Annotated in this window: 41 protein-coding genes and 1 tRNA gene; 28 read left to right on the forward strand and 14 right to left on the reverse strand. The window is 55.1% G+C overall.

All coding sequences use genetic code 11. The features are described from left to right. The 5 genes from Poly59_RS29945 to Poly59_RS13095 form a co-directional block, all read left to right on the forward strand. The coding region (locus tag Poly59_RS29945; protein WP_222436099.1) for a hypothetical protein at positions 1-205 on the forward strand (205 nt) is incomplete at its 5' end. A 914-nt stretch (positions 206-1,119) separates the two neighbouring features. Continuing rightward, the gene (locus Poly59_RS13080) at positions 1,120-2,391 is read left to right on the forward strand and encodes a metallophosphoesterase family protein (protein ID WP_261343501.1); all 1,272 of its coding nucleotides are present in this window, start codon (positions 1,120-1,122) and stop codon (positions 2,389-2,391) included. Then, a complete protein-coding gene (locus Poly59_RS13085) occupies positions 2,388-6,017 on the forward strand; it encodes a YhaN family protein (protein ID WP_186776227.1) in 3,630 nt (1,209 codons plus the stop codon). Before Poly59_RS13080 ends, Poly59_RS13085 begins: the two co-directional genes overlap by 4 nt. Before the next feature lie 86 nt (positions 6,018-6,103). Next, entirely contained in the window at positions 6,104-7,000 is an 897-nt protein-coding gene (locus Poly59_RS13090; RefSeq protein ID WP_146534582.1) for a hypothetical protein, read from the forward strand. 84 nt (positions 7,001-7,084) lie between these two features. Next, positions 7,085-7,158: transfer RNA gene (locus Poly59_RS13095), tRNA-Met, on the forward strand. A 323-nt stretch (positions 7,159-7,481) separates the two neighbouring features. Here Poly59_RS13095 and Poly59_RS13100 read toward each other — a convergent pair. The 5 genes from Poly59_RS13100 to ligA form a co-directional block, all read right to left on the reverse strand. Continuing rightward, positions 7,482-8,642, reverse strand: a complete 1,161-nt coding sequence (locus Poly59_RS13100; RefSeq protein WP_146534583.1) for an NAD(P)/FAD-dependent oxidoreductase — start codon at positions 8,640-8,642, stop codon at positions 7,482-7,484. Then, positions 8,639-9,346: a methyltransferase domain-containing protein gene (locus Poly59_RS13105; protein ID WP_146534584.1), complete on the reverse strand. Its 708-nt coding sequence runs from the start codon at positions 9,344-9,346 to the stop codon at positions 8,639-8,641. Before Poly59_RS13105 ends, Poly59_RS13100 begins: the two co-directional genes overlap by 4 nt. A 263-nt stretch (positions 9,347-9,609) precedes the next feature. Further along, on the reverse strand, positions 9,610-12,873 hold the full coding sequence (locus tag Poly59_RS13110; protein WP_146534585.1) for a PVC-type heme-binding CxxCH protein: 3,264 nt from the start codon (positions 12,871-12,873) through the stop codon (positions 9,610-9,612). 65 nt (positions 12,874-12,938) lie between these two features. After that, on the reverse strand, positions 12,939-13,820 hold the full coding sequence (locus Poly59_RS13115) for a hypothetical protein (protein ID WP_146534586.1): 882 nt from the start codon (positions 13,818-13,820) through the stop codon (positions 12,939-12,941). A gap of 170 nt (positions 13,821-13,990) precedes the next feature. After that, complete coding sequence (gene ligA / locus Poly59_RS13120) at positions 13,991-16,069, reverse strand: NAD-dependent DNA ligase LigA (protein WP_146534587.1); 2,079 nt, start codon at positions 16,067-16,069, stop codon at positions 13,991-13,993. Positions 16,070-16,315: 246 nt separating this feature from the next. Between ligA and Poly59_RS13125 the strand changes: the two genes are divergently transcribed. The 16 genes from Poly59_RS13125 to Poly59_RS13200 all read left to right on the forward strand — a co-directional run bounded on the left by Poly59_RS13125 (position 16,316) and on the right by Poly59_RS13200 (position 39,123). Continuing rightward, the gene (locus Poly59_RS13125) at positions 16,316-18,103 is read left to right on the forward strand and encodes an arylsulfatase (RefSeq protein ID WP_146534588.1); all 1,788 of its coding nucleotides are present in this window, start codon (positions 16,316-16,318) and stop codon (positions 18,101-18,103) included. A 148-nt stretch (positions 18,104-18,251) separates the two neighbouring features. Continuing rightward, on the forward strand, positions 18,252-18,557 hold the full coding sequence (locus tag Poly59_RS13130; RefSeq protein ID WP_146534589.1) for a hypothetical protein: 306 nt from the start codon (positions 18,252-18,254) through the stop codon (positions 18,555-18,557). Positions 18,558-18,748: 191 nt separating this feature from the next. Beyond that, complete coding sequence (locus tag Poly59_RS13135) at positions 18,749-19,693, forward strand: DUF1559 domain-containing protein (RefSeq protein WP_186776228.1); 945 nt, start codon at positions 18,749-18,751, stop codon at positions 19,691-19,693. A gap of 205 nt (positions 19,694-19,898) precedes the next feature. After that, positions 19,899-20,900 (forward strand): AAA family ATPase, encoded by a 1,002-nt coding sequence (locus tag Poly59_RS13140; protein ID WP_146535275.1) that lies wholly within the window; start codon positions 19,899-19,901, stop codon positions 20,898-20,900. Beyond that, positions 20,897-21,853 carry a DUF58 domain-containing protein gene (locus Poly59_RS13145; protein WP_390621471.1) on the forward strand — a complete coding sequence of 319 codons (957 nt, stop codon included), beginning with the start codon at positions 20,897-20,899 and terminating at the stop codon, positions 21,851-21,853. The genes Poly59_RS13140 and Poly59_RS13145 overlap by 4 nt, the downstream gene beginning before the upstream one ends. Continuing rightward, the gene (locus Poly59_RS13150; protein ID WP_146534591.1) at positions 21,850-24,009 is read left to right on the forward strand and encodes a BatA domain-containing protein; all 2,160 of its coding nucleotides are present in this window, start codon (positions 21,850-21,852) and stop codon (positions 24,007-24,009) included. Before Poly59_RS13145 ends, Poly59_RS13150 begins: the two co-directional genes overlap by 4 nt. Before the next feature lie 19 nt (positions 24,010-24,028). Next, positions 24,029-27,613: a hypothetical protein gene (locus tag Poly59_RS13155; protein ID WP_146534592.1), complete on the forward strand. Its 3,585-nt coding sequence runs from the start codon at positions 24,029-24,031 to the stop codon at positions 27,611-27,613. Further along, entirely contained in the window at positions 27,610-30,054 is a 2,445-nt protein-coding gene (locus Poly59_RS13160; RefSeq protein ID WP_146534593.1) for a hypothetical protein, read from the forward strand. The genes Poly59_RS13155 and Poly59_RS13160 overlap by 4 nt, the downstream gene beginning before the upstream one ends. Next, positions 30,036-31,097 carry a hypothetical protein gene (locus tag Poly59_RS13165; protein ID WP_246151619.1) on the forward strand — a complete coding sequence of 354 codons (1,062 nt, stop codon included), beginning with the start codon at positions 30,036-30,038 and terminating at the stop codon, positions 31,095-31,097. Before Poly59_RS13160 ends, Poly59_RS13165 begins: the two co-directional genes overlap by 19 nt. A gap of 512 nt (positions 31,098-31,609) precedes the next feature. Then, entirely contained in the window at positions 31,610-31,924 is a 315-nt protein-coding gene (locus tag Poly59_RS13170) for a hypothetical protein (protein ID WP_146534594.1), read from the forward strand. A 275-nt stretch (positions 31,925-32,199) separates the two neighbouring features. Next, positions 32,200-33,135, forward strand: coding sequence for a DUF6655 family protein (locus Poly59_RS13175; RefSeq protein ID WP_222436100.1), 936 nt, complete (start codon positions 32,200-32,202; stop codon positions 33,133-33,135). 25 nt (positions 33,136-33,160) lie between these two features. Beyond that, positions 33,161-34,045: a class I SAM-dependent methyltransferase gene (locus Poly59_RS13180; protein WP_246151620.1), complete on the forward strand. Its 885-nt coding sequence runs from the start codon at positions 33,161-33,163 to the stop codon at positions 34,043-34,045. A 19-nt stretch (positions 34,046-34,064) separates the two neighbouring features. Continuing rightward, positions 34,065-34,946 carry an ATP-dependent sacrificial sulfur transferase LarE gene (gene larE, locus Poly59_RS13185; RefSeq protein ID WP_146534595.1) on the forward strand — a complete coding sequence of 294 codons (882 nt, stop codon included), beginning with the start codon at positions 34,065-34,067 and terminating at the stop codon, positions 34,944-34,946. Beyond that, positions 34,943-36,463, forward strand: a complete 1,521-nt coding sequence (locus tag Poly59_RS13190; RefSeq protein ID WP_246151621.1) for a serine/threonine-protein kinase — start codon at positions 34,943-34,945, stop codon at positions 36,461-36,463. Before larE ends, Poly59_RS13190 begins: the two co-directional genes overlap by 4 nt. A 136-nt stretch (positions 36,464-36,599) precedes the next feature. Beyond that, positions 36,600-36,872: a hypothetical protein gene (locus Poly59_RS13195; RefSeq protein ID WP_146534596.1), complete on the forward strand. Its 273-nt coding sequence runs from the start codon at positions 36,600-36,602 to the stop codon at positions 36,870-36,872. Between the two features lie 169 nt (positions 36,873-37,041). Next, positions 37,042-39,123 (forward strand): hypothetical protein, encoded by a 2,082-nt coding sequence (locus Poly59_RS13200; protein ID WP_186776230.1) that lies wholly within the window; start codon positions 37,042-37,044, stop codon positions 39,121-39,123. A 79-nt stretch (positions 39,124-39,202) separates the two neighbouring features. Here Poly59_RS13200 and Poly59_RS13205 read toward each other — a convergent pair whose 3' ends face one another. Beyond that, positions 39,203-40,804: a BBP7 family outer membrane beta-barrel protein gene (locus Poly59_RS13205; protein WP_146534598.1), complete on the reverse strand. Its 1,602-nt coding sequence runs from the start codon at positions 40,802-40,804 to the stop codon at positions 39,203-39,205. A 271-nt stretch (positions 40,805-41,075) separates the two neighbouring features. On the opposite strand from Poly59_RS13205, the gene Poly59_RS30400 reads away from it, so the two are divergent. Further along, a complete protein-coding gene (locus Poly59_RS30400; protein WP_261343493.1) occupies positions 41,076-41,198 on the forward strand; it encodes a hypothetical protein in 123 nt (40 codons plus the stop codon). A gap of 40 nt (positions 41,199-41,238) precedes the next feature. Here the strand turns inward: Poly59_RS30400 and Poly59_RS13210 are convergent, their stop codons facing one another. Further along, positions 41,239-42,972: an ABC1 kinase family protein gene (locus Poly59_RS13210; RefSeq protein WP_146534599.1), complete on the reverse strand. Its 1,734-nt coding sequence runs from the start codon at positions 42,970-42,972 to the stop codon at positions 41,239-41,241. A gap of 191 nt (positions 42,973-43,163) precedes the next feature. On the opposite strand from Poly59_RS13210, the gene Poly59_RS13215 reads away from it, so the two are divergent. Further along, entirely contained in the window at positions 43,164-44,678 is a 1,515-nt protein-coding gene (locus Poly59_RS13215) for an ABC transporter permease (RefSeq protein ID WP_222436101.1), read from the forward strand. A gap of 102 nt (positions 44,679-44,780) precedes the next feature. Then, positions 44,781-45,824 carry a DUF1570 domain-containing protein gene (locus Poly59_RS13220; RefSeq protein WP_246151622.1) on the forward strand — a complete coding sequence of 348 codons (1,044 nt, stop codon included), beginning with the start codon at positions 44,781-44,783 and terminating at the stop codon, positions 45,822-45,824. A gap of 156 nt (positions 45,825-45,980) precedes the next feature. Here the strand turns inward: Poly59_RS13220 and Poly59_RS13225 are convergent, their stop codons facing one another. The 6 genes from Poly59_RS13225 to aroH all read right to left on the reverse strand — a co-directional run bounded on the left by Poly59_RS13225 (position 45,981) and on the right by aroH (position 52,740). Continuing rightward, on the reverse strand, positions 45,981-47,228 hold the full coding sequence (locus tag Poly59_RS13225) for a carboxypeptidase-like regulatory domain-containing protein (protein WP_146534601.1): 1,248 nt from the start codon (positions 47,226-47,228) through the stop codon (positions 45,981-45,983). A 233-nt stretch (positions 47,229-47,461) separates the two neighbouring features. Next, a complete protein-coding gene (gene deoC / locus Poly59_RS13230; RefSeq protein ID WP_146534602.1) occupies positions 47,462-48,190 on the reverse strand; it encodes a deoxyribose-phosphate aldolase in 729 nt (242 codons plus the stop codon). A 103-nt stretch (positions 48,191-48,293) separates the two neighbouring features. Continuing rightward, positions 48,294-49,355 (reverse strand): phosphoribosylformylglycinamidine cyclo-ligase, encoded by a 1,062-nt coding sequence (gene purM / locus Poly59_RS13235; RefSeq protein WP_146534603.1) that lies wholly within the window; start codon positions 49,353-49,355, stop codon positions 48,294-48,296. Positions 49,356-49,406: 51 nt separating this feature from the next. After that, the gene (gene aspS / locus Poly59_RS13240) at positions 49,407-51,185 is read right to left on the reverse strand and encodes an aspartate--tRNA ligase (protein WP_146534604.1); all 1,779 of its coding nucleotides are present in this window, start codon (positions 51,183-51,185) and stop codon (positions 49,407-49,409) included. 195 nt (positions 51,186-51,380) lie between these two features. Further along, positions 51,381-52,313, reverse strand: coding sequence for a hypothetical protein (locus tag Poly59_RS13245; protein ID WP_146534605.1), 933 nt, complete (start codon positions 52,311-52,313; stop codon positions 51,381-51,383). Between the two features lie 4 nt (positions 52,314-52,317). Next, positions 52,318-52,740, reverse strand: a complete 423-nt coding sequence (gene aroH / locus Poly59_RS13250; protein ID WP_146534606.1) for a chorismate mutase — start codon at positions 52,738-52,740, stop codon at positions 52,318-52,320. 222 nt (positions 52,741-52,962) lie between these two features. Between aroH and Poly59_RS13255 the strand changes: the two genes are divergently transcribed. The 4 genes from Poly59_RS13255 to Poly59_RS13270 all read left to right on the forward strand — a co-directional run bounded on the left by Poly59_RS13255 (position 52,963) and on the right by Poly59_RS13270 (position 55,578). Next, a complete protein-coding gene (locus tag Poly59_RS13255; RefSeq protein ID WP_146534607.1) occupies positions 52,963-53,217 on the forward strand; it encodes a hypothetical protein in 255 nt (84 codons plus the stop codon). Positions 53,218-53,320: 103 nt separating this feature from the next. Further along, entirely contained in the window at positions 53,321-54,322 is a 1,002-nt protein-coding gene (floA, locus tag Poly59_RS13260) for a flotillin-like protein FloA (protein ID WP_222436118.1), read from the forward strand. A gap of 8 nt (positions 54,323-54,330) precedes the next feature. Beyond that, positions 54,331-55,137, forward strand: a complete 807-nt coding sequence (locus Poly59_RS13265; protein WP_146534609.1) for an alpha/beta hydrolase family protein — start codon at positions 54,331-54,333, stop codon at positions 55,135-55,137. Between the two features lie 132 nt (positions 55,138-55,269). After that, a complete protein-coding gene (locus tag Poly59_RS13270) occupies positions 55,270-55,578 on the forward strand; it encodes a Dabb family protein (RefSeq protein WP_146534610.1) in 309 nt (102 codons plus the stop codon). A 23-nt stretch (positions 55,579-55,601) separates the two neighbouring features. Here the strand turns inward: Poly59_RS13270 and Poly59_RS13275 are convergent, their stop codons facing one another. After that, on the reverse strand, positions 55,602-57,659 hold the full coding sequence (locus Poly59_RS13275) for a multiheme c-type cytochrome (RefSeq protein WP_186776231.1): 2,058 nt from the start codon (positions 57,657-57,659) through the stop codon (positions 55,602-55,604). Between the last annotated feature and the right edge of the window lie 12 nt (positions 57,660-57,671).

The following is a 57,671-nucleotide window of genomic DNA, read 5'->3' on the forward strand; positions in this document are numbered from 1 at the left end:
GGCTGCTGGTCCGTTCATCGCTTGGCACCTCCGTGCGGGAAACACGCCACTCAACAACGAGCGGCTTGACTTCAGCGATGACAACGCAATCCTTGGACCGAAACGAAATCAACGTGCGATTGCCCTGGGGGGGGGGGCAAGCGAATTATCTGTGTTTCCGGAAACTTTTTTCGTGATGACGACGAAGTCGCTGGTTGATTATTAACAGAGGTGAGCTAAAAGTTTTCAAATACGAATGGTTCCTTTTTCGGTCCTGTCCCCCTTTGTTAACGCGGGCTTCGTCTACTGGATACGGAATTATGAATCGGCAAAATCAACTTTTTTGCAACCTCCGGATGAGTTGCCGAGTGAGCCTTGGTTTCACCAAGACTGCAATCCAGATCAAGCACTTGCACCGGAGCCGGTAAAACCGCATCCAGCAAGGCGTGTCTTTTAGCATCGGATGCAATGAAAAACCGTTTCCGCCGGATCACCTGCGAGCTAAGCATTGCCATCAAGTCGCTTTGTATCGCCAGAGATAGTTTCTTACCAAGTTTCGACAGTGATAGGCAAAACTGAATTGGCGAGTCAAACGGCTTGCATCACTGTATCAGCGAGCAGTACGGAGTCGCCAGTGACGAGTAAAAACGGAAAACAAGAGGGTGGCAAGGGTTTGACATTTCTGGTCCGCCGGTGCCCGTGGCCAAGGTTCATTAGCGGTGTTGGTACTAGCCGGCGCTGTGGTCGTCTCGCTCGCCTACTCGGTTTTGGTTCGGCGAACGGGATGGTGGTACGTCGCCGGAATCCAAGCGGCGTGTCTTGCTGGACTGATCGGAACTGCAGCGTATCGCAGCGGTTCCTATCGCGGTGCAAACTTGCCGATCCAGTCCGATTTGGCGTGTTTTGCTGTTGGAGTCACGATTACCTCTCTAAAGACGGGGATTCACCATCGACTGGGACGGCCAGGAAGCAGGGCCACCGCTGTTCCTTGGTGGCTTCTGAAAATAGAATGGAGCGCAGGCGATTTCAGTGATCGCCGCAATGAATCGCTGCAACAAGTTGCTGGCTGTGATTCGGTGAACGGCGATTCAATTGACTGCGGCGCCCCAACGAACCTAGGACGGAACCATCTTCAAGTTCATTCACACCGCGGACATCCACCTGGACAGTCCGCTTCGGGGCCTCGCAAGCGACGGGCCCGTCGACCAAATTCGCGGCGCCGTGCGCGAGGCACTGGCAAGTTTGGCAGGCCTGGCCGAGCGTGAACAAGTCAACTTTGTTCTGATCGCCGGCGACATCTACGACGGAACGTGGGATACCGCCGACACGGGAATGTACTTTTTGAAGTGGCTGGATCGGCTACAAAAATCCGGCATCGAAGTCTATGCGATCAGCGGCAACCACGACGCGCAAAGCAAGATGACCAACGTCTTCAAATTGCCAGCCAACCCCAGCGGCCGACCGGTCATGTTGTCGTCAAGCCAACCTGAAACCGTCGTGCTAGACGATATCGACGTCGCGATCCACGGCCGCGGATTTTCCCAACAAGCAGAAGCCGAAAACTTAGTCCGCCAGTACCCGGCTGCGATCGCAGGCAAGTTCAACATCGGGATGCTGCACACATCGCTCGACGGCGTCGGCGGAGCCCACCACCGCTATGCACCTTGCAGCAACAGCGACCTGATCAGCCTAGGATACGACTACTGGGCACTTGGTCACATCCACACTCGAAAGCACCACCACAAACCTGGCGAAGCGCCGATCGTGTTCCCGGGAAACATCCAAGGACGACACGTTCGCGAATCTGGTCCCAAGGGCTGCGAAGTCGTCTCGGTCGACCATTCAGGCAACGTGTCCATGCAGTTCGTACGCCTTGACGTTTTTCGGTGGGAGATTTGCGACGTCAACGTCGATGGTGTGGAATCGCCCGACGAGTTGCTGTCGCGTTTTGCGATCCAGATGCAAAACGTCGTGGCTGGTGGCGATGGTCTGCCGATGGCCGTCCGCGTGATCGTGTCGGGAATTTCAACAGCACACGATGCTTGGCTTTCCGAACCCGAGAAATGGTCGGGGCAAATTCGCGCCGATGCGATCAGTGTCGGTGGCGCTGATGTGTGGATCGAAAAGGTCAAATTTAACACCCGGCCGCTGAAACAGTTGACTGCCGAAGATGTGGCCAGCGGACCGATCGAAGAAGTCCTTCGCCTGTTCGACGAACTTGCCATTGATGACGAGATGGCGACCGAATTGGACGCGGCACTGGATGACATGCGTGGAAAGCTGCCGGCGGAATTGAACCGCGGTACCGACGCCATCGCACCGAAAAACGATGTGGCGGCTTTACGGTCGTTGCTGTCTGAGATTCAACCGATGTTGGTGCATCGGTTGACGACCGAGGCGGTGGGATCGTGAGAATTCATCGTCTCGACCTGATTCGAATCGGACCGTTCACCGGCCGCAGCCTTTCGTTTACCGAAGGCGATTTTGGATTTCACGTCATCTATGGCCCTAATGAGGGCGGCAAGAGTTCGTCGCTAAGAGCGATGAAGCAGTGGCTGTTTGGAATCAAGGGTGAAAAATCCTGTCGCGACCATTTCGTGCACACGCATAATGAACTGCGTGTCGGTGGCGTCATCGAAGGCGACGACGGCAAGCGACTGGCATGCATCCGGCGCAAAGGCGGACAAAAGTCGCTTCGCGGTGAAGACGACAAATCCATCGTTTCACTCGATGACTTCAACGACTGTTTGCACCGACTGTCCGAAGAACAATTCGAAACTCAGTTCGGCATTGATCTAGAACAACTCGTGGCCGGTGGTCGCGAAATCGTTGCCAATGGCGGCGACGTTGGCGGGTCGTTGTTTGCCGCTGGTTCCGGGACCGCTCGGGTCGGCGCGGTCGGCAAATGGCTCGACAGCGAGTGCGATCGTTTGTTCAAACTCACCGGTTCGCGCCCGGCGATCAACGCGGCAATCGCTCAGTATTCGGCCGCATGCAAAGTGGTTAGCGAAAAGAGCGTACCTAGCAAACAGTGGCAATCTCAAAAAGACGCCCTCGAACAAAGCCTTAGCAAACGCCGCGACCTCGACAAACAGATCCTGGATTTGGAAACGTCGCTGCAAGGACTCGACCGCATTCGCCAAGCCTTGCCCACGATCAGCAGCCTGAAAGACGAACGTGCGTCACTAGCCGAAGTTGCCGATGCCCCGCGTTTGCGATCTGATTTTTCGGAAATCCGCGCGGCGGCAGTATTTGCGTTGTCGGCGGCCACCACGTCGCTAAAGTCGACGGAAACGGACTTGGCATCGATCACTGCCAGAATTGATGCACTGGATGTGCCTCAGTCGGTACTGGATCATGCATCGGCGATCAAGAATTTGTACAAGAATCTGGAACGCTACCTCGACTGGGTTCGCAATTGCCCCGAACTGAAATCAAAACGCAAGACGCTGGAAACAAGAGCCGAACGAACTCTCCTTGAACTGGGTAAAGATCCATCGGCGGACCATGCCGAACAAGTTCGAATCGGAACCACCAACCGTCTGCGCATCAATGAATTGGCGGAACAACGTTCGGCGCTGATGCAATCGGCTGAAGCGGCGGCGGCTGAGTTAGCTGACAAGCAGCGTGTTCTAAAGGACGCAGAAACCGCAATGTCGGCGTTGCCGAAACCGGTCGATACAAGTTCGCTGCGGACAGCGATTGATAACGCCAGAAAACTTGGTGACTGCGAACAACAACTGGCTGCGCAAGAAGCAAAGCTGGCTGAATCGCGGTCGCGCGGGCAACGAGAAATCGCCAAGCTACCGCTGTGGACCGGCACAATCGAAGAACTGGAAAGTCTTCCCATTCCATCGTCGGAATCAATCGCTCGCTACGAAACCGAACTTGCCGCTGCGGACCAGAACGTCCGTTCTTTACAGGCCGAGATCGCCGACTTGGAAGACAAGATCGCTGATGCCGACACAAGGCTCAGCGCGCTGCAACTGACTCAGGACGTTCCCACCGAAGATGACTTGGACGGCGTCCGCTTGCGCCGTGACGAACTCTGGAATCCCATTGCGGCAACCTTCAGCGACCGATCGTCAGTCCAATCGCCTCCCAGTTCCGAGTCGATCGACGAATACGAAGCGCTCGTTCGCCAGGCCGACGAAATGAGCGACCGGCTAAGACGCGAAGCCGAACGGGTCGCCGAGAAGACGCGGTGGATCGCCGATCGGAACGGATGGGGCACGTCACTAGAAAATCGCCGCACACGTTTGGAAGCTGCCAAGTCGGATCGAGCCAACACCCATGCCGATTGGCGAGAATTGTGGTTGCTGGCGAACATCGATCCGCTGGCTCCGGTTGAAATGAAAGTGTGGATGGAAAACCATCGAAAAATTTCAGAACTCGCCAGCCTGATCCGCGAACAGGATCAAGCGTGTGAATCAAATCGCAGCAACATTGACTCTCATCGCCAATCACTGCTGGCCCGATTAGGTGAAGTCGATACGGAGACCGATTTCGAACCAACAGCTTCGCTAGCGTCATTGATTGACATTGCCGATCAACGATCCAAGTCATTCGAGACCATCGAAAACAACCGGTTGCAACTGCAGACACAACTGACGCAGTACCGTGAAGAATGTGGTAACGCGAAAACAAAGCTGACCGATGCCAACGAGAAGAAAGAACGCTGGCAAACTGAGTGGATGGACGCCGTCAAAGTGCTGGACGGCAACGCCAACCTGTCGGCATCCGGCGCAATGGCAATGCTGCAGACGATCGACCAATTGGTACACGACATCGACGAGGCAGAGAAGCTAGCTCGCGACTGGAACGATCATCACACCCAAATCGAAGCCTACGACGATTCCGTTTTGAAACTGACCGAGACCATTGGCCTTGATGTTGGCGAGGCATCGGTTTCGCAAACGGTTGCCGATTTGCAAGACCAACTCGGACGGGCAACCGAACAGAAAGCGACTCGCGATAGCTTGATTGCAGAACGTGATCGCATCGAAAAGAAAATGACGACAGCGAAGCAGTCCATCATCAACGAGACCGCACGTTTGGACGAACTGCGTCGCGAAGCCGGGTGCGAAACGACCGACGATCTGCCGAACGTCGAGCGTCAGTCGGTGCAACGGATTTCAATCGAGCAAGAAATCGATACGCAGGAGAAACTGCTGCGGCAATGGACACAGGGCGCTGAACTGGACACCTTCATTGCGGCAGCAAGTGCCGAGGATCCCGACCGCCTGGGACCTCAAATTGATCAACTTGCCGAACAGATCGAACAAGCGAAGAAGCTGCGAGAAGAATTGTCGGAATCGATCGGTGCGCAGCAAAAAGATCTTGACCGGATCGATGGCAGTTCGGATGCTGCGAAAGCGAACGAAGATGCCGAGGTCGCTTTGTCGCAAGTCCGCGAACATGCCGAAACGTATTCGCGGATGAAGTTAGCATCAGTCGTATTGAAACGTGCCGTGCATCGGTATCGCGAGCAGAACCAAGGACCGGTCCTGCAACGGGCCAGCGTGTTGTTTGCCGAATTGACACTGGGCGCGTTCGAAGGTTTGCGGTCGGATTTTGGCGATGACGGTGAACCGATATTGGTCGGTGTGCGGGCTTCATCGAGCCAATCGGAATCGTTGGTGACGGTTGACGGGATGAGCGAGGGAACTTGCGATCAACTGTTCTTAGCACTGCGAATCGCATCGCTCGAGTTGCATTTCCAATCCAACCCGCCAGTTCCGTTTGTGATCGACGACATATTGGTCAAGTTTGATGACAAACGGTCAGCCGCTGCAATGCGTATCCTTGCCGAACTGTCCAAGCAAACTCAGGTGATCATGTTCACTCACCATGACCACTTGATCGAGGTCGCTCGCGCGGCAGTGCCTGCGGAGATGTTGTTTGTCCAGTCGCTTGAAGACGGCGGTACCCACGACGAGGCAGACCAAGGAACGCCAGCGGTTGTGATCCCCAAAACGCCGAAGCCGAAACGTAAGCGAGCGACCAAAGAAACCCCGCCGATTGGTGAACTTTTTTGACGAACTGAGAGCCCCCATTCGTCCATTTCATTGAATGCAGCGTGCTCCGCAGTCATGATTGAGCGGGCGGCAAGCGGTCGCAAACTTTGATTTTCGATTCTCAGATGGGCGTTGGCATGGCGGATGAACTGATTTTGGCGGTGTGCGACTGTGGCAAGACTTTGAAAGTCAAACCATCGTACGCCGGCAAAAAAGTTCGTTGCCCATCGTGTAACGCCGGAGTCTTGATCGACTCGCTGCCATCGGCAGCAGAAAAATCGCCGGACACCAACCGATCAGGCGCAATGAAACCGGCCAGCGAGAAGCGTGATACCAATCAACCGGTTACGGGCAAACCGGCCAAAGACGCTTTTAGTTTCCTGCAAGGTGGCCAGCCGAGCCCTGCGCCTGCGAAACCGGTGATCGACATCAAGCTTGACGTACCAGCAAAAGCGGCCGCGAAGAAGGAGAAGACACCCAAGGCACCGATAGTCGTCGATGCACTTGGTGAATCCGATGCGGCTAAACTAAAGTCCGCAAGTAAGCAGCTTGACACTGCGCCGGCTATCGCCGAGAAAGTCGACGGGACGATCAAGTCGCCGATTCTGCCACCGGCAATGGCGTCAGCAACTTCGACAACCGGCGAGATTCCCGACTTCGGGTCGACCACGCCGCCGCCCGGCAAAACCGGATCTGATCCGGGTACAGGTACCGGATCGTCTGGCGACAGGCAGCCCCGCCAATATCCGACACTCGACCTGATCCGCATGCTGTACCGCGTTTTCGCTTACATCGTGATGGCTGGGTCGTTACTGATGGCCCTCGTTTCAATCGGGCTCGCAGTCTACCAGGGCGGTTCCAACGTGGTGATTGGAATCATTTCAGCTGTCCCGATATTGGTCGGCGGGGCGATTGGCGGCGCCACCATGCTGGCTGTCTCGGAAGGGATCAAATTGCTGCTCGATATCCAGGACAACACACATCGTTCAGCAGACCAAAAGTAAGCAAAGCACTCAAAAACCCTGAAAAACACAGCCTCGAATGGGGCTTGGCGAAGCTTGCAAATTTTGGCATACTCTCGCCCTCACGGCGACGTAGCTCAGTTGGTTAGAGCACGGTCTTCATAAGGCTGGGGTCGGTGGTTCAAGTCCACTCGTCGCTACTGAAACGAAAGCCGCGATCCGGTCCCACGACCGATCGCGGCTTTTTTCGTGCGACGTTGCCCCTGGCCGGTAGAAAGGAGTTGCCGGAAATTTCGCTTGATACCGAGAGCCTGGAACCATCCTCGACAAGCGTCAACTCACCAGCCGGTGGCCATGCTAACATGCCCACGCTTTGTCTAACGTTTCACAAACGGCCAGCTCCCGCAGTATGCTGAAGATCATGATGCCAAGGTACCGAAGATTTTTACCCTCAGATGCATCCATTAGATACTGAAACGGGCAAACGTAAATTTCTCATCGCCGGCCAGCAAGAAATTAGCACCTAACCACGTTTTCGAACCTCTGCTTTTGACTGAGCAGTGCTCAGCAGTGGGCGGGCGAGGCTGGGGAAGACACTGAGCGTGGTGGCGGCGACACGGCAAGCTACGGGCGATCGCAGCATGGCGGTCATGACTCGGCAAATCGTTTTCCTTCGCTTGACGGACACGTCAATGTAGTTGCACCACTCTTCACCGATGTGCTTTAGATCGTAATGATTGCGAGCAACAAGGTCTGCTGCGGCGATGCCGCCTTGCATCGCCCAAGTCATGCCTTCGCCCGTGAAGGGTTCTACGTAGCCGGCAGCGTCACCAATCGCGATCACGCGGCCGAGCCCAGCAACGCGAGTCCGTCTTAATGGCGGTGTTGCCATAAGCGGCGTCAGGTCACCCAATCGCAATGATGCAAAGACGCTGTTTGCCAAGATTTGTCCAACGCGATGCAGAGGATCGCCTGATGACGCACCCGTTGATCCAGAGACTAATGCAGCGGCTACGTCGACTTGCCCGCCTTCAAGTTGTACCAACCCAACGTAACCGTCGGCGTCGCAAGCCATGTAAATTGTCCCTGGTTCGACGTCCGATGATGAAGCCATGAAGGATACGCCAAATGGGCCGTGAGGCTGTTCGATCCAAGGCAGCATGCCCTTCAGGTTGCCTGCGCGAAGACCTGATGCGACAACAACACAATCATAAGTTTCAATCGTACGCTCGCCGTTTTGTTCTAAACGAACGTGGACGGTGGCGTCATCTGCACTTTCAACAACAGCCGAGCACTGCATCCTGACTCGAGCACCGGTTTTCTGCGCGGCCTCGACCATCATCGGGTCGAGGATCTCACGAGACACCGCAATTCCCGCGGGAATTTTCAAATCGAGGTGCCGACCACCGAGTGAGGCCCGCCAACGATTCGTCGTAACCGATCGCGACATCACGCTGTCGAGCAAATCAAGTTCCTGCAGTTGCTCGATACCAGTTGGCCCTAGGCAACATCCACAGACCTTTGCTCGCGGAAAAGCTTCCTTCTCGACAAGGTCAACGTCGATGCCGCGCTGACGAAGTCGAATCGCGAACGAGCAACCCGCGACACCAGCACCAATCACAAGAATTTTGGAAGCCGCCGGCGTTTTAGAATCTGATGGCCGAAGCTGATCGCGGCCCATCATGCGACGTGATAAGCGATGAAGCGGCACGGCAAAGCGCGGTGCATTTGGATCGGCGTTCCCATCGCGTATTGACCTAGATCAGCGAACTCGTTTCGAGTGAACGATCCGCGAACACTTTGAGGACCATCATGATGCACCACCTTTGAACGCGACAACACTCTTGACGCAAACGCCACCAACCCAACATTCAGCCGAGACCGCTCCAAATCGCACACTAGGATCGCATTGTCAGTCGCCGCGCGCATTTGACGCAGCAAATTGATGGCGTCAGCGACTTCCAAGTGATGCATGAACAACGAGTTGGTGACCAAGTCGAACCCGGTTGGCAGCGGCTCGGTCAGACAGTTCATTTGGATCGAAGTCACGTTCACGCCGCGTGCGCGAGCAAGCCTTTGTTGTTGCTCGATCGCCACCGGACTGATGTCAAGCATTGTGATTTGCAGATCGACTCCATCGCGTTTGGCCTGGCGAGCCCACGCGATCGGAACGTCACCACCGCCGCTGGCAACGTCAAGAACTTTAAGCGGCCGCGGAGTCGTAGCCGACAACAAGCGGTTCTTGGTCAACCGGCGGACATATCGATACATCAAGCTTGCCACACCGGTGTATCGGTTCAGCCTCGCAAGTCCTGCCAGCGCCTGAGCATGTTCCAACGGATCAATCGCAGGATCGTCCATCCACTCGGGACGCAGATCGCGAAGCAAAGTAAATTTCCGCCTAATCGGGAAAATAAGTTCTTCCGCGTCGGTGTTTATCTGCTGCCGACTGGTGAAATCACAATCGACTGCGTCTGTATGATTGAGAATGATTAACCTTCCTCTTCCAACGGGCGATGCTTCCACAAACTTATGCGATTATGCTGCGTCCCTACACTGGCGCCGACATATCGCATCTCGGATTCTGGTTTATCAACGACGAAACATCGGAATGGTAGTCCGACGGCTAGTGGTTAGCTGCAACTCGATTGTTAGTCTTTCGAACGCAGAAAAGTAATTAGATCGCCGAACTCGTCTGGCGACAAACTCTCAGCAAAATTGCTTGGCATCAGCGACCGACCGGCTTCGCGGCGCTGCTCAATATTTGCTACGTCGACATTCACTTTCGTCCCATCGGTCAGGAGCACGTTAATCTGCCGGTCATTTTCCGAAGCGACCAACCCAACGATGACACGACCGTTGTCCAAAAGGAAACTGGTGGTACGGAATGCTTGATCCACGTTCTGATCGGGTGTCACGATATCTTCCAACAAACGCTCAATGCTGCGAGTCGTCGCGCCATCAAGTTGTGGTCCAACGACGGCGCCTTCGCCTCGCAATTGATGGCACACCGCACAGTGTTTCGTGTACAGCCGTTTGCCATTGGTGCGATCGCCCGAATCTGACACGACCGTGGCTTTCAAATCTTCAAGTGCCTTCAGCGCCGAATCGTCGGCACCGATGCCCTTCGTCATTTCGTCGAGACGATGCCGTTGCTGTGCTGTCAGCCTGGGGTGGACGGCCTGCGCCACGGTGGCGTCGACCAACACCTCGCGGCTGATCCAACCCCATTGGGCCATGTCGAGCAACGTTTCCACCTCGGCACCGCTGGTCGCCCACGCCATAGCAAGATCCCGTTGACCGCCCGAGGACAGTTCCTTGCACAATTGCCGCGTTGCCTCGTGAAAAGCCTCGCGATCACGCACTAACATCGACTTGATCGTCCGTTCAACTAAGTCATTCGGGGCTTTGGAGTCTTGCAGAATCTGCAACACGATTGCCGCATCCAGATCGTCACGCAGGCGGGCGATCGTACTAGCCACCTCGACTCGCCACCGTCGCGACAGACGATTCGAATCAAGCATGGCGCAAAGCGAGTCCATGCTTTCGTTAAGTCCGAGACGATTGATCCAAGCCAGCGAAGTCGCCAGCGGCGAAGAATCGTCGGCGTAGCTGAGCCAAACGGGTTCGAATCGTCCGACGGCCAACCATGCATAGGAGGCCCCCGAATCACCATCGATGCACTCGATGTGGACACCGCGTCCCGCCACCGAGGCGGTGTCCCAGCGAAACGGCCGCGCCATATCGTTTCGTGGTGGCGTCGCCTCGTGCAAAACTTCGCCCGTCTCGTCCAAGATCAAACGAACCGTGTTCTTCCCATGGTCCTGTTCGGACGGCAACCCGTTGTGCCCAGCCATCCAAAATTCAATGCTCTCGGGCGCTGCGAATGTGTCGCTGATCAGCGCGCCGATGTAAGTTTCGCCGCGGCCAAAACTACTGACTAGCATCGCATCTTCACCACTTTCGAGTTTGCGTTTTTCGCTTTGCCATGACACACCATCATCGGTGAACCAGCTCAGCCGCTTGCCAGTTTTGTCGACATTTGCCAGTTCGGCTTGCACCAATTGACTGGCCCACTGGCGAAGAGACGCCGCCACGTCACGGGGCCTGGCGTTTTGCGCATCACAAAGCACCTCGAGCACATCGAATTGTTTCTCGCGATCACTACCGGTGATCTCCCGTGCGACTCGCACGCAATCATCCAATTGCTCGGGGCCAGCATTCCTGGCGGCGTGGGACAAGTATTCATCGCGGTCAGCCGTCGCAGGATTATCCGACAAAAATCTCAGCAAGCTCGCAGTCACCTCCCACCGTTGCACACCCAACAGAATCGATGCCAAGTTGACGCCGGGGGTTTGGGACCAAACATCATCGCTCGCTGGTGCGTTGTTCATCAGATTGGCAACGGCGATGCGGATCGTTTGCCGCAGCACTGGATCGCGATCTGGAACTGACGACAACCGCTTCAGCAGCAAAGCCACGTCAGTTGTCCGGCCATGGCATCCCAGCAATTCTGCCGATGTGCGAACGACGTGAGCATTGCCAGCGGCGAGTCCCGTTCGCACCTCGTCCAGATGCCGACCGTCGCTTGATTCGTGTTCCAGCAAACGGCCAGCCTGTCGCAGCGATATCACCTGATCCAGAGCGGGCGTCAACGGAGGACCGGCCTGCTGATCACCCGTGTATCGAATTTGCCAAATCCGGCCGCTCGTACGATCACGTTCGGGATGTTCCAGCGGCACTTCGTAATGGCCGATGATCTTGTTGTAAAAGTCGGCAACGTAGATATTGCCGTCCGGTCCAAACTGCACATCGACGGGGCGAAACCAAGGGTCATCGCTGGTCAAAAAGTCCGCGCGTTCTTCGCCGATCGCCGTCGCGCCCCGAAAGATTCGCTGGTTGCGATTCAGTCGCGATGTCATCACGTTGCCGCTAATAAACTGCTCACGCAGCGGAACAATCGAGCTATCGGGCGGAACGAACAGCAGTCCAGAAATGGCAGTGCTGCCGTGCAGATGGTCCAGCATCGGCGGCAGGAAACCGAGGCCGTCATGCGGCCTGCCGAAACTGGGATAGCACGCGCCGCGAATCAACTGCGAAATCGGTTTGCTGTGACAGTCGGCCGAATAGAAGTAGCCCCACTCGTCGGTCGTCATTCCAAACGGGTTGACCTGGCCGTGTGTGTAATGCTCGACGCGGCTGCCGTCGGGGCGAAAGCGAAACGCATTGCCCGAGTGCATCGTCACGACGTGTCCATCGGTGCCCGCGACTTGGCTTTGGTTGTTGAATCCGTGGCAGGCATGAATCCATCCGTCGCCCGCGTCACGCAACGAATTCACCATCCCGTGCGTGTCGCGCGACGTATCGAATGGACCGAGCACGACGTCGCGCCGATCGCACTTGCCATCGCCGTCGGTGTCTCGCAGATACCACAGATTGGGAATACTGAAACAGAGACAGCCTTCGCCATACGGCAGCACGCCGATTGGAATGTTCAATCCATCAGCAAACGTTTCAAAGCGATCAGCCGCACCGTCGCCGTCGGTATCTTGAAGGATCGATACCGCATCGCGAGCTTTGTCGGGATCTGTCGCCGGATAGGGATACTCGACGCTGTGCGTTACCCACAATCGTCCGCCTGCGTCAAACGCCATGTTCAGCGGCTTAGAGATTTGCGGTTCGGACGCGAAAAGTCGAATCTCGAATCCGGGCGGCAGATGAAACCCTCGTCGTTGTTGTTCGGGGGACTGCCAGTCCGTCGAACGAACACCTTCGCCGTAAATCGCTGCATCCGTAATGGGCTCGGCCGCAGGCGGCAACCCAATAGGATCGGCACTCCAACTCTTGCCAACGAGGCAAACGACCAGAAGAGCACATTGCATGATCGTTGGGCCAGGCTTCAAGGTTTTATCCATTTGATTGCCACGCGTTTTGTTGCCAGAGCAAATTTGGGGTGTCGAGACGAAAGAGCAGCGAAACGTCAAGTCGATTCTAGCTTTAGACCTAGTCTTTCAAGATCTACAATCCGTTTAGACCAGTCGATTCGGCAAGGGGCTCCGATCGGTTGGTCATCGCGATAGACGCCCAGCGACAAAGATCGAATTCGATCGTGGCGGACTTGCTTGTCGACCAACGGCATGGCAGCCGATCGGTCCTGCAGAGCTTCCAGCAACTGCTGTTTTTCTTCGTCCAACCAAGCGATCGCGATGCGGTGCAGCGCGACAATACGGAACCAGTGCCAAGGCTTTTCGACAGACACACATTGCCGGCACCATTTCCAATCGGCAAACCTGCGCAAGTCATCCGGTCGAATTAGAAAACAACGCACGCACTTCTTACGCACAACCGTTCGGTCTTCACACGTCATCGCGAACAGCCACGGTTCTCGCGGAATCGACGTCACTGCAAACAGACCCGCAATGTGCCCCATCGCGTCGTTGACGAGTTCAAAACCAAGTGTTCCTTCGGTGTTTAAGATCGGATCGGCGAGCGTACAATCGTTGGCCGCTTTCTCAACGGCTTCGCGAACGGCGATGTTGTCGTAAAGATCATTTAGAGTTGTTTTCGGAGCCATATTGCGGAACAACAAAACCCATCGCTGCGGCATTTGCTCGGCCACTTGCGACGCTGACGTCTCGACCTCGCCGGCCGATGGGCCATCGACGGCGGCACTGTCGTTCGTATCGTCAGGCGACAGATAATGCACTTGAAAAACGAAGTCATCTGAGTCACCGGATTGCAATCGCTGGATCGCGTTGAGACGGCGCCGGAACAGCAAAAACCAACTAACCAAAATCCCGGCCAGAAAACCGCCAGCCTTGCCAAGGAATTCAGGCAACAATCGCTCCCATTGCAGCGTCATGAGCCAGTCGATGAAAGGTTGCAAGTTTTTGTCCATCTGTTGGTGAGGCAATCGTTGACGCGCGTAGAGTGAGTTTCGCAACACAGTTTACGAAAGATTATGTCGCCTAAACGATCCGCAGGTAGCCCCCGGCATTGCCCCCAACCACGACATTGTTTGCGTCAACAATATTAGCGATCGGCGTCCCGTAACGCTTCGACTTGGTCAAGCATGGCTTGGAACTCGTCTTCGGTCAGTACCGTCACGCCGAGCGTTCTAGCCTTTTCCAATTTGCTGCCGGCCTTTTCGCCAGCCAACAGGAAGTCCGTTTTTTTACTTACGCTTGTCGATGCACGACCACCAAGTCTTTCAATCAACCCCTTTATTTCGTTTCGTTTGAATTTCTGCAGCGTTCCCGTCACGACTACGGTCTTACCCGCAATCGGTGTATCGCCTTCGACTTCGATTGGCTCGGGATCTGATAGCTCGACTCCCACGCGAGCGAACTCCTCGAACATTTGCTTTCCAACGTCGCTGGCACAGAACTCACAAACGCTCTCCGCGATGCGGTCACCGATTTCATGAATCGCCGCCAAATCTTCTTGCGACGCCGCCATCAACGACGCAATCGTAAAGTGGTCATGCGTGATCAGCTTGGCAACTCGTGGGCCAACGTGACGGATCGAAATCGACGCCAACACTCGCGCCAAGCCTCGCGAACGACTGGCGTCGATTCCTTTGATCAGTGCTTCGGCGTTCGCCTGGCCAAATTGGACATTGATCATCGCTCCGTCCTTACCCTTACGCTGCTTGGGCCAAGTCAGTGCTGCGACTTGATCGACCGTCAACTGGTACAGATCCGGGTAACTGGCGACCAACTTATGCCCCATCAACAAATCGACCACCTCTTCGCCCAACCCCTCGATGTCCATTCCGGTGCGGCTGCCGAAATAGACCAAGCGTTGACGAAGCTGAGCCGGACAAGACGGATTCGGACAACGGATGTAGACGCCGCCTTCGTCACGAACCAGTGCGGTCTGACATTCGGGACACTCGGCCGGGAAAGTCCAATGAGGCAGATCATCCTTTCGCAAGTGCTTTTCAACACGCACGACCTTGGGAATGATCTTGCCTGCTTTTTCAACGACAACCGTGTCACCTTCTCGTACGTCCAACCTGTCAATCTCGTCCGAATTGTGCAGCGAGGCGCGAGACACCGTCGTGCCAGCAATCTCGACGGGCGTCAAGTTAGCAACGGGTGTGACCGTTCCCGTCTTTCCCACTTGGACCGTGATCGTGTTCAGCGTCGTCGTTGCTTCGTAACGTTCAAACTTGTACGCGATCAACCAACGCGGACTCTTGCTGCGCATGCCAAGTTTTTCGCGTTGGGCGAAATCATTTACCTTGAACACAATGCCGTCGACTTCGAAGGGCAGGTCGGGCATTTGTTCTTCGAGTGCCGCCACAGCTTCGATCGCCGCAGCCGAACTGCCCAGCAACTGAACATCCGGTGTTGGCGGAATGCCCAGCTTGCCGACTTCCTTCAGGAATTCGATATGTGTGGTTGCGGTTAGCCCTTCGGTTGCGCCGACGCCGTGGCAAAAGAATCGTAGTTTGCGTTGGGCGGCGATGGCCGGATCCAACAAGCGGATCGTTCCGGCCGTTACGTTCCGCGTGTTCTTGTACGGTTCATCCCCAGCATCGACTTGGCGCAAATTTAAATCAGCCAAGTCACTATTGGTCATGTAGACTTCGCCACGCACTTCTAAGATTGGCGGCGGCGCTTGTCCGCTCAACAGCAAAGGCAAGTCGCGCACAGTACGAATGTTGTGAGTGATATCGTCGCCGACGTCGCCGTTGCCACGGGTCAGGGCAAGCGTCATCCTGCCCTCCTCGTAGCGGATCGATCCCGCGACTCCGTCGATTTTGTATTCCATCACCCACTGGATCGGTTCACCGCCGATTAACTTTTCAGTGCGATCAAAGTACGCCTGCAATTCTTCGCGGCTGTACGTATTGTCGATCGACAGCATCGGGACCGAGTGAGCGACCTGCACCAAATGATCGACCGGCGCGTCACCGACTCGCTGAGTCGGCGAATCCGACGAACGTAGTTCGGGGTGCTGGTCTTCAAGTTGCTTCAATTGCTCGAGCAAACGGTCGTACTGCAGATCCGAGACCGCCGGCTTGGCCTCGACGTAATACAAATGGTCAAGCCGACGAATCTCGGTTCGCAGCTCTTCGACTTGTTTTGCAACTGAAGACGCCATGACTGCCCGCTTCTGCTGAGTTCGGTTCGGATCAGAGGAAAAGAAGGCCGCCTGAGCACGCCGGGCTCAAGTTTCATTGAACAGCGCAGGATCAACCATCGACGGCAAATTTCCCACATTTGCACCGTCGGCGAAAGCAGACTTGAAGTTCCGAGCCAACCACGCACGGGCATCAAGATTTGATTTACAATTAGGTCCGCCCAACTCTCCCACCCAAGCACCCTCTTCTCGATCTGAAATTACTTGATGAAAAACATTTTGACCGTCGTCGCCATTTTGACACTGTGGTGCCTGCCTCAGATTGCCTCTGCCGCGGACAAGCCTAATGTTGTGATTGTGATCACCGACGACCAAGGCTACGGTGACCTGGGATGCTTGGGCAACCCGGTGTTGAAAACGCCCGAAATCGACAAACTGTATGCTGATTCAGTTCGCTTGACCGACTATCACGTCGCGCCAACCTGTTCGCCAACGCGATGCGCGTTCCTGACCGGACACTGGACCAATCGCACGGGCGTTTGGCACACGATCATGGGCCGATCAATGCTACGTGAAAACGAAGTCACGATGGGCGACGTTTTTCAAGCGGCCGGATACGAAACCGGAATGTTCGGTAAATGGCATTTGGGCGACAACTATCCGTTTCGCGCCGAAGACCGTGGGTTTGGCGAAGTGCTGCGGCACGGCGGCGGCGGAGTAGGCCAGACGCCTGATTTCTGGGACAATGCTTATTTTGACGGCCAGTACTTCCACAACTCCGTCGAAACACCGGTCAATGGATTTTGCACGGATGTTTTCTTTGACTATGCCAAGCGTTTCATCAAAACGCAAAATGACGCAGGCAAACCGTTCTTGGCGTACATCGCCACCAACGCGCCGCATGGACCAATGCATTCACCGGAGCAATACAGCAAACCGTATTCAGATCAACCGGTTGGGCTGGCAAACTTTTATGGCATGATTGCGAACATTGATGACAACGTTGGGCAGATGAAACGATTCCTGGATGAATCAGGACTCAGCGAAAACACGATCTTTATCTTCACAACGGACAATGGGACGTCGGCAGGTGAGAAGGTTTTCAACGCGGGGATGCGAGGAAAGAAGGGAAGCCCCTACGACGGTGGTCACCGCGTACCATTTTTCATTCATTGGCCAAATGGGAAATTAACCGGAGGACGCGATGTCGACCCGATTACCGCTTACGTCGACGTACTGCCGACGCTGATCGAATTGTGCAACATCGCGCCACCCGAAGGCGTAAAGTTTGACGGAACCTCGATCAAGCCATTACTCGAAAACACTTCAAAAGATGAGACGTCGTCGGATTGGGACGACCGAATCTTGGTGACCGATTCACAACGTGTGAAGGACCCGATCAAGTGGCGGCAAAGTGCGGTCATGACCAGCCGATATCGATTGATCGACGGCAAAGAACTTTATGACATGACTTCGGACCCCGGCCAAAGCCACAACGTTGCCGCAGACAATCAAGAAGTGGTCGCACGATTGACCGATTTTTATGAGAATTGGTGGGCCGAATTGGAACCCACATTCGCCGACGAGACTTCGATCTACTTGGGACATCCGGCCAGCAACCCAACCCGTTTGACTTGCCACGACTGGATTACCACTCAAATGGTCCCATGGAACCAATCCCAAGTCCGCGGCGCAATGAATGGCGACGCAAACACCGGGTTCTGGAACGTCAAAGTGGTTGAAGACGGTGACTACGAGATTCGATTGCGACGCTGGCCCACAGAGTCTGGCGCTGCGATCGACCAAGCTCTACCGCCCGGCGCAGATGTGCCTGGTGACAAAGCGTATCGAGCCCGCCCCGGAAAAGCGTTTCAGCCCGTCCGTGCCACCGTCGAAATCGCAGGCCAAAAGGCAGAGTCTTCCGTCCAGCCGGGCGACGAAGAAGTCGCTTTCAATATGAACCTTAAAAGCGGACGCACAAAGTTGACTGCGTTGTTTGAGACGAAGTCGGGCGAAATTTATGGAGCCTATTATGCGTACGTGCGCAAGAAGTAGACACCGCGTTTTGACCGTGATTGGCTTGCTGGTAGTTTCGGTGACGTCACTCGGCTGCCAACCCGAGGCCCCAGCACGCCAAGCGATCAGCGGAACTGTTTCGATCCCCGACTCGGAATCGAATTCCGGTCTCCCCAACGGGACCTTGATGCTTTTACCAACCGAAGGTCACTCGGGCCCCGCCGCTTCGACAACTGTCGTCGATGGTGCGTTCGAGTTTGCAACATCCAATGGACCGCTGCCAGGAACCTATTCGGCGGTTTTCACCGTGAAATTGGAAAACGACGAAGCCTCTGAAACGGTATTCCCCATGTCAAAAGCAGAGCTACTGGCGGGTCGTACGGACGACGAAACCAGCGAAAAACTAAATTCGCAAACGCCCACGAAATTTCGGACGCGGGTGGAAATTTCCGAAGACCAGTCCGATGCAGTACAACTAGAATTCGAAAAATAGACCATGAATTTCCCGAGCGGAACTGCACGCAATCACCCACGCGGGTGGCAGAATCGAGAGTGCGAAGCCCGCTTGTTCGCAGAATTTCAAAAGTGCTAGTGTCGAAATTTTGACTCTTCACGCCCGCCCGCTTTATGATTGGGTTCCACGAAAGCTTCACTTCCAAATTACCGCAACGTCGGTTGCTCCCTTTGAACCTGTTTTCTGCAAACGACCGTGCCTATGCCCGATCTGCCTTCACGCTAGTTGAATTGCTGGTCGTGATTGCAATCATCGGGATCCTGGTAGGCTTGCTGCTACCGGCCGTTCAGGCGGCACGGGAAGCATCGCGTCGGATGCAGTGTTCAAATAACTCGAAGCAGTATGCGTTGGCGATTCACAATTACCACGCCGCATTCAAACAGTTTCCGACCGGTTCGCGTCTTTCTTCACCCTACGGGTATTTCTGGGGCATGACGGCCGAGACGCTGCCGTTCATGGAAGAGTCGAGTCGCTTTCAAACGATCAACTTTGGCGCCGGTGCCTGTGGGCCACATTTAATCGATCTGCAAACCCGTGGCGCAGCGGATCCCGGGTCGACGCCGATTAAAACGCTGCTCTGTCCAAGCGACATTCGCAGCGGCGAACAATTGCTTAGCGGTCCCAACGGACCACTACCACAGTCGGGCGACGTCGGGCTGCTGTATCCGACCAACTATCTCGGCATGGCCGGCTCGCTGGACGGAGACATCGAAAACACATTTCAAGCGTGTGGTGGAATTCGCAATGGCGATGGACTGTTCTACACCAACAAGTCACATCGGTTTCGCGATGTGCTGGACGGGACCGCGCAAACGATCATGTTTGGCGAACGTTCGATCCCCGAAGACCTTGGTTGGGGGTGGCCGCTGTGCGGCGGCGACGAATGCGAGCACTACATCACCGCTCGAGCCGGATTGTACATGGGAAACCACAAACCGGCTGAATACTACCAGCATTTGCAGCATTACTGGAGTTGGCATTTTGGAGGCTGCCATTTGACGATGGCCGATGGCAGCGTTCACTTCATGTCGTACAGCCTGGATTACGAAACGTACAACGATTTGGCGACTCGCGCCGGTCATGAAGTAATCGCGGCCGAGGACTGGCCACTTTAGAATTTGGCTGCCTTCGAAAGCGACTCTGATGGGTTTGCGGTTTCAAGTCCCCAACTTTCCCGACCGAAACTTTTTGGCTGCCGCAGTGTTTTGCAATCATCTGGTTGCCGAAGCGGTATATTGGTGCCGAGCGCCGATTACTTCCCACCTCAGCACGCCCACCCTTTGACGCAAAAGGTCAACCGCGCCCATGTCCGACTCCACGATGACCGTTGAAGAAGAAGCTCTGGCCGTGAGTCAAATTCGCGAGAGTCGGGATCGGATCAATTCCGAACTCTCAAAAGTCATCGTCGGCCAAGAAGACGTTATCGAACAACTGCTGATCTGCTTATTCGCTGGCGGTCACTGCTTGATCACCGGAGCACCGGGGTTGGCCAAGACGCTGTTGGTTCGCAGCGTCGCCCAGATCTTTCACTTGAATTTCCAACGTATCCAGTTCACACCTGACCTGATGCCGACGGACATCACCGGCACCGAAATCTTGGAACAAGATGAGAATGGTCGTCGCAGTTTGGAGTTTGTGCCGGGACCGATATTCGCCAACGTCGTTCTTGCCGACGAAATCAATCGCACGCCACCGAAGACGCAGGCGGCGCTGCTGGAAGCGATGCAGGAACACCAAGTCACCGCCGCCGGTCGCCGCTATCCGCTGGAAGAACCTTTCTTTGTGTTGGCGACGCAAAACCCGATTGAAATGGAAGGCACGTATCCGTTGCCAGAAGCTCAGCTCGACCGCTTTCTGTTCAACGTCTTGATCGACTATTTGCCACCGGCAGATGAGCTTTCGGTTGTCTTGCAGACCACATCGACCAAGCCCGAACCAATCGAACCCTTGTTCACCGGCGCTGATGTGATGCGGTTTCACCAGTTGGTTCGCCGGGTTCCGATTGCTGACGAAGTCGCCGCTTTCGCCGTTCGTCTGGTTGGCGCGACACGCCCCAAACGCGACGGCACGCCGGACTTCATCAACCAATGGGTGTCCTGGGGTGCGGGCCTGCGAGCGGCCCAAACATTGGTGTTAGGCGGTAAAGCTCGCGCACTATTGGCCGGGCGGGCACATGTGAACATGGATGACATCGCCACGCTAGCGCATCCGGCGCTTCGGCACCGTGTGCTGCTAAGCTACCGGGCGGAAGCCGAGGGAGTAACGATCGAGGACGTGATTGACCGACTTCTTGAAACGGTTCCCAAAACGGTGAAGCCGTGAGCACGGCTGTGCTTCCATCGGCAGATCCGTCGGCGCTGATGCGGATCAAAAGTCTGCAACTGCGCGCCAAAGCAGTCGTGGAAGGTTTCTACAATGGATTGCACCGGAGTCCGTACCACGGATATTCGGTTGAATTCAACGAGTATCGGCCATACACGGTCGGCGATGACCTCAGAGCACTGGATTGGAAACTTTTCGCTCGCAGCGATCGCTACTACATTAAGAAGTTCGAAGATGAAACGACCAGGCGGTGTTATCTGGTTGTAGACCAGAGTCGGTCGATGGCATTCGGGTCGCTTGATTACACCAAACTGGAATACGCGCAAACTCTGGCGGCGACACTCGCCTACTACCTGTCGAACCAGCGAGATAGCGTCGGGCTGATGACGTTTGACGAGACGATTGGCGAGTTTCTGAGTGCTCGAAACCGACCTGGCCACCTGCGCAGCATGCTGGTCGCTCTATCACGTCCTGTCGCAGGGAAGGGCACCGACATTGACACGCCGCTTCGTCAAATCGCAGCCTTGGTCAGTCGTCGTGGGTTGATCGTGCTGATTTCCGACATGCTATCGCCGATCGAGACGTTGCAAACCAACTTGGCCTATCTGCGATCGCGGGGCCACGAGGTGATGATCTTGCGGGTTCTCGACCCCGGCGAATTGGAACTGGGGTTGAAGTCACCGGGTATGATCGTGGACATGGAATCCGGCAAAGAAATCTACTTGGATCCCGATGTCGCACGTACGAGCTATCGCGAAAAATTTGCCAAGCACCAAAGTCAATTGAAGACGATTTGTTCTTCGTTGGGTGTCGAAATTTTCGACATGATGACTGACGCGCCGATCGAACAAGCGTTGTTCCACGTCATCAGTGTCCAGAAGCGACGATCGGCTGGGGCAAATCGCGCAGGAATGATTGCGGGCGGGTCGAGTGCTAGGATGGCATCGTCATGAGTCTATTGGCACCATTCTTTTTCGCTGGCGCGTTGGCGGTCGGGTTGCCGATCCTGTTTCATTTGATACGTCGGCGGCCAAAAAGCGAGGTGCAATTCAGCTCGCTGATGTTTCTGGATCCGACGCCACCACGTTTGACGCGTCGAAGCCGATTAGATCACTTACCGCTTCTGATCATTCGGGCGCTGGCGTTGATCATGCTGGCCGCGGCTTTTGCGAGGCCGTTCTTACGCTCGGCATCGGAAACGGAGCCCCAGCGTCCGCCAAAACGAACGGTGGTTGTGATCGACACTAGCGCTAGCATGCAGCGATCGGGGCTGTGGCAACAAGCCATCGCTAGCGCGAGTGAAGTCATCGACGAACTGCAGTCCGAAGACCGAATTGCGATCGTCGCCTTCGACCGAAAACCCACAATACTGTTGGGACTTGATCAATCGGGCCGCTTACCGATCGAAGGCCGTAAACAAACCGCTGGTTCCATCGTTTCCGAAATCACACCTTCTTGGTTCGGTACCGACACCGCCAATGCGCTTGCCTACGCCGCCGAGATCGCGGTCGCCGATAGTGAATCGCAACTTACGATCGATCCATTGAACCCAGATTCGGCTCAAGCACCATCAATCGGCGAAACTCGCATCGTCCTAATCAGCGACATGCAGTCCGGTAGCGCAGTTGAGAGTCTGCAATCGCTGGTGTGGCCGGAACGAGTGCGTGTTGAAGTGCGCCGAGTCAAACCGGTAGACACGACCAACGCGGCCGCTTTTGTGATCACGGGGACTCCGACCGGTGAGGAAGGTCCGTCACAATCGGATTCTACTGAGCGTAACAAGGTGCGCGTGCGGGTGACCAATGCGAGCAACAGTACGGGCGAATCTTTTTCGCTTGACTGGTCGTCCGCGGCCCCGTCCGCTGCCCAAACGGAAACCGAACTAAGCGTCCCGGTGCAGGTTCCACCGGGGCAAACACGAATCATCACGATGGAGTCACCGGGGCCGGGCATCACGAATTTGCGGATCGCTGGTGACGTGGATGATTTTGACAACGTGCGTTACATCAGTCTTGATCCACCCAATGAACAAACGATCGTGTTCGTTGGCAACCAAGTCAACTCGAATCGTGAGCCGCGTGAACAACTGCTTTATTATCTGCAACGAGTGCCGTTGAGCGATGCGTCCAGGAACGTTTCGGTCAGAGAGTTTACGCCACAGGAATTGGCGTCTGAACCGTTTGCAACTGAACTAGTACCTGACAAGTATCCGCTGATCATCGTCGCCCGCCCGCTTGAAATTGATTCTGTGTCCCGGTTGAAGTCGTACCTTGATCGTGGCGGCCGCGTGCTGTTTGTGCTCGATGATGCAAACTCAGGATCTGATTTGGGAACGACGCTTGGCTCGTTGACCGGCGAGTCCATTTCGGTCACCGAGGCTGCCGAGCGAGATTACCACATGTGGTCTCGGATTGACTTCGCCGACCCGATTTTTCGACCGATGTCGGATCCACAATTCAACGACTTTACAAAAGTGCGTTTTTGGGCGCACCGAAACGTAGAGGGATTTGACGAGCAGTGGAAAACGGTGACGCAGTTTGACGACGGACAAGTCGCCATTGCCCGGCGAACGATTGGTGACGGAGAATTGATGTTGGCTACTTTCGGGTGGCAACCGTCGGCAAGCCAACTGGCACTGTCAACCAAGTTCATTCCTTTAGTTGCCGGATGGCTGGGCAACCGCGGTGACCAACTGGATCCCGCAGGCATTGATCTCGGTGACGCCTTACCGATTCCACCGACGCCAACGGCCACGATCACGACGCCAAATGGTGAAACATCATCGTATTCGTCCGCGGATGATGCTGGCGTGGTTGATCGGCCGGGCATCTACACTTTGATCGATGGCGACGAGGTAAGACGGATCGCCGTCAACTTGCCAGAATCTGAAAGCCAAACGGATCCAATCGGCGAAGAAGTGCTGGAACAATTTGGTGTGTTGACGGGTAAGCCAGTCAGCGAAGAACAGGCCAAAGCGACCGAGCGTCAACTGCGCGACCGCGAACTAGAAACTCGCCAAAAACTGTGGCAGTGGATGCTCGTTACGGCGCTGGCGATGATCGGGATTGAAACGTGGTGGGGTGGTCGGCTGAGCCGCCGACAAACTTAGACGGGTTGCAGAGCAAACTATGAATGATTCACTGCTGTATCGAATTCGCCCAGTCGCACGCCGGCTAAGGGTGCTGCGTTTTTGGCAACTTTGGGCCGTCTTTGCAATCATCGCAGCGTGCACCGCTTGGTGGCTAACTAGCCAAGCCGAGACAGGCCAAGTGGACGGGCGAAACGCGGCAATCACGTTGGCGTCAATCGCAGGTGTGACGGCCTTCATTGCGGCGGTGACTTGCGCGTTCCTGTACCGTGATGAACGCTGGATTGCGGCTCGGATCGAAGAACATTTCCCCTCTTTGGATCAGCGATTGTTGACGGCACTTAGCCAGCCCGACGATCAACTGGGGTTTATGCAGCAGCGCATTGTCAAAGAAGCTCGCGACCACTCACGCAGCCACCAGTGGATCGACGCTGTATCGGGAAAAACACTGTGGCTGACTCGTTTGTGGGGACTCAGTGCGACAGCCGCGCTTGCAGCATTGCTGTTGATTCTATCAGCGACCACACCACGCACTGATTCACTCGAAGCAGCCAACTTGGCAGCCATCGCTGAACCGGTTATTCAACCGGGCGATACCGAAATCGAACGAGGCACCAGCCTAGTGATCACGGCGAAATTCGCGAGCACCGTGTTCAACCAAGGCGAACTACGAATCGAAAGCGAGTCTGAACCACCGCGGACTCTGCCGATGACGCAAAACTTGAAAGACCCAATCCTGGGTGGGTTCCTATCATCGGTTGAGATACCGATCACGTACCAAGTGGTGACCTCGCAGTGGACCAGCCGCGTTTACAAAGTGGACGTCTTCGAGTTCCCTCAGCTTGCCCGAGCCAACGCGGACTTGGTTTTCCCAAAGTACACGCGAATGAAACCCAAGCGGATCAACGACACGGTGCGTGTCTCGGCGGTCGCCGGCACAGAGCTGAACTGGGAACTGGTACTGAACAAACCCGTTAAATCAGCCGAACTGGTCGACGAATCGGGCGAACGAACCACTGTCAATTTCCACGATGCCGACTCAGCGACGGGCGACGTCTCGATGGTGGTTCAAACTAGCGAGCGATTCAATTTGGAATTGGTCGACAACGAAGGACGCAAGAACAAGTATCCACCGACATTGGTGATCCGTGCGCTACCAAACCAGCCACCCAAGTTGAAGGTGAAACCCGCCAGTGACAGTGAGGTGTCACCGCTAGAAGAATTCCCGGTGTCGGTTGAAACAGTCGACGATTTCGGTATCGACGAGGTTGGGTTGGCTTATTCGCTAAGCGGAGGCAAGACTTCGGAGATCATCCTACGGCGTGATCTTGGGCGTGGCGAGAAGACGTCCATCGAACAAATGCTTGCATTAGAGGACATGGGTGCCGAGCCGGATCAATTGTTGGCGTATCACTTCTTCGCCAGCGATGTCGATGCAGACGGCAATCCCCGACGAACTGAAAGCGACATGTACTTTGCAGAGGTTCGGCCGTTCGATCAAATTTTCCGCCAGGGCGACCCGCCACCCGGCGGTGAGCCTTCGCCGCCAAGTCCACAAGAGGCACAGGCGGAAGAGTTAGCCGAGATCCAAAAAGAGATCATTAGTGCCACATGGCGTGTCATTCGCGAACACCGAACCGAAAAGGCAAATGCTGGTTTTTCCGAAGCGATCGCGCTGCTGTCCGAATCACAAACCGAGGCGATGACAAAGCTGGACGAGTTAGCGGGCAAGGTCAAAGATCCCCAGTCGCAACAGTTCATTGGCGAAATTCGATCTGCGATGGCATCGGCACTTGAGATTATTGACCGTTCGGCATCAAAGTCGGATGGTCGCTTGTTAGGCGACGCTTTGCCGTTCGAACAAGAAGCCTACGGAGGCCTGCTGAAGTTACGCGAACGCGAGTTCGAGGTCTCGCGATCTCAGAAGCAGCCAAGCAAAGGGCAGGGCAGTGCCGCGCAGCAACGCAAACAAGAACAGCTCGACGATCTCGAATTAGAGCAGGACGAAAATCGTTATGAAACACAAAGCCAGGCTCAAACGGCAACCGCCGAAGAAGCTGCCGAACGCGAAGTGCGTCAAATTCTGAACCGTCTACGTGACCTTGCCCGTCGCCAGGAAGACCTGAACAAAGAACTCGCCCAATTGCAGTCCGCGTTGGAACAGGCCGAGACCGACGAAGAGCGAGAAGCGATTGAACGACAGTTGGAACGACTTCGCGAACAGGAACAAGACCTGCTGCGCGAAACCGATGAATTGGCTGAACGGATGCAACAGCCATCCGAACAGGCGACGGATCCCGAAACGCAAGAAAAATTGCAGGAGACGCGTGCACAAGTTCAGAAGTCTGCCGAAGCGCTCGAGAAAAAGGACGTCGCCGAGGCACTCGCCTCTGGTAAACGCGCCGAGCGACAGTTTGAGGAGATGCGCGACGATTTTCGCAAAGAAGCCGCCGGACAGTTCAACGATGCCATACGTGAGATGCGGAACGAGGCACAGCAACTGGACGAGCAGCAACAAGAACTGACCGAAAAGCTCGACTCGGAAACAAGTCCGGAATCGACGATCGGGCTGCGAGATGAGGGTGCGGCGACGGACTTGGAAGAGGAACTTGAGCGACAACGAGAAGCCATCAACGAGCTGCTTGATCGGATGCAAGAAACGGTGACCGATGCCGAAGAGGCCGAACCGTTGCTCGCGCAGAAGCTTTACGATTCGTACCGCAAGACTCGGCAGCGGGGTGTTGAACGCAAAATGGAAGCAGCGTCCGAATTGGTGCGTCGGGGTATGAATTCCGAGGCAAAGGCCGCCACCGAAAACGCAGGCGAGGACGTTTCCCAGTTGAGAGAAGACTTGGAAGAGGCCGCGGAAACGGTACTTGGTGACGAAACAAAAGCACTCGAAAGAGCTCTCGGCGAACTTGATCGTTTGGACGAAGCGCTGCGAAAAGAAATCGAAGAACAGGCTCCGCAACAGCAGCAATCAGGCGGCCAGCGAGGCGGTGAGGATGAGCCCAACAAAGGAGATTCTGGTGAAGGTAAACCCGGTGAAAGTGAGCCTGGTGAAAGTGAACCCGGCGGAGGAAAGTCTGGTGGTGAGCAACCCAGCCAGAGGAGTTCCAGTGAAGGATCGCCGTCTGGCACCGAACCAGGGCAGGGCGGGGCAGAGCCGAGTGGGCAGCCAGGCGAGCAACCGGCCGAGCAACCGGGTCAGGGGGGCCGTCCAGGCAGTTCCGAGCAACCCGGTGGTGCCATGCAAGGTTTCGGTGGTCAACAAGCGGCCGCGTCGCCGTTGACCGGTGACGGTTTCCGCGAGTGGTCGGATTCGCTTCGTGAAGTCGAAGAAATGGTCGACGCACCGGAGCTTCGTTCACAGGCGGCGCAAATCCGTGATCGTGCGAGAGAAATACGAACCGACTTGAAACGCAATTCGAAAGAACCTGAATGGGATATGGTGGAAGAACTGATCGCGACTCCACTGCGAGAACTTAAACGCAACGTTTCCGAAGAACTGATGCGACGTTCAGCCGAAAAGAATGCCGACGTTCCTATCGACCGGGATCCGGTCCCAACTCAGTTTACCGACGCCGTCCGCCGCTACTATGAACGACTTGGGAGCGGACAGTGAACCTATCAGATCTTGTATGGGGCCAACCCGAATGGGCTTGGCCTGCGGCCTTGATCGCTGCCGTGTTGTCGGTGTTGGTGGTGATCAATTACGTCCGAAGCGATGCGGCAGTCTTGATTCGATTAGCATCAGTAACCCTGAAGCTCACCGCGATCGCCGTGGTGGCAATTTGTTTGGTCGAACCGATGCGACGCGGAACTCGTCCGTTGCCGCGAGCGAACCTATTGCCGATCCTGGTCGATTCGAGTCAGAGCATGCAGCTAAAGTCGCAAGACGCAGCAACAAGTCGGTTCGAAGACGCGACCGCGTCATTATCGGACGATGCAAGCTGGCTGACGCGACTGTCACAAGCGTTTGATGTTCGTCGCTATCGTTTCGACGAACGACTCGAGAATGTCGACGCCTATTCCGAAGTCAAAGCCGACGGAAACGCTTCGTCGCTGGCCGGTGCGTTGCAATCTTTGGATCAACGGTTTGAAGGCCGGCCGATTGGTGGCGTCCTGCTATTCAGCGACGGAAACTTGACCGATACCGGAATGCCAGAGGGTCAATCTTGGTCGGACCTCGGTTTTCCGGTGTATCCCGTTGTATCGGATCAAGACAACTCGCTAAAAGACATCCGGATCGTCAACATCAGCGTTCGCCAAACGGACTTTGAATCGGCACCCACCACCGTGATCGTCTCGGTTGACTCGGTCGGACTTACAAAACAGAAAGTCGTGGTTCAAATCGCACAGGTTGACGGCAAGACGATCCAGGAACAAACCACGGACTTAAACGCGGGCGATGCTGCCGAAGTATCGTTTCGATTTCGTCCGGAAACCAGCGGTGTGAATTTCTTGACGGTCTCGGTCTTTACAGAATCGGACCGTGGCAATGTTGCATCCGACAAACTAATCAGTGCGGTTTCGAATCAGGGCGAAGCGACGCTGGTGAATAACCGCCGGGTCGTCGCGGTGAACCGCGACGCCGGCCCCTACCGCGTCTTGTATGTTGCGGGCCGACCAAACTGGGAATTCAAGTTCCTCCGTCGCGCCCTGGACACGGACGCCGAAGTTCAACTGGTTGGCTTGATGCGTATCGCGAACAAAGAAGCAAAATTCAGTTTTCGTGATCGTAGCGTCAGCGATACAAATCCGCTGTTCGCCGGCCTCGGCAAGGACGAAGAAGAGATTGCATCCCAGTATGACGAGCCTGTCATTCTTCGATTTGGCGTTAAGGAATCCGAAGAACTTAGCGATGGTTTTCCGGAAACGGATGAAGAACTTTTTGCCTATCACGCAGTGATTTTGGACGACATCGAAACGGAGTTCTTCACACAGGATCAACTGCTTCGACTGCGGCGATTCGTCAGCTCGCGGGGTGGGGGACTGCTGATGCTAGGAGGACAAGAATCCTTTGCCAGTAAATCGTTCGGCGACAGTCCGCTGGGTGAACTTTCACCGGTCTACGCACCGAGGACAGCAGCGATGAAGCCAATTATCGGACGATACGGACTGACACGCGAAGGACTACTACAGCCCTGGGCGAGACTTCGTGACACCGAGCAGGCTGAAAATGATCGTGTCCAAAAGATGCCGCCGTTCCTAACCGTCAATACGGTCGGCGATGTCAAACCGGGTGCATCGAACCTCGCGACGATCGGGGTGACGCAGAACCAAGAAAGCTCGCCCCTTGCAACTGCGATGGCCGTGCAAAGGTTTGGTAAGGGTCGAACCGCGGCGATTCCGATCGGCGATCTTTGGCGATGGTCGATGCGGCGAAACAGCCAAGAGAACTCTCAAACCCAGGACTCGCTCAACCGCGATGACCGCGATGACCGCGATGACCGCGATGACCGCGATGATCCGGGCCAAGCATGGCGACAAACGATTCACTGGCTGGTTGGTGAGGTGCCCAAGCGAGTGGAGCTGCGAATCGAACCAAGCATCGACACAAGTGGTCCCGTGACACTGTTAGTTTCGGTTCGGGACGAGGCCTTTCTGCCGCTCGATAACGCCACAGTGGAGCTCGAGATCACTCCCGTCGGCGGCGAAGCGATCAAGTTGACCGCCGACGCCGACCGAACTGCCGCCGGGGTCTATCGCGCATCGTATTGGCCTCGTGATCCAGGTGGTCTTTTAGCGGTTGCCACCGTACACGCGGCCGATGGCAGCGAAGTCGGAATGGACACATCCGGATGGACCTCGCAACGGGGCGCGGCTGAGTTTGCGGACTTGCGACTCAATCGCAAACTTCTCTTACAAATTGCCGAACAGACAGGCGGCCAGCTTATCGATCAAGACTCGCTGGACAAGTTTGCCGACGACCTGCCGAACCGCAAAATCCCTGTAACCGAGACCTGGGTTTATCCGCTGTGGCACCGATCGTGGGTGTTGATGGTCGTGATTGGATGCCTGTGTGGCGAGTGGGGATTACGACGATGGAAGGGGCTAGCGTGATGCGAGGTTTTGTTCATGCAACGTTCGCAGTTGCTGTGTCACTGGTTTGCCCAGTTGTGTCTGGCGCCGTGTCTGGCGCCGAGACACCTGTTATTGATACCAACGCTTCTGAAATTTTGGTCGTGGTGGGTGCTGCGGGCAATCAGGAATACGGTACCGAGTTTTCAGACTGGCTAAGCGGCTGGAAAGAGGTTGCCAAGGCGTCGGGCGCGGCGCTGACGACGATCGATGGAAGCGGTGACACCGATTCGAAGGATCAGTTGCAGGCATGGATCGAAGCCCGTTCGGTGGATTTTAAATCACTGGATTACAAACCATCGACGTCCGCAACGGCGCAATCACCAATTTGGATCGTGTTGATTGGGCATGGCACGTACGCACGCGAAACTGCCAAGTTCAATCTGCAGGGTCTAGACGTTTCCGCCACGGAATTGTCAAATTGGTTGAAGTCCGTCGAACGCTTGGTGACCGTCGTCAATTGTGCATCGGCGAGTGGACCATTTGTGAATCATTTGTCATCGAGCAATCGAGTGATCGTGACGTCGACCAAAAGCGGCAATGAGCAAAACTTTTCGAGGTTCGGAAAATACTTTGCCGCTGCGATAGCTTCGACCGAATCTGACCTGGATCACGATGACGAGGTCTCGATTCAGGAAGCTTTCTTGAAAGCGAGCGCCGAAGTCCAAAAGTTCTATGATGCAAATTCGCGAATCGCGACCGAGCATGCATTGATCGACGACAACGGCGACGGTAAGGGTACACCCGCGAAAATGTTTCGCGGTGTTCGAGCGATCGGAACAGCCAAGAACGGTGAAAAACTCGACGGAATCACAGCCGCAAAGTTGACGTTGTCACCGTCCGGCAAGCGTCTTAATCTGTTGCCCAGCGAATTTAAAAAGCGTGAATCGATTGAAAGCGAACTCGAATCGCTTCGAAACAAGAAACCATCGATGAGCGAAGCGGATTATTTCGCCGCGATCGAACCCTTGATGATTGAATTGGCGAAAATCTATAAGGATGCGGAAGCTCGCATCGATGAATGAACTGCTGATCGTTGAGTCACTGATGGCTGAGAGACAGTTCATTTGGTTTTGTCAAACGACTTGATTTGATTGAGGCTCAACTCTCGGTTGCGAAGTTGCGTTTGGTCCGGTTTTGCGTCGTGGTCTTGCAGTGCCGTTTGAGCCTAGCTGCGACTACAGGCGCGGTATGTGACCATTGATCGAATCAATCGCAGTGTGACGTGCAGACGCACTTTGTTCGTTTCAGCGTCGGCATAGCGACGATGTCTTGGTTGTCCGACAGCGATTCGGATTGTCTCCCAACAATCACAGAACCACCCTCCCAACTTTTGGTTCTGCCACACGAGATTCCGAGCGCCGCTGCAAATTGGTCCTGAAACCATAGACGCTTCCAAGGCTCCTCACCTTGGCGGCTGTTCGCATTTGCAGCGCCGCTCGGTTCTCGACTGGCATCACCAATTCCTCGGTTCACGACGCTTCGAACAACCACGACCGATCCTCCCCCCCCCCAATGCTATCCACCGAGGGCATCCATGGCCAAAAAAGATACTTTTCGAATTGTCACCTGCGGTAGTGACGGTTCGCTCTTGATTCGTGACTATCCCAGCATCGATCCGATCTTGAACGCCAACCTGCAGATTGGCAGTGACGACTGTAGTACGGATCTTGAATTGCGAGGGCTGCCGGTTTTCCGTGGTCTGATCGGCCCGATGCCCGAAGGCAAGAACATCGTTCGATACGAATCGCCAGAAGTATTCGAAACGCTGACCAAAGAATGGGGCGTCGCCAAACCACGTCGTCGCACACGTCGCGCTAAAACCGAAGCCGCTGAACCGATCTCGACCTAAGCGTTCCAGCACGTCGTCGGACTGAGTAACGAAACTCCCTGCGTCAATTTTGATTGGCCCAGGGAGTTTTTTGCGTTCACGGACAGGACGTCCGAGACTTCACACCAACGCCAGAACGTGAAACACAGCCTGTTTGCTATTGCCAGCGGTTCGCCGATTGAGCTAACGAATAGGCGGCGATCGAATCGCGATCGCACACAGGAAGTTGTCCCACCTAAATCAGTTCCTGGATGCGTTTGACTTATCCCACCTCGAACCGCTTAGCGTCTTTCTCTGTGAATCTGGTTACGTTGATCGTTCTTGCGATCACATTTCTAGGATCATTGGGTTGTGGAACGACGCGCGAATACAACGCAACTCAGCAGTTGGTGATGAGCGACGCAGTTGATCGCAGCATTTCTTCGATCGACTTTCGCCCGATGTCAGGTCGAAAGGTCTATCTCGACACCAGCTATTTGCGACAAGTCAAAGGTGAGCAATTCGTTAACGCCGAATATGTGACAAGTTCACTGCGACAACAAATTGTCGGCGCGGGTTGCTTGATTCAGGACGCTAGTACCGATGCAGAAATCATCATCGAAGCTCGAATTGGGACCCTCGGATCCGATGACCACCGTGTCACGTTCGGTATCCCAGAAAACAATTCACTGGCATCTGCGGCGTCATTGCTGCCCAGTGGCCCCCAAGTCGGCACCATCCCCGAAATTGCGTTCGCTAGACGAGAGGCCCGCGAGGCGGCAGCCAAGGTTGCTGCTTTTGCGTATGACCGGGTCACACGGGCCCCGATTTGGCAGTCGGGCGTCCGCCCGGCAACCGCGACGGCACGCGATACTTGGGTGATGGGTGTCGGACCGTTCCAGGGCGGGTCGATTCGCAGGCAGACAAAATTGGCTGGCAGCGGCATCAAATTCGGAAACCAACAAGCGACCGGCTCGCCTGCCCGCTTTTTCGACCGGCCACCTGTTGATTACACTGCAGAGACGCGATTCCAGGAAGGATGGCCGTTGCTGCGAGGCAACTCGGTAGGTGCCGACATGCTTGGGACGCTGGACGTCCCAACGCCTCCGACTGACCAAACCGATGTGGCATCGATTGCGAAGGCTCCGGCCTCGCCTGCCAACGGTAGTTCAGCCGATGGAAGTTCGAAAAATGGCGATCCGACCGTTGGAGCGTCGTATTCGGATCCGGCAACCGAATCGCTAACCCGATAGTTGCGATGCGAATTTCTTATCATCTGTGAGTTTGATTGTTGTGACCGACGACCGCTATCGCTTGATCGACTTTGGCGACGGTCGCAAACTTGAATCCGTCTGTGGATATGTGATCGACCGGCCCTGCCCAGCAGCGGCTTGGTCCAAGCCCAACAATAAGACCCAGTGGGCATCAGCGTCAGCTCATTATGACGCTGATCGAAAAAAGTGGACCTACCAATCTCCTTGGCCGGACCAATCGAATGTGCAGTGCGCGGGTTTTCAAATGCCCACGGCACCGACACCTTTTGGGCATATCGGCATCTTTCCCGAACAAGCGGAAAACTGGCGTTGGCTAGCTGGCACCAAATCGAGTCTGTCGCCTTCAGATCAGTCCGACCAGCTTCCTTCGGCACTCAATCTGTTTGGCTACACCGGGGCCAGCACGATGGCGCTGGTCAATGCGGGCTATCAAGTCGCCCACGTTGATGCTGCGAAGCCAAACGTCGCCGCGGCTGGCGTTGCCGCGACCGTGAACGGATGGGACAAACCGCCGATCCGTTATCTGATCGACGATGCCGCAAAGTTTGTAACCCGGGAAATCAAGCGACAACGGCAATATCATACAATCGTGATGGACCCGCCCGCTTACGGACACGGACCGAGCGGACGAGCGTGGCGACTTAGTCGTGACCTTTGGCCATTGATTGATGACTGCCTAAAGTTAATTGAGCCGAGTGATTTCCGATTTCTGATCAGCGGTCATTCCGCCGAGGTCGACGAATCAGATGTGCTGGCTTTTTTTGAGCAGTCACATCGAATTGATACCAGTGGACTGCAAATCACGTCCGGTCGTTCGAATCTGCTAGACGCGTCAGACCGCAGCCTCGACACCGGCTTTTTTGTCCGCATCGAAACATTCGATTCATAACCGCAAACGCAAGATACCGATGTCGGCCGATTCCGCCCACGAATTCGAGAAAGCAAACCGCTTGATCGACCGTATCGCTTCCCTGCGAAGCGTTGCCGTTGCTTTTTCGGGTGGCGTCGACAGCAGTGTGGTGGCGGCCGCTGCATCACGAGCCGGACTGGACGTCGCAATTGCCGTCACCGCGCAGTCGCCCAGCTTGGCCAGTTCACAGCTCGAGATCGCGATCCGGGTGGCGAATGAAATTGGCATCGAACACCGGGTTATTGAAACCGACGAAATCAACCAGGACGCCTATCGCCGAAACGACGGCCGACGATGTTTCTATTGCAAACAGACTCTGTATCAGGCAATGGCCGCAATCGCTGAACAGTTTCCGCAATTGAAAATCATCTCGGGCACGAACGTGGACGACCTTGGCGACTATCGTCCAGGACTCGAAGCAGCTGCTAACGCGGGTGTGATTTCGCCATTGGCGGATTTGGGATTCACTAAATCAGATGTGCGTGAATTAGCCAAACACTTTGGACTCAGCAACGACGACCAACCCGCCGCCCCCTGTCTAGCCAGCCGCGTGGCCTACGGAACGGAAGTCACCGCGGAACGACTTCGCCGGATCGAACAAGCAGAATCATGGTTGGCGACAAGGGGTTTTACGGAATTTCGAGTTCGATTGCATGATCGCGAACTGGCTCGAGTCGAAGTTCCGAAACACCAAATCGCCGAATTGATCCACCTCGACACCGACGGATCAATGACAAATGCTTTTCTGTCGTACGGTTTCAAATTCGTAACCATCGACACACGTGGCTTTCGTTCGGGTAGCCTGAACGAGATGCTGGTTTCAATCTCGATCCCAGCAACACCGCTTTCCATCCACAGCACTGGTGAATCCGAATCGTGACCGACGCAAAATCCACCGCCTCGTCGGCCAGTCTCGTTGGCACTCGCATTGGCGACTATCAAGTTCTGCGCAAACTTGGGCGGGGCGGTATGGCCGACGTTTACGCCGCGCGACACTTGTCACTTGGCCGCGACGTCGCACTGAAAGTTTTGCGTAGCAATTTGGCAGGCGACAAAGATTATGTCGAACGATTTCGCCGTGAAGCTCGCGCTGCCGCCAAACTGAACCACCCCAACATCGTGCAAGTCTTTGACGTTGGCACGGTCAAAAATTCGCACTACATCGCACAAGAATTGATCGATGGCGAGAATCTTCGCGAATCCTTGGAACGCCGTGGTGTGCTGTCTCCCGAAGAGGCCGTGCGAGTTTTGATTGACGTTGCATCAGCGCTCGAAATGGCATCGGACGCCGGCATCACGCACCGTGACATCAAGCCTGAAAACATCATGCGGTCACATCAAGGTATCGTAAAAGTCGCCGATTTTGGATTGGCTCGGCTTGGTAACGGTGGCAGCGACGTTAGCCGCGCCGACTTGACTCAAGCCGGTCTGACGCTTGGCACGCCGCGTTACATGAGTCCCGAGCAGATCCAAGGCCAGGCGGTCGATGCACGCAGTGATTTGTATTCGTTGGGTGTGTCCGTCTATCACCTCCTAGCTGGTCGACCGCCATTCGAAGCCGACGACCCACTCGCACTTGCAGTGATGCATTTGCACGAAACACCGATGCCACTCGATCGGGCTCGCAATCGTCGTGGCCCGGACGGTAACCCCGATTTGCCTGAGTGGTTGATCGCGGTTGTATCGCGATTGATGAACAAGTTGCCGAGCGAACGTTTCCAGTCCCCAGGCGAGCTGCTCGATGCGGTTCGCAACGAAGCATCCACATCGACGCTTGACGGTTTCGGTGTTGGCACGGCGGCCGCGACGATTCGCTTGCAACGAGTGACGGATCAATCGAACAAAAATCGCCGCCGAAAAAACTTGCGAATCGCAGCAGCGATCTTATTGCCAATTACCTGTATCGCCGGAACGATTTGGGCAGCAAATGCAAAATCGACCGATCAGTTATCAACTTTGCTGAAACCGGCAACGGTCTTGAAGGCTGACACCGTGCAGCAGCAATACCTAACAGCGGTGACTCGAAACGACGAAGCTGGATGGAACGCAGTGAGCGAACACTTTCCGCCGACCGAGAACTCGACCAACGCCAACTATCATGCCAAATCGAAACTGCAACTCGCTCGGATGCTGATCGAAAACGACCAGCCCGAACGAGCCGACGCGGTCTTGGTTGCTTTGCTGAGCGACCCGTCGGTCGAACGAGTCTTTCAGGTTTTGGCCTGGGTGGACCGCTGTCGATTACTGAACGATCGCGGGGCAACAAAAGAATTGGAAGCAGCCAAGGGACAACTGCAAGCGTTGTTTGCCGACGTCAAGCAAAGCAACCCCACGTCGCTGGACCTGATCCAGCGTGTGGTGCCTGAATCGGATCGCGCCCGATGGGAGATTAATTAGACTAGTAGCGAAATCGGTTCCCGCCTGTCTTTGCGTTTTTGCGTTCGTTGGATTATCGTCAGAGCCTCGAGCGATCTGGTGTACTATCATCAAGTGAGTTCGTTTTTTTGCCTAGGTCGAGAAAAGCTTTTCCAAGATGCAGTACTTCATTTTCTGGGTTGTGTTCGTGGTGGCCGTCGTATTGGCGGTCCCAATCGTCTCGTTTCTCGAAAAACGCAAGCATGCGGTGCCAAAGTCGGCTAGCGACGAACTGATCGAAGACGATGAAATGGCCGCCTCGGAAGGGGACGATGTCGCTGATTCAGACGAATTTGGCGAGGTCGCGATGGAAGACGCTTCGGTTGAAGACGTGAAATTTGACGCACCCGGTGGCAACGATTTTTCGGCTTTTGAGGACGACTTCAAATAGTAAGCCTGGGCGTTGGCGCGGTATTTTCCCATGCCACCCTGCCTTGCTTTCGAACCCAGCCTGCAGCGCTGCCGAGCGAGCCTCTCACAGTGCTCCCCCTTGGTCGAAGCTGATCGATTGACGACACTCTTGGTTCGTCTACTCTTGATCGCGTACCAAGGCAAAAGCAATGATCGACGGACTTCACCGCCTGTATCGACCGCGCTACTTCAAGACGACCAGAACCGTCCCGGCAATAATGGCGACCATCGCTTTGGCATTTGCCTTCGCCAGCGAAGACAAATTGATGGCTGGCGTTGGTCCCGAGAACGTAATCGTTGTGATCAATGCCGATTCGGTCACCTCGCGAACGATTGCAAATCACTATATCGATTTGCGAGGCATACCTGATACGAACGTCGTACTGCTAAGCGATGTGCCCCAGGGTCTGCGCACCAATCTGGCGGATTTCAAAGCAAAGATTCTGTCACCACTGTTTGCTGAAATCGATGCTCGGAAGATCGGGTCCCAAGTAAGGGTCATCGCCTACTCGGCGGACTTTCCAACCTCTGTCGATGTGTCCACAGATACCGCAAAACTAACCGATCCGACTCTAAAGCAGTATCAACTGCCAACGGCATCGATTAACGGACTAACATCGTTGTACCAATTTTTGTTGGGCAATAGCGAACGCTACTTAGATCTAGGCAGCAACCTGTACGCGCGTGGTTCGATCGATCGCGAATTTCGAAACCCGTACATGGACAAAGAACGCAACGAAGCGTACGACGCCGCTGTCGCTAACTTTTCAGAAAAGTCATACGCAGACGCTGCTAAGCAGTTCACCGAACTGTTTGTAAAGACTCCGTCGTTTTCGCCGATCGCGATTCGCGCCGCTGAAGCATACGCGCTCGCCGGAGAGACAGACAGCGCTAAACTGATGCTTATCAAGAGCATCCAATCAGGTTGGCGGTCGCGAAAGTATCTCGATCGTAACGATGCACTCAGCGACATCGTCAAAAGTGATGCTTTTCAACCTCTGATGAACCAACTTTCCGACGAACCGGCGACCGTGCAGGGCCCCAAGGGATTCGCCAGCGAGTTAGCATGGGCCGGCAACGGATATCCGTCGCTTGATCAAGCTGATGGCGTTCGATACATGCTGTCTTGCATGTTGGCCGTTGTGCATTCGCAAGGCAGCACGGTGGACCAAGCGGTGGAAGTACTGCGAAGGTCTTCGAAGTGTGACAATACGTTTCCCGATGCGAATTTCTGGTTCACAAAAACAGGGGATGTGCGAACCACGACTCGCTTTCCAGGTGTTGCCGACGCCTTGCTGTGGCTGGGTTACCTGGGACGACCGGCGGGTGTGATTTTGAAATCAATCCCAGATGAAAAAGCAGACTGCGTCGGATTGATGCTGGGGACGCCCACGATGCAATTGGCCGCCAAGTCGTTTAGGTTCGTCCCCGGTGCAATCGCTGACAACTTAACTAGCCACGGTGGCAACTTTGAAACCTCATCGCAAACCAAATTGACCGAACTCTTGCACGCAGGCGCGGCAATGAGCAGCGGGACGGTCGCTGAACCATTTTCGCTACAACCCAAGTTTCCGCTTCCGATGATGTACGGTTACTATGCGTCGGGCGTGACTGCAATCGAAGCGTTCTATCTATCACTGATGTCCCCCTACCAGTTATTGATCGTGGGTGACCCACTTGCCCAGCCCTTTGCTCGTCCGCCAAGCGACCGAGGAAGCCTGGCCGTGTCGGACAAGATCAACGGCGAAAAGACTCTTCGGATGACTCGCAAGCCAGCCGACGAAATTGATCTCACTCGGTCAACCCCAACCCAGTTGATCGAAATTTTCATCGACGGCAAACTGACTCAGCGCATCCCCGCGATTGCTAAGATGGAGATGGGCATCAAGGGCGGCCCACCCGGATTGGTCGAAGTACGGATGGCGATGATCGGCAATGACCCCACCCAACCTCGAATCAGTCGATCGATTTGGTTACAATTGGGAGACGGCGCGGCGCCCCCCAAAGCGAGCGTTTCGTCCGATGGCCAAACCGCGATCTGCAAATACAAAAACGCCGAATCAATCGACTGGATGCTATACGGTCAAGTGGTTTCGACCACGACCGGACCTGAAAGCGACTTTGCGCCGGATCGAAGCGTCCTCGGCGAAGGCCCGTTGAACGTCCGTCCCGTGGTGACGATCGATGGAAATCGAATTCCGGGTCGCCCCGTCACAGTGGGCCGCAAATAAAGAAATAGCAAACACGCAAAAGCCCCGCGTGAATAAATCACGCGGGGCTTCGAGTTAAGATCCATCAATGACTTGATGGTTACCAGTTGAACTGCATGCCAAGGTATCCGCCGTGCAGCAGGTAGCTGTCGTCGGCATGAATGTTGCCGCTGGCGGCAACCGACGAGTAGTAGTTCGGATAGTTGTCATCCGCACTTGCAACACCCGTGATTCCCATTACTCGGTAGCCACCGGTGATCGTCCAAGCGTTGCTGATACGATAGCCAAGCCCCAGATCCAATTCGCCTAGCGTTGCCAGAACGGTGTCGGTTGATGTGGTATCGATCGTTTGAGTGTTGTCGCCGTTCAAGTAAGCAAGTTGCGTTTCGGTTCCCAAACGGTGCTTCAGTTCAGCACGGTTACCGTACAAGCCAAACTTACCGCCAATGTTCAAGTTCAAACGCTTGCCCATGCAATAGTTCAGCATTCCGCCGAACTGATAACCCATCAAGTTATTTTCAACATCAACATTGTCGTAGATGTCTTGTGCTTGATAGCCAGGTGCACCATCGACGTTGTAAGCCGTTTCCATCGAGTCATCGATTTGCAACCAGCGAAAACCGTGGCTGGTCATGACGCGAACACGTCCGCTGCTTGATCGAGCCAGCGGCCCAGTCGCGCCACCGTATCCACAACCACTGCCCAGCCCCAATCCGCGTCCAAATACTGAACCGTTACCACATCCGGCATAGGCAGCCCGCTGAGCCCCCATCAAGCCGAAACTATACAAGTTCGCTTCGATGCCTTGGAACTGGAGGTCACGAGAGACGCGGACGTTGGTCGCTCCCAACGAATCGACCGAGGCTCCGTCGATTTGGTCGTAGACAGTCTCAGGTCCACTGCCAAAGTTCAGGCTGACGTCACGGTACTGAGGCATCGATGCGCGAATTGCACCAGCGGCGCCCGATCCGATGACTTGTTCTTCGCCTGGATTCCACAACAAGTAGGTAAGGCCCAAGCCGAAGCGACCGTTATCCAAGTAACGTCCGGCGCTGATGTCGAAACCAGTCGAATAACCTGGGTCAACAAGCGAGGTGTTGAATCCCGTGCCGTAGTTGGTTCCCGTCGCGATTTGACGTCCGGCGCCTTCTTCAAGCGTGAAGAACAACAGGTTTGCGCCACCGAAGTAAGGAAACAATGCAGGGCGAGCACCCGCACCGCTCGCGTTGCACGACGATGCACCGTTGTAGGTCGTGCCGTCCCAGTTGGACGAAACCGCTTGGCTATAGGCACTCACACCACTACCGCAAGCACCGGACGATTGCGGCGATCCGCTATAGGAATGGTTGCTGTAGGAGTGTGTGCTGTATCCGTTTGCTTCGCAGGGCGCAAAGCCAGCCGACGGCATTGGCGATGTTTGGTAAGGTGCAGCTTGATAGGGGGCAGATTGATGAGTGGAATAATCAGGCGCAGCGATCGGCGCCGGCAACTCCTCCACTGCAGCGTTCGATTTGATTTGGTTGGCAGCGTTCTTTACATTTATCGCGGCTTCACCAGCCGATTGGGTCTTTTCCGAAACGGGTCGAAAATTGTTCCAGCGTGATGGTGCCGAGTAGGGTGACTGAGCTTGGGCAACGCCACTGGCACCGATGATGCCAAGTCCAATGGCAACTGCCGAATTACGTAGTACGTTCGTTTTCATTAATCAAATCCTTTGCAATGTCTCGTCGCTGCGGGAGCTCTAACTTCGAAGGAACGCCATAAAACACGAATGTATCTTGGCGTTCCGTCGAACCGAGACATCGACGAGCGAACACGATGGAAGGCGAAGTCCTTTTCGGTGTATCGAATCCTTTCTCAGAAAGAACGATCTAAAGAACCCGGCTCCTGCCGTGCCCCCAACCCAAACACTTACATGCCGAATCGAGAAAGTCTCTCCTGGAGTTGCATCGACATACGCATACCGATAGTCAGTGTCGAACCCACCGACGAACTTGAAAGTTGCCGGTCCGCCAAGCTACAACACGGCCTACGTTGGTGACTTATCTGTTCAGAAGACTCGCTATCAATCCGGCAACATTCGCCAACCGGCATAGATTGAACTCATATTCCGACACTCGCGACTAGTCGATACGGTCAGTCGTCGTTGCCGCGAGTCAGGTGCCCACTGCGGTTGATGGCAAGCACCAACCACATCATTACCGTAATGCTGCTGAATGCACCAAAGGTTCCAATCAGGCTGAGGTCCTGGATCCCAAAGGCGCCTGGCTCGTGAAACAATAGCGGTGGAACTTTCATCGCCAACAAAAGCGACGACCCCAGAAACACTGCACTGGCCATCAAACCCAAGACGAGACGGTTGACGGTCGGCCCCAGCTTTTGATGCTCCAGCGTGACGCGCAAGCTACCTTGCCGAGCCATCTTCAGCAGTGTGATCAATTCGTCCGGCGCGGACTCTAGGAAGTTTTCCGTTTCCAAGTACACACGTCTAGCCTGACGAATACGGCGTCTTGGACTGAGCCGCCGGATCATCGAACCACGAACGTATTTTTTTACCACGTCCAACGAATCAAAGCTGGCGCCCAGTTCTCGCAACGTTCCCTCGAGCGAGATCAACATTTTCAACAGCAGCGCCGATTGATTCGGCAGCTTGATGGCATGACGATGCAGCACGTCAGACAACTCATTTAGCGCCCCCGTCAGATCAAACTCGCCAAAGCTTTGCTTACCGTATGTGCCAATGAATTCGGCAACATCGATCGCAAGCCGAGACTCATCTAAACTCGGTGGCGTATCACCAATCCGGCGAACCAATCGCGTTAGTCGGTTCTGATCACCCGATGAAATTGCCACCAACATGTCTTCGATCGTCTCTCGCAGATTCTCGTCGATGCGACCGATCATTCCGAAATCGAGAATCCCCAACTGTCCGCTCTCCATCACGATCAAGTTGCCCATGTGAGGATCAGCATGGAAGACGGCTTCGTCAAAGATCATCATCAGGTAAACATCGGCGATCGTTTCGCACAAACGATGTTTGATTGCGAGCCGGTCACATTTAACGGCTTCGGTCGTCTCGTCGATCTTGTCGACTTCGTCAGACAAGAATTCCGATAATGGCTGACCGACCAACTCGTCCATTACCAAAACTCGGCGTGTGCAGAGCGGTTTGTGCGGGCGTGGAACGATAACGTCGGATCGATTGCGATCGAACATCTCAGCAAATTGCTCGAGGTTGTGACGTTCGCGAGTAAAATCAAGTTCACGACTGATCATTGGTCCGAGTTGCCGGACCATCTCGGTTGGCCCCCATGCAGCAAACGCATCGACTCGCTGGGCCAACTGCGCGACGCCAGTCAAGACCTCGATGTCTTGCCGCATCATTCGCTCGATATTCGATCGCTGGACCTTGATGACAACGTGCCTGCCGTCATTCAATATTGCGCGATGCACTTGACCGATGGATGCGGTCGCAAGCGGTACTGCGTCGATGGATTGAAAATGTTTTTCGTAGTCGCTGCCCAATTCGGCCGACAATGTTTCCCGAACTTGTTCAATCGAATCCGGATGAACATTCGCACGCAATCGCTTCAACTCCTCGCCGAGCTTGGGGCCAACCAAATCCGGGCGAGCCGCCAAGACTTGCCCGACTTTGATGAAGGTTGGGCCGAGGTCAACTAGCGCCATTCGCACACGCTGTTCCCGCGAGTATTGTGACAGCGGTACGCCACCGCGATCCTTCAAAACATCGCGAAACGGCAACCGAAACTGGGTCAACCAGTCGGCCAGTCCATAACGGCGCAAGACGGTCAAGATTTCCCGCCACCGTTTCACATTGCGGTACAGTTGAGGGATCGCGGTAATTTTCATGGAAGATTGGCGATCAAGACGCAGTGTAAAATTGCTGGGACCAGGAGATTAGGCCGGCTAGGAACAAACGCTTTGCAACGGCCGATCGCTTCCGTATGCAGGCGGCTAGCCTGCAAATCAGGCTGGCGGCCTGAGCTACGAATTTGTCACTCGCCGCCTAAGCACATCGTATTTTGAAAAGGATCTGAAGTTTGGGTTGGTTCGCTCCCCTGATGTTGACGCTGCAATTGATGGTCGCATCGGTGACGATCGCAGCGATTATCGGCATTGTAGGTGCCTGGGCCGGATCTAGCTTGCAGGCGGGCGGCATTTGGTCTCGTCGCTTAGCTGCGTTGTTTTTCGCGGCAATGTTGACTGCCGCGGTGATCCCCATGATTTTGCATGCCGCAGCGTGGGAGGCCACAGCCGGAAAGTTCGGCTGGTGGATGCTAACGCAAACGGGTTCGCGAACGGACGAAACTGGGGTTTACGGATTTTTCGCGGGGCTCTTTGCGTCCGCCTGGATCCACGGCATCGTTGGTGCAGCCCTCGTCGTGATTGCCACGTGGTCCGGCTTGAATCGTGTATCCCCCTCGCTGGTCGCACAAAGCCGCCTGGACTATGGACCGCTAGGTGCGTTCGCCAAGGTCCATTTTCCAATCGCTGCGCCTTGGTGGATCGCCGCATTGGTCGCAACCGCAGTCATAGCAGCCACGGAAATGACCGTTGTCGATTTGTACGGCTATCGAACCATTGCCGATCAATTCTATCTCTTCTTTGCGATGGATCCGACGATAGGCTCCGTCATGATCACCTGCATCGTTCCCTTAACTATCGCCGCCATTTTCATGGTCTACGCTTTGGTGTCGCGTCGTCGTTTGGATGTTGGTCGCTTTCGCACGATCGAAGAAACCATTGATGTGGAACCGTTGCCTGCCGCCGGAATCGCAATCGCAGCGCTAGCAGCCATCTGCGTAATGGCAACTGTCGTCGCTGTGCCGCTAACAGGATTGATCATCAAGTCAGGTCAGGCTGTATCTGTCGTTGGCGATAATGTGGTGCTGCGGTGGTCATTAAGTTTGATGCTGACTCGATTGATAGATGCTCCCGTCGTCTTCGCAAGTGAATATCAATGGACTGCGATTCTTGGAGCCCTGACCGCGACAGTTTCCGTGTTCGTCGCCTGGCCTGTCGCCGCATGGACAAGAACGCGGTCCGGCGCGCTGATGTTTGCCGACGCAATTTCAATCGCAATGGTCTGCGTTCCCGGGCCGATTGTTGGATTGGTCGTGGTCTATGGATTTCAACTTGATTTCCCCATCATGCGGACCTTGTATCAACAAACTCTTTTGCCCACAGTCGTGGCGCTAATGATGCGATCGGTGCCCGTTGCCTACTGGGTGCTTCGCAGCGGATACCGAGGTGTTGACCAAACAATTTTTGATGCGGCGTCGATGGAGATGGGCTGGTTGAAGCGGGGCTGGTCGATTGACCGCCCGCTGCTCGTGCGCCCCATGATCGCGGCCTGGATCGGAACCGCGGTGGTTTCATCCGGCGACGTTCCAGCGATGCTGCCGGTGATCCCGGCCGGTGTCTCAACCGTGGGGGTGCGGTTGTTTGGGCTATTGCACAGCGGAGCGAGATATCAAGAATCATCCCTCGCCATCATCTACGTTTTGGCCGTTGTATTGATTGCCTTGGCTTGCTTTCGACGTAACCACCGTTGACGTGTTAAAATAATCTCGCGTTAGATTAATCGCTTTCTTCTTGTTTCCGGATTCTCCATGCCACGGTTGGTGCCGCAGATCATCGCAAGCAGCTTTTTCATCATGGCTTCGATGATGACATTAGAACTTGCCGCCGCAGTTGAGACGATTCGATTCCACGACGGCGACGTCGAACGAACGGTTGTTGGCGAACTGATGGTCGAGGCTCAAAACGGCGATGTCATGGTCCGGGCCGACGATGGGCGAATCTGGACCGTCGAGATCGATACGTTGATTGACCGAAAATCGGACGACGTCAAACTGGTGCCGATTGATGCTGACCAAGCGGCCCAACGATTGCACGACGAACTTGGCGACGAATTTGCAATCTATCGTACTCAAAACTACGCCATTCTTTACAACGGCAGCGATCAGCACGCGCGGCAAGTTGGCAGTTTGTTCGAAAAGCTGTACCGCGGCTTCTTTACATTTTGGAAAAACCAACGTTGGAACTTGCCGGAGCCTCGCTTTCCGTTGGTCGCCGTTGTGCTAAGGGATCACAGCTCGTTCCTAGATCACGCTGGCAAAGAAATCGGCGAACGAGCCAAGACGGTGATTGGCTACTACAACTTTGAGACCAACCAGATGACGACGTTCAATGTTCCCAATTGGGAACGAAACGTCGCGACGATCATTCACGAAGCGACTCACCAGTTGGCCTACAACTGTGGATTACAAACACGCTTTGCGGACAATCCGATGTGGGTTAGCGAAGGGCTGGCGACGTTTTTTGAAACTCCAGACATGAAGAGTCCTGGAACATGGCGATCGATCGGTGCCGTCAATCCAGTCAAGCTATCGCATTGGCGAATCTACGAACGATCGCGTCCGGCGGAATCGCTGGCAACCTTGTTGGCAGACGACGTTCGTTACCTGAACACTTCGACGGCAACTCAGGCGTACGCCGAGGGGTGGGCACTAACGTACTTTCTGATCACGACGAAACGCAAAGAGTACATCGATTATTTGAAGACACTCAGCGAAGGCAAGCCGGCCGTTGTGCGGCCGCCGCGAGAACGAATCAAAATGTTCGAAGACGCGTTTGGAATGACGCTTGTCGACCTGGACAAGGCATTCGTAAAGTTCATGCGTCGTGTTCGACTATAAAATCGCTCGATGACCATCTAGACCTCGCCCGCCGCTTTTTATTGCAGGAACTGCGAGTCGCGAAAACCGTCAAGACTTTTAACGTTCTTAAGATCAAGTCTCCGGCCGAGTTTCGCTACCTGAAAAAGAAACCGGAAATTGCCCGACTTCTGTAGGTCAATTCGTTGGAATCGAAGGCGACGCAGCTGTTGGCGTGGTGATCGCCGAGTTGTCGTCGTTGGACGTCGCGATGAGCGCGCCCACGGCACCAATTCCGGCTAAGCCACCGCCACCTGAAAATCCACCGCCAAACGAGCTACCACCACCGCCGCCCGAAAAACCACCACCATTCATAGGTGCGTTACCGACCGGTGGTGTGAATCCTCCACCGACTGGTCCGATAGGGCCGCCAACCATATCGCTTGCTGAGTCAACCGTCGGCTCCGGTGCGGACTTTTCCAAGTTCCCATAAGAACCGACGATCGACGTGACGACCGGCCGCATCATCGGTGGCGGCACCAGGACGACGGGCAATAGATCGGCATCACTTGCGTCCGCCGAAACGAAGGTCTCGCCATTTGCCGACGTCATCGCGATGTCGGTCGCATCACTCGCTTCGAAAGCAAACGCCGTGTACCCCATTGACCCTGAAGCGACCAATCCGTGAACTCCAGATCGAACACGAGCAATTTGGAAGTACCCTTGTTTGTCTGTGACGGTGTTTCCAACTTCAGTTCCGTTATAGAAAATCGACACGTTCACGCCGCCCAACAGGTTAATGTTGTCCGTATTGATCGGAACCACACGGCCTCGCAACGTATTATTGTCGCCCAAGGTCACGCGATAGTTGAAACGCTCGCCGCGTTGCACCAAATCGCCGACTTCAAAGGACTTGCCTTGTAGCGATCGAACGCGATCAATTGCAGGCCCCAGTTCTTGACTTTTGATTTTCAGCATGGTCATTTTGACGGGAAGCGGCTTCGACTTCAAAGCCAGCGCATCGACGTCACTGCCATCGGACTTCTTATCAAAGTAGAACAGCATGGTGCCGTGACTGCGTTCGCCTAACGCGACCAGCACGTGCATTCCGGTTTCGACATTGTTGATCGTGACAAGGCCATCGGAGTCCGGATTCAGTGCCGAAGCCTTGCCGTCTGGACGAATCAATCGAACGTCCACCGATTCAAGCTCGGCCGAATCGTTCTTGAAAGCCGACAAAAGATCAAGCTGAATGCTGATCTCTCGCGACTCGGAAAAGTACGCAACATTATCCGCTGGCAACCGAAGGATCGTTTCTGGCGTGGCAGCCTGGTTTGTTTGCACAACATTCGCTGACGAGGGTGCCTCGTCCTCGGCACTGGCAGCACCCAAAAATACGCAGCAACCTAGCAGGCCTGCGAAAGCAGAAAAGGACCTAATATTCATCGCGGAAATCTCGTGAAAGGTGAGCACTCTGGTGGGCTGGATAATCTGACGACCAATCGTCCACCCGGGCTCCGTCTCTCAACTGGACTGCCCCAGACTAGCTGGGGTCTGAAGGCAGTCAAGGAATTCCATCTTCCGCGATGCATACATTCATAGCAAATTTGCCTACTCATTCACCGTCATGCCGTCACGAAGACGGCATTTTCGGATCTGACTGAACCTGGAATAGCCGCTTAATAGCCGCTTTGATCCGAACCATTGCCTAGGTCAATCGGCGGCAATCCCAGCTCAACTCGCGCAGGATCCAAGATCGCAGCGGTAGCACTGGCCCCAACACGCGTCACGCCTAGTGAACGAACTTCCAGCAGTGTTGCCAGATCGCGAACGCCGCCAGCAGCCTTCACTTGGGTCGGTGACTTCGCGTGTGAGATCATTAACCTCAGATCCTCCATTGTCGCGCCGCCCGTTCCAAATCCAGTGGAAGTCTTGATCCAATCGGCCCCAGCATCGCAGGAGATCTCGCACAGTCGGATCTTCTGGTCCTGGTTCAGATAACAGTTTTCGAAGATAACTTTGACCTTTCGATCAGCCGCATGAGCCACCTCGATGATCGCCCTGATCTCATCCTCGACCCGCGTCCAATCACCGCTCAAAACCGCCGATATATTGACGACCATGTCCAATTCCATGCACCCATCGGCAACCGCTGTCTTTGCCTCGGCAACTTTGGTCGAGGTGGTTTGCCCACCCAGTGGGAATCCGATCACCGTACTAGGTAGCACCGTCGTCGGCGCTAAGATCTCCGCACAGCGAGCCAAGTAGTACGGCATGATGCAGACGCTGGCCACGTCATAGGCGGCGGCCATTCGGCAACCCGCCTCGAGCGAGTCTCGGTCAAGCGTCGGACTTAACAACGCGTGATCGATCATTTTCGAGGCGTCGTGATACTTGTATGGAACCATGGTGCTTCGCGATTGCTTGGTCGTTTGACGTATCTGGCCGCAGGCGCCGACCAAGTCGAATACGAAACAAGCCGGCACCTGCGGCTAGGCGTAGAACGAATCGCTACTTTGCGTACTGAACCTTGCCGGTACCACTGACGATCTTGCCGATTGGTTGGCATTCGATGCCCTCGGCTTGAATTTGCGACGCAATGTTAACCGCGTAAAATTCACTGACAACTGCCGCCATCCCAATACCCATGTTGAAGACTCGGCGCATTTCCGACGTTTCAACTTCGCCAGTTTCCTGCAGCCATTTGAAGATCGGCTGCGGCGTCCACGAATCCGAGTCGATGATCGCGTCAACGTTCTTTGGCAGAATCCGATCAAGATTTTCTTCGAAGCCACCACCGGTAATGTGGGCCAGCCCGTGCAGCACTTGTTTGACTCGATAGTGCGACTGAACAGCGCGGATCGATTTGGTGTAAATCTTTGTGGGCGTCAAACAGACTTCGGCCAGCGTTTTACCACCGAGTGCCTTAGGCGAATCGTCCCATCCGAGTCCGGCGTCAGCGATGACTTTTCGCACTAGCGAAAATCCGTTGCTGTGCAGACCACTAGACTGGATCCCAAGCACGACGTCGCCTTCGCTGATTTGTTTGCCATCGATTAGACGTTTCCGTTCGACCACGCCGACTGCGAAACCGGCCAAGTCGTAATCTTCAACGGCGTACATGTCAGGCATGATCGCCGTTTCGCCGCCCAATAGTGCCATGTCGCCGGCAACGCAGCCGTCGCTGATTCCTTGGACAATTTTTTCCAATCGCGCCGGGTCATCTTTCCCCATCGCGACATAATCCAAAAAGAACAGCGGTTCGGCACCGGTGCACAGCAGATCGTTGACGCACATGGCGACCAAATCAATGCCGACGGTTTCGTGACGCCCCGTGACTTGGGCGATCTTTAATTTGGTGCCGACACCATCAGTGCCGCTGACCAAAACCGGGTCGCGATAGTTGCGTGCAAAAAGCTTCCCCGCAAAATCGAGCTGGAACAGCCCCGCGAAACCACCATCGCTGGGGATCACACGCGGGCTAAAAGTACGATGCATCAGCCGCGGCAATCGGCTCATCGATTCAGCATAGACGTCCAGGTCGACGCCCGCATCTTTGTAGGTGGCTGCCATGTTGCGCTAACCGCTTAAGGAAACAAAGGGATTCGTCTATTGACTCACAAACTATTTGACGACCTTGGCCGTTCGCAGGTGAAGCTCGGCTAGCTGCTCGGTGTCAACGTTGCCAGGAGCCTCGGTCATCATGTCAGCAGCTTTCTGTGTTTTCGGAAACGCGATGACTTCACGAATATTATCGAGCCCAGCCAACAACATGACCCAGCGGTCCACACCCAGAGCGATTCCGCCGTGCGGCGGCGCACCAAAGCGAAGTGCGTTTAGCAAGAAACCAAATCGGTCTTCGGCAGTCGCTTCGTCAATACCGAGCAAATCGAAAACCTTCGACTGAGTCGCAGCGTCGTGGATACGAATCGTGCCCCCGCCAGCTTCGCTGCCGTTGATGACCAAGTCATACGCTTGTGCGCGGCATTTTTCGGGCGACTCATCAAGCAACGGCAAGTCGCTCTTCAGTGGTGCCGTGAACGGGTGGTGCATCGCGTTCCAGCGACCGGTTTCCTCGTCCTTTTCGAACATCGGAAACTCCGTCACCCAACTGCAATTGAGCACTTCGGGATCGATCAGATTCAGCTCGTTCGCCAATCGCTTGCGCAGCCCCGCTAAACCCTTACAGGTGACTTCCCAGGTATCTGCCAAGAACATCAACAAATCACCTGGCTCGCCGGCCATCAAAGCTTTGAACTCGTCCAAGTGTTCGGCTTCCAGGTTCTTGCTGATCGGGCTCCAAAGCGTTCCGTCGTCTTCGACGCGGAACCAAGCCAATCCCTTGGCACCAAAATCGTTCTTAACGTACTCGGTCAAATCATCAATTTGCCGGCGAGAGAACTTGGTTGCCGAGTCTTTCACGTTGATACCGCGAACAAAATTACCGGCGTCAGCGGTGCCACGGAAGACACGAAATTCTGTCTTGGCGGCGACCGACGTGCAATCGACGATCTCCATGCCGAAACGCAGGTCGGGTGCGTCGTGGCCGAAGCGACGCATCGCTTCGTCCCAAGTCATCCGAGGTAGCGGCAGCGTTACTTTTTTGCCCAGGACTTCTTCGGCTGTTCGTGCCACCAAGCCGTCGATCAAAGCGATGATGTCTTCGTCGTCGACGAAGGACATTTCGAGGTCAAGCTGTGTAAATTCTGGTTGACGATCGGCTCGCAAGTCTTCATCACGAAAACACTTGGCGACTTGGATGTAGCGATCGAAACCGGCGACCATCAAAATCTGTTTGTAAAGCTGCGGCGATTGAGGCAACGCGTAAAACTTGCCAGCGTGCACTCGGCTTGGCACCAAGTAATCACGAGCGCCTTCGGGCGTGCTACGACCGAGGATCGGGGTTTCGACGTCGATGAAATCATGCTCGGCGAAATAGTCCCGCATCGTTTTGACGATCTTGCTTCTCAGCACCATCGTTCGCAGCATCGAGGGGCGGCGAAGATCAAGAAAACGATACTTCAGACGCAAATCTTCGCCTGGCAGGTCCGATTGGCTGGGCGTGAACGGCGGCGTAACGCACGGGTTCAAGACTTCGAAATGCTCGCCGCGAACTTCGATGTCACCGGTGGCTAACTTGGCATTCGTTTTGCCCTCTAGCCGATCGGAGACTTTACCGCGGATCAGCACGACCGACTCCGTTGACACTCGTCCTGCTTCGGCGATCAAGTCGGCTCCGGCTTCGGGTGGCCCGACCACGACCTGCGTCAAACCGTAGCGATCGCGGAGATCGATGAAGACGGCCCCTCCGTGATCTCGCTTGCTTTCAACCCAACCGCAAAGGGTCACTTCAGTTCCGATGTGTTCTTTGCGGAGTTCGCCGCAGGTGTGAGAGCGTAGCACGGATCAATCAGGGGCTAGGGAATAAATGAAAGAGTGGTTCAAAGACCGCCGGAGATTCTAGCCGGAAGAGGGCGGTTAGATGGAGGGGACGTGTTTGACGAAGTCTTCCGCGATGAACCGTCCGCGGGTGCAAGTGACCAGTGAATCAACCGGGCACACATGACAACTGGATACATGACAACTGCCCCCCGCCGACTAGGTGACCACTAATTTCTTCAACGCAACCGGCAGGGGGATTGGCGTCGCCGTCAGTTCTTTCCACCACTGGGTCAGCCGAGCCGCCGTGGTAGGGTCACCGAAATTCCACAATTCCATCGCACGAGCGATCGGCAACTCATCGCCTCGCACCAGCTCGACTTCCGCCGCCGCCGACAAGACCAGCGGAACCGATGCATACTGCCAGGGTGCCAACAGCCCCGTGTCGCCCGAACGCTGGCGTGAATGGTTGGCAATCGCAACCTGAGTCACCAACCACGCGACGCGAACGACTTCTGGCACTTGGGGATCAGCATCGGTCAGCATTGCTTCGATCCAAAATCGTTCACCGCCGTCCGAGCCGCCGCTGTCGTATCCACCGTCACCACCAACGAGCGGCTGTACCAACCAAGCCGAAGTCCGCGTCGGCCACCAATCACTCGGCGGGCTGTTCTTCCAAATCAAACGCTCGACTTCGCGCAACAAGCCCTCGCCGTATGTATCCCACCGTTCTCGCAGTGGGCGTCCGCGCAGTTCCAGTTGCTCGGTCAGTTTAGGGTACCGACTTTGAAACGCCGTCCGCACATCAACCAATCGGTTTTTGACAATCTTGGCGGTTTGATCCAGCTGCATTTCGTTGCAACCAGCGGCCATCAAAGCCGAAGCCGTCGCTTCTGGCAAATCAAAATCGGCGAAACAGTCAGCAAAGTAATGGTTCCAGAATGCCGACACATCAATGGAAGCGGACAGCAAACGATCATTGATATCAGCAATCGGGCCGATCAATAAAGATTCTGTTTTCACATCGCTGCACGGCGTTCCGGTGGCAACGACATAAGCCGCCCGGGCGACGCTCAGTTCGGGACTGCTAATCCAGCGAACCTTTGCTCGACGGGATCCGCGCCGCGACGATGAACTCGATGGCAAAGTCAACCCCTCACTCCTCCATTCGTTCGTTGATCCACTGCTCAAGCTCATCAAAATCGACCGCTGGCAATGAATTCAGATCAGGCCTCAGTCGCACAGCCTCATGCAGGTACACATGCTGAATTTCCGACTGCGACTTATCAGTATTCCAATGCAGCAAAATTCGGATGCAAAGAGGCAACGATCCCGGAACCGAGATTTCATAGCCGCACAGCAACGGCACTTCGATCCAACCTAACTGTCGAGCCGCCAAAGCAGGAAATTCTGCGCTCAAATCGCTGGTCACCGTAAACTGGGCACTGGCCAAGTCTTTTGTCTCGATGCCATTGCGGCGAATGATCAGCCCCAACATTTGGCGTGTCGCCGTCAGAATTTGGTCACGATCATCGATTTCAACGGTGGTCGCCCCGCGGACGCCTCGGCAAACGGTCATTCGTTGGACACTGGCTAGAGAAAAGAATCTGTCTGACGGATAGTCTCGGATTTGTTAAGGCATCAGGATATCGCCGCGACAACTCCCGGCCTACACCTTTGAACACGCTAGGGAGGCTATAGAATACGGCCGACACCGCCCAATCTTGAAGGGGCCTGCCGACACCACCATTCGCAAATTTTCTTTGTCAACTTCTGCAAACTTCCTGAATGAGAGCCACTGATGGACCAGCCGCGATCCCGCCACCAAGAAAAGATCATCAAGAACTATTACCAGAACCGCGACTCAATCGGGCTGCAAAAAGCTCAGGAAGCCGTCACGGAACTGTATCTTAGCGAAGGAAAAAAGCGGGCAACCGTCTGGAAGCGATTGGCAAGCCATCTAGAGAAAGTTGGCTTGAAACCCGAGCAAATCCAACATCTGCAAGAAAAAGACAGCCCCGAAATGGTGCTCGAAGCTTTGAAGAAATACGTCTGATCCAAATCCAGGCACTAATACGCTATCATCGGGCGGCTATGGTGCACCGACGATCCGGCACACCAATGATCTGGCTTCCCGCGGAGATAACCCACCGATGACGATGAACGCAATTTCTATTGCAGCGACTCCATTGGCCCAGCAAACGCCGACGGGTTACATCCTGTTGGCTTTGGGGGTATTCGCCGCCTTCCTTGGCTTGATTTTAGTCTTCTTCTTTTTTCGCTATTTCAAACTGTGGTTCCAGGCGTACATGTCGGTCGCCGACGTCAGTCTGGTCAGTTTGATCCGGATGCACTTCACCAAAGTCAATCCGAACATCGTCGTTCAAGCGAAAGTTATGTCGGCACAAGCGGGCCTGAACACCAGCCGCCGTGACGGAGTTAGCACACGCCGCCTGGAGGCCCACTATTTGGCGGGCGGCAACGTGATGAACGTGATTCACGCCATCATCGCGGCACACCGAGCCGAAATTCCGTTGGAATTCGACCAAGCTGCCGCAATCGACCTAGCTGGACGAGACGTCTTGGATGCGGTCCAAACCAGCGTCTATCCCAAAGTCATCGATTGCCCCGACTCGTCACGCAGCGGCAAAACAACCCTTAGCGCGATTACAAAAAACGGCATCGAGCTGCGGGTGCGAACACGAGTCACTGTGCGAACCAACATCAGCCAACTAATCGGCGGAGCGACCGAGGATACGATTGTCGCGCGAGTCGGCGAGGCAATCATCAGCTCGATTGGATCGGCTTCATCTCACTTTGACGTGCTGGAAAACCCCGACATGATCACGAAAGTGGTTCTGTCGCGTGGCCTCGACGCACAAACGGCCTTCGAAATTGTTTCGATTGATATCGCGGACATCGACGTCGGTGAAAACATTGGTGCTCGACTGCAGAGCGACCAAGCCGAAGCCGACACGCGAGTCGCGCGGGCCGAAGCGGAAAGCCGCCGTGCCGAAGCGATCGCCGAAGAACAGCAGATGAAGGCGCGGGTCACGGATAACCGATCGGCCCTTGTGCTAGCCGAAGCCGAAGTTCCGATGGCAATGGCGGAAGCTTTCAAGGCTGGCCGTATCGCTTCGATCACTGATATCGAAGGCTAATCGATCCTGTGGAAACGACTTCTTACCGCGTCAAGTTTGACGGCGGCAGCGGACATGCATTGGCGGGAATCGTCGATCGTCCGACCGATCAAGATCCGACGCTCGTTGCGGTCTTCAGTCATTGCTTTACCTGCAACAAAGACTTGAAGGCGATTGTCCGAATCAGCCGAGGCTTGGCCGCGCACGGAATCGCCTGCTTGCGGTTCGATATGACCGGGCTGGGCGGCAGCGAAGGCGATTTTTCACACACGAACTTCACAACCAATCTTACCGATCTTTCAGCCGCAATCGCCTTCGCTCGCGACGAACTGGGGCAAGTCAACGGATTGATCGGACATTCGTTTGGCGGCGCCGCGTCGCTTGCGATGGCAGGCAGCGCGTCGCAGAACGATTCACCAAAAGCCGTCGTTGCATTGGCCGCCCCCAGCGATACCGGCCACTTGGCGGTCCTGCTTTCGCGAATGAACCCAGCGATCGAAATGGATGGATTCGGCGACGTTAACATTGGCGGCCGAACGTGGACGATCCGACGCGAAATGCTCCAGGATTTCAAATCGCACGATTTGCCGGCGATCATTCCCAAAATCTGTTGTCCGGTGCTGCTGTTCCATTCTCCTGTTGATCGAACAGTCGGCTACGACCACGCTGTCCGAATCATGGGGCTGATTCATTCGTCGCCGGAGTCCGATGCGAGCGTTGCCAGTTTGGTCACGCTTTCGGGGGCTGATCATTTGCTGGTCAACAATCCGCACGACATCGAATTCGTCACCAACTCGGCGGCTGCGTTTCTGCTGCGATACGCACGACCGACCTAGCAGACACGCCACCTGATTCGAATTGCGTCGTTTGATCTGTGCGGGGATGTTGATTCCGCCGGACTTCTGGTGCAAGCTATCGGCTTCGCCCGTTCGATTACTTACGACCGCCCAACCAAAAGTCAATTCCAGATGTCCAAGCTTGCCCACCTCGTATTCTTTACCCTGAAAGATCGCAGCGAATCCGCAGTCCAGCATCTGCTAAGTGAAGCTAACCATTACTTGACCGACCATCCTGGTCTGATCGATTTTTACGTCGGCGTACGCGACAAAGAACTCACTCGACCGGTCAACGCAGACTACGACGTTTCGTTGCACATGGTTTTCGCGGATCGTCCATCGCACGATGCGTACCAAGTTGCTGAGCGGCATGTGCAGTTCATCGAAGCGAACAAAGAGAGTTGGGCGAACGTCAATATCTATGACAGCACTGTGATGTAACCGCGATTGCGTGTTTGTCGCGGCTACTTCCGAGTTGGTTTCTCAGACGCATCTTGTGTGACCGAATTGAAACGAAGCGATTCGACGATGGATCGATGTCTCGCAGCGCGCCTCGGATCGGTACGGCTGAGCAATTCGGCCAACTGTTGGTGAGCTTTGACGAAGTCAGCTCGAATCGCAACTGCCTTTTCCAAATGCACAATCGCTTCGCCAGTCTTGCGTTCTCCAAGCAAGCAGATTGCCAAACCAAAGTGATCGGTTTCGGAATTTCGAAATTCGATCAGCTTGCGAAAGTGAATGGCTGCCAACCGAGGCTTACGATTCTGCATCGCGACTTGGGCGATCAAGTCGTGTCCGTCAATCGAAACCGAGCTGCCCGGTAACGAAGCTTCGATCGCGGGCCCTGCCAACGCAACGGCAAGCGATGACTGCCCGGCAAATTGCGCATCAAAAGCCAAAGCCAATCGCGTCGCCGGATCCGTCGGCTGACCCGCCAAGCTTTGCAGTAACTTTTCGGTTGATTCTTCGTGCTGTGACCGGATGGCTTTCCGATCGCTGGCATCCAGATCTTGTTCGCCGCCATAGATGTACTTGTGCACGGCAACACATTGACGCCGTAACTGTTCGATACTGCCGATCAACTTGGGCTCAACCACCGGCACCAGTCGAACGGGACCGTCAAAGTCGGCAGATGATTGCGGATAAACTCCGATTCGGTGATTGTGCAACGCCGCGTGAGTCACGTTCGTCGGATTTTTGGGCATGTGACAATCGGCACACGCATTTGAATTCCTTTCCATTCGTTTGGCACGTTCGACGCCACAGTCTTGGTCGGCATGGCATTTCAAGCATGCGTTTCGATGATAATCGACTCGTTGATCCGCAGTCACCTGGTGGTGTGGATCGTGGCAAGAGATGCAAGTCAGCGTTTCGGTTTGCAGATAACACGCACTCTGATGCATTTGTTCGACATGACCAACGATTGCGGTCGTGGTGCGATTTTCGAATCGATAATCCGTACGGTTCGTTTCCAAGCTTTCGCCCGGACGAAACGACCAGTGATCGACGCCCGCCGCCGGAACCGTTTCGACACCTTGCAAGTGACACTGCTGACAAATCGCTTCGCCAAGTTCCCGCGACAATTTGGCCGGATTGACGATCGGATCATCGACATCATCTTCAATCGCAACACTTCCGGCATGCAGTTCCGCGTGCAAGTTGCCGGCACCGTGGCACCGCTCGCAACTGATCGGTTCTTCGACGAGACGAAACTTTGCTTGGTTGCCGACTTGTTTTTGGATACGCCCAGCATGACAAAAAACACAGTCGGCTGAGATCTTGCGGGTGAACGATGGGTGCCTCGCCTGGTTGTATCCGGGCGACATCCCCCAGGCACCAGTTTCGCGGTACCAAGTCAAAGGTGATTCGTGCAGAAAACCATCGAGCGAAAACATATAGGTGTGCGCATGGGTTCCCGATCCAACTTCAAACTCCATCGGATACTCGCTGATCACCTTCGCGTCATCGTCAGCGACGTCGATCACTTCGCGATGAACCATCTGGCTACCATCGATACTAACTTCAAAACGTCGATTCGACGGTTCATGAAAGAATCCGCCCGATTCCGGCCCCGCGTTTCTTGACTCGCCGATCGAACGCAGCGAAATGGCATGAGTGGTCTCACCGAACGTTTGAAATTGTTTGGGGTGACACTCGCGACACGCATTGCTACCGATGAAACTGGGGTCGAGCGGTTCGAAATTTACTGTCGAAACAAGAGACTCGTTACCCACCGGCTGCGATGGCTCTAGCGTATCGCCCCTGCGGCTGACTTGGGCACCCTGCGGCGGAGTCAGATCGGGCTGGGTCGCTGGGGAAACAACCGGATCGGAAACTGGTCCTCGCATCCAAACCGCGGCGCCCCAAATCAACAATCCCATTCCCGCAATGATCGAAATCCACTGTGCGCGACCGCGACGTGGCGAGAATCGGTTAGCATCCGCCGGATCCAATCGATGCGCATCGTTTTGTTTTGAGCCACCAATCCCTTTCGCCGATCGACGTTTTCGATTGCTGGCCATTAATCGATCAAT

The sequence above is a fragment of the Rubripirellula reticaptiva genome (assembly GCF_007860175.1).
Classification (GTDB): Bacteria; Planctomycetota; Planctomycetia; order Pirellulales; family Pirellulaceae; genus Rubripirellula; species Rubripirellula reticaptiva.

Excerpts from the sequence above, each read along its gene's own strand:
- Poly59_RS13100 (WP_146534583.1), bottom strand. The coding sequence starts at position 8,642 with ATGATGGGCCGCGATCAGCTTCGGCCATCAGATTCTAAAACGCCGGCG.
- Poly59_RS13110 (WP_146534585.1), bottom strand. The coding sequence starts at position 12,873 with ATGGATAAAACCTTGAAGCCTGGCCCAACGATCATGCAATGTGCTCTT.
- Poly59_RS13115 (WP_146534586.1), bottom strand. The coding sequence starts at position 13,820 with ATGACGCTGCAATGGGAGCGATTGTTGCCTGAATTCCTTGGCAAGGCT.
- ligA (WP_146534587.1), bottom strand. The coding sequence starts at position 16,069 with ATGGCGTCTTCAGTTGCAAAACAAGTCGAAGAGCTGCGAACCGAGATT.
- Poly59_RS13125 (WP_146534588.1), top strand. The coding sequence starts at position 16,316 with ATGAAAAACATTTTGACCGTCGTCGCCATTTTGACACTGTGGTGCCTG.
- Poly59_RS13130 (WP_146534589.1), top strand. The coding sequence starts at position 18,252 with ATGCTTTTACCAACCGAAGGTCACTCGGGCCCCGCCGCTTCGACAACT.
- Poly59_RS13140 (WP_146535275.1), top strand. The coding sequence starts at position 19,899 with ATGACCGTTGAAGAAGAAGCTCTGGCCGTGAGTCAAATTCGCGAGAGT.
- Poly59_RS13150 (WP_146534591.1), top strand. The coding sequence starts at position 21,850 with ATGAGTCTATTGGCACCATTCTTTTTCGCTGGCGCGTTGGCGGTCGGG.
- Poly59_RS13155 (WP_146534592.1), top strand. The coding sequence starts at position 24,029 with ATGAATGATTCACTGCTGTATCGAATTCGCCCAGTCGCACGCCGGCTA.
- Poly59_RS13165 (WP_246151619.1), top strand. The coding sequence starts at position 30,036 with ATGGAAGGGGCTAGCGTGATGCGAGGTTTTGTTCATGCAACGTTCGCA.
- Poly59_RS13170 (WP_146534594.1), top strand. The coding sequence starts at position 31,610 with ATGGCCAAAAAAGATACTTTTCGAATTGTCACCTGCGGTAGTGACGGT.
- larE (WP_146534595.1), top strand. The coding sequence starts at position 34,065 with ATGTCGGCCGATTCCGCCCACGAATTCGAGAAAGCAAACCGCTTGATC.
- Poly59_RS13195 (WP_146534596.1), top strand. The coding sequence starts at position 36,600 with ATGCAGTACTTCATTTTCTGGGTTGTGTTCGTGGTGGCCGTCGTATTG.
- Poly59_RS13200 (WP_186776230.1), top strand. The coding sequence starts at position 37,042 with ATGATCGACGGACTTCACCGCCTGTATCGACCGCGCTACTTCAAGACG.
- Poly59_RS13205 (WP_146534598.1), bottom strand. The coding sequence starts at position 40,804 with ATGAAAACGAACGTACTACGTAATTCGGCAGTTGCCATTGGACTTGGC.
- Poly59_RS13210 (WP_146534599.1), bottom strand. The coding sequence starts at position 42,972 with ATGAAAATTACCGCGATCCCTCAACTGTACCGCAATGTGAAACGGTGG.
- Poly59_RS13220 (WP_246151622.1), top strand. The coding sequence starts at position 44,781 with ATGGCTTCGATGATGACATTAGAACTTGCCGCCGCAGTTGAGACGATT.
- Poly59_RS13225 (WP_146534601.1), bottom strand. The coding sequence starts at position 47,228 with ATGAATATTAGGTCCTTTTCTGCTTTCGCAGGCCTGCTAGGTTGCTGC.
- deoC (WP_146534602.1), bottom strand. The coding sequence starts at position 48,190 with ATGGTTCCATACAAGTATCACGACGCCTCGAAAATGATCGATCACGCG.
- purM (WP_146534603.1), bottom strand. The coding sequence starts at position 49,355 with ATGGCAGCCACCTACAAAGATGCGGGCGTCGACCTGGACGTCTATGCT.
- aroH (WP_146534606.1), bottom strand. The coding sequence starts at position 52,740 with ATGACCGTTTGCCGAGGCGTCCGCGGGGCGACCACCGTTGAAATCGAT.
- Poly59_RS13255 (WP_146534607.1), top strand. The coding sequence starts at position 52,963 with ATGGACCAGCCGCGATCCCGCCACCAAGAAAAGATCATCAAGAACTAT.
- floA (WP_222436118.1), top strand. The coding sequence starts at position 53,321 with ATGAACGCAATTTCTATTGCAGCGACTCCATTGGCCCAGCAAACGCCG.
- Poly59_RS13270 (WP_146534610.1), top strand. The coding sequence starts at position 55,270 with ATGTCCAAGCTTGCCCACCTCGTATTCTTTACCCTGAAAGATCGCAGC.
- Poly59_RS13275 (WP_186776231.1), bottom strand. The coding sequence starts at position 57,659 with ATGGCCAGCAATCGAAAACGTCGATCGGCGAAAGGGATTGGTGGCTCA.